Consider the following 57671-nt stretch of genomic DNA (forward strand, 5'->3'; position numbering starts at 1 on the left):
TGGAAAACCGCTTGATGCACCATGCCCGAACTGCTTTGTAATCACTTTCTATTGTTCCGAAGATTGCGAAAACATGAAACAAATTATTTCTTCCTTATGGAGGATAAAATTTTGGCATCAATTTCTAATCGGTTCTGTTATACCATATATCCGAATCCATGATTTTTCCAAGAACCTTATGTTTAAATCAAATGAAATGATGCAAGATTTTGAGCAGCACAAAAAAGATGTTGCAACTCTCAAACTTTTGGAGCAAAAAGAAGACCAATTCCATAAAAACATCAATCTAATAAATGACCTTAGAAGAGTTATTTTGTATCGATATTGTAAACGATAAAAGTGAGAAGCTGAGTTAATGACTCGGCTTTTTTATTTTATATAGTATTTATATTTTGTTTTTGATATGCATTGGAATCATTTAATAACAATTAAGTACAATAAACTGCATTACATATGATAATAAAGAAAAAACCAAATTATATTTTAATTTTGCTTTAAGAAATTGCAAATCAATACCAAAGCCGTACCAAGTCCACAAAATTGTAATTTTTAAAAGTGTATATATTATGGGTAAAATTGGTAAAGGTATTCTAGGAGGAGTATCAGGTAAGGTAGCCAACGTAGTTGGTGCAAATTGGAAAGGGATTGACTATATTAGAGCAAAGCCTCTAAGTGTTAGAAACCCAAGAACAGATTTACAAGTAAATCAAAGAACTAAATTCGCTTTAGTTTTAAGATTTCTTCAACCAAATTTAAATTTCATTAAAGTTGGTTACAAAAACTTTTCTGTTAAGAAATCACAGTTCAACAGTGCAATGTCATACATTTTGAATAATGCTATTTCCGGCACCTATCCGAACTACTTAATTGATTACTCTTTGGCTTTGTTGAGTAGAGGGAGTCTTTCAGGAGCTTTAAACCCTGTATTTGATTTATCTACTGCTGGACAGGTTGAATTTAGTTGGGATGACAACTCTGGAGAGGGAAGTGCATTAGCAACTGACAAAGTGATGGCAGTAGTTTACAACCCTTTAAAAGGTGAAAGTGTATTTATTACCGGTGGTGCTTTAAGAAGCGATTTAACGCAAGTAATACAAATACCAAATAGCTACTCAGGTGATGAGTTAGAAATGTTCATCGGGTTTATTAATGATGCGGGAACTCAACTTTCAAATAGTGTATATATTGGCTCAGGTACGGCTCTATAAATTTAATGCACTATTTTAAGAACCACCTTTTAGGTGGTTTTTTTATTGCTTTACCGATAAGGTGTCCTAGCGTATATTATTTTTTTTATTTCATTTTCACTTAAGTCATAAATTTCGCTGAAACTTAAATCTCCTAATTCTAAAGCTTTATCTTTCATAAATTTGAAGTACTCATTATATTGACCAACTTTAAGAGTTATAACAATTACTTGAGTGTTATTCTCTAATTCGTGCATAATATTTTCAACATAGAAATAGTTAATAGGTATTAGAGCACTAACAAATGGTAAACTAATAGTATCGCCAACTCTTGGTAAATGCGTTAAATGATCTACTGAAAATTGGCAACTGTGATTGAAATATGTGATATAAAAATGATAAATCACTTTTTTGAAACTCAAATTTAATTTTCGCTCATAAGTAAATATTTCAGAATGCATTTTTGTTAAATGCTTTCTTAGCATATGCGTTTTTATGCCTGTACCCAATTCAAGGTCTTTAAATTTTGGGAAGGGAATGTCCAATTCATCATCTAAATATTCTTTTGCTAGAAGAAAATCGATGATGGATTTAAATTCTTCTCTGCCTTTAAATAGTTCTTTTAATTGACTCCCGATATAAATAAAGTCTTTAATTATTTCTTTAATTGAAACTTGTGCATTCATGATTATTGATTTTTTAATAAAAATAATAATTATAAAAACACAAACAAGGTGGGGATAATGTGGGGATAATGATTAAATAAAAAACCCTAACTAATTGATAATCAATCGTTAGGGTTTTAATTCTGCGGAGAAAGAGGGATTTAAACCATCATTCTAAACTATTGAAAACCAAAGGTTAATATCTTGAATTAAATTAGGGTAACCGATTTTACCCCCTTTTACAATCGTAATGAATATTATTAACTTGTGAAGTGTAAAAATAGTACTTAATTGGATGAAAACAAAGAATTTATTTAAAAAGAATACTAAAATTTGAACTAGTTATTTAAGTATATAATGACTCTATTTTTAAGTTAATAATGTTGAAATATTTTCAAGAATATTAACCAAAAATCAAGTGAGTTACTTGTTCATATTTTATGCCAGCATATGTACAGAACTCTTCAATTGTTAGAAACTCATTTTCGAGCTTGTTAAGGTCTTTTTTTACCTTTTGCATCAATCTAGTACTTTGACGATAACTTTTACCTGTTATTCGTTGTATGTCCTTTGGATAGATGCATACCCTCTGTTTTTCAATTTTCATACTTTATCTATACCTTTGATTAGGCTTTGACTTACTTTTGACTTGCAGAAATCCTCCTGCAATTTAATCCTTTTTTATTAAACGTATTTATTGTGTTTTTATGTTTATTTAAGACACTTGTGTCGTTTTTGGACATATGGTACACTCATGTCTTTTTCTTTAGCTAAATGTTATGTAAACTTTGTTTAAATCATTCGAAAAGTGGTTGCAACCTGTTGATAGAATGAAGGAGATTTTAAATGATTGTTTAATTAAATTTTTAAGTTATGGCTAGACAGAAAGGCATAATTAAATTAAAAGGTACTATCGGAGACATTACTTTTTACAAAACCCAAGACGGACATTTGGCTCGTGAGAAAGGTGGAATTGACGCTAGCAGAATTGCTAGTGATCCTGCTTTTCAAAGAACACGTGAGAATGGTTCGGAGTTTGGAAGAGCTGGAAAAGCTGGAAAGCTTTTAAGAACAGCTTTTAGACCATTACTATTGAACTCTGCTGACGGTAGAATGGTGAGTCGTTTGACGCAAAGAATGGTCAAAGTTATTCAAGCGGATTTAGTGAGTGATAGAGGTTTGAGAAACGTTATTGATGGAGAAGCTGAATTGTTATTTGGTTTTGAATTCAATATTCGTGGTAAGCTTGGAACTTCTTTGTTTGCTCCTTATGTGGCTACTATTGACCGTGCAGCTGGAGAAATTAAAGTGGATTTGGCATCATTTATTCCTGCGAACATGATTGCAGCTCCAAGTGGAACAACTCACTTTAAAATTATTTCTGGTGGTGCAGAAGTTGATTTTGAAACTGAAACTTTTGTAGTTTCTAGTTCTGAAACTGCGATTTTACCTTGGGATAATACAGCTACCGCTGCAATAAACCAAGTGAATGCTGTTACTCCAGCAAGCACAAAACCATTGTTTTTAGCTGTTGGAGTTGAATTTTATCAAGAAATTAATGGACAAATGTATCCGTTGAAAAATGGTGCTTATAATCCGTTATCACTTGCTAAAGTTGATGGTGGTGTGTAATGGTTATTCATTTAACTAGAACTTATTTCCCTGACGGGACAAACGGAAAACTCGAATGCGAAGGTAAATTTATTTGTTATACGATTGAATTACCTTGGAAGAATAATGAAAAGAGAGTTTCCTGCATTCCGGTAGGGAAATATTTTATTAGAAAGCGATATAGTCAGAAATTTAAATGGCATTTAGAAATTTTAGATGTAGCAAATAGAAGTTTTATTTTATTTCATCCTGCTAATAATGCATTAAGAGAATTGAATGGTTGTATTGCTCCCGTAACAAAACTTTCTGGTCCAGGTTTAGGGCTAATGTCACGAAAAGCATTTGAAAAGCTAAAAACGTTAGTTTATAAAGCTTTGGACAATAAAGAAAGTGTTGAATTGATTGTTGAATAGATTCCCATTTTCATGGGAATGAAAAAATATAAATTATGAAAAAAATAGTAAATAGAGCTACAGCACCTACTCCAAAGTTTTTTAAAGTGCTTCGAAATGTTGGTTTGGTTTTGGCTGCTGTTGGTGGAACTATTTTAGCTGCTCCAATTGCCTTACCAGTATTAGTTACAACTATTGGAGGTTATATGGCAGTTGCTGGAGGAGTTTTGACAGCAACTAGTCAGCTTACTACAACTGATGACAGCGAATAACCATACTTTAATGGGAACTGCTGGAGGCACATTTTTAAGTATAGTACCGAATATAAATTCTGAGGATATTGCAAAAACTATTATATTAGCTTCTGTTGGAGCAATTGTCAGTTTTGCGATTTCGTTACTACTTAAAAGCCTACAAAAGAAGCACAAAAAATAAGTTTAGCCCTTGTTGTGGTGACCTTTGGGTTAAACAAAATGAAAGCCAAGTCGAAAGACCTGGCTTTTTTTTATGCTTCTATAAACTGATTGAGCGTGACCTCAACAATTAAAACTTCTGCATAATTTGTGTATAATCCATTGTACTTTGCGAAATCAATCGCTTTTCTTCTACAATCAAATACACCAAAAAATATTCTTGATGCTTTTGACTTCCACGTATCTGTTTGGTATAAAATAAATAGGTTCATATTATAAAGATTTAAAAAAAATTAACGGTTACAATAGCGATATAAAATGACTTTACGCATATCGTTGATAAGATTTAGATTTTCATTGAATCGTTTTTCAGATTGTTCTAAAAGCTTTAAAGTTTGCACGTTTTTAAGGTGTTCTTCGTGGTCTTTTATCTCTTGATTGACTTTGTTTGGAAATTCTTTTCTAACATCGTGTAAGCGTAAAAATGGGATTACTGAACCACAAAGAAATTGATGCCAGAATTTAGTTTTCCAAAGTGCATAAGCTGTTAAATTGATATTATCAAAATCTTCTTTGTTCTCGAAAATGATAACAAAACTATTAGTGAATGGCTCATTTGAAGGCTTTCCACTGTTTAATCCTTTGTTTAAAATGAATAGGTGTGGATTTTTGTAAATCGTTCCTTTAGTGTAGGTTTTAATGACAAATTTTAGCATAACATCGGCTTTTAAAAATTGGTTAGATTTTCAATTTTCTACGGTGTTTCTTATGAAATGCAGGTGTGTCTCGCTACGCTCCACCCATAAATTTTTTCAAAAGAAAAAAAGAAAAAAAAGAAAGCCGTCAATTCAAGTGGAAGGTTTCAAAAAAGCAAGTTTTTCGGATAAAATACTACCTGATAAGGTGGAGATTTTATCCGAAACCCATAGGGCTTGAACTTGCTTTTTTGTAAACCTGGAACTTATCTTTGCTTCCTTTTTTTTATTTTTATTTTTTTGAATTTCAAAACAATAGTTGTTTTGAAATCGGGTATTTTTTTGGTAACGTTCTATCTAACGAGGTTGTGTTTTGGAATGTGGAAGTTGTTTAAAGGGTATTGAATTTTAAAACAGGATAAATAACCATAGGCAAATCATAGATAATGCTTTTATCCTGTTTTAAAATTCAATACTCTTTTGTGGATTTGATTTTTGAGGATGCTATGTTAGTGTTCAGTAATCAGTTGTTAGAGAACATTAAATTGTGCTTATGGAAATGGGAAGCATCTTCAAAAAACAATGCATTAGGAAACCTAGTGCGATGAGGCAGTAGCGCAGGCAAGTGTGTGATTTTTTATTTGCTTATGGGATTGTTGTGATTGCTTTTATGTTGGATAGATGCCTTTTTTTGAGTGATTAGTGATTAGTGATTAGTGAATAGCTCTTGTGGAAAGGATTAAGGCATCTGGCCAGCTTGAAAGCAATGGAGTCTATGGTTTGTGGCAAATAAAAAAACATACTCTTGCTGTCTCTTTTTGATTTTGTGGGTGCCAGAAAGTAATTATGAATGGAGAATTATGAATTATGAAATAGCTTATTATGAAAATGTAGCACGCACAAAAACAATGAAAATACTACCAATGTCTGCGGTTAGTTTATAAAACAATACTGTTAGTCATGCGATGTGATATTTTTCTAACTAAATCAAATGTTCAACGGATTATTGAAAGTGGTTTGTGAAGGACGGTATTTTTTGTAGCTGGGTGATGCGATGGGAGCTGCAAAAAATGTTGTCCTGGAACAAACCACACGAGCGTTGGATGAGCGGCTTTTTTACATAATGTTATTATAGTGCATCCGTTGGTTTCATTAGATACAGGATATTTCTTCATGCACTATAATGCCACATTATGTAACTAAGCTTGGGAGAAAAAATTACTGGCATGAGTTGCGAAGCGTACGAGTTTTTGTTTTGAGCGTTGGGCAAGCTCTTTGACTGATGGCTTATTGGATTTTCATTAATATACAAAACGTTAAAGCCAACAGACAAAGTGCTTGATGTGCGTTGGGACAAAAACCATGACAGTAATTTTTTTAGGAGCGTTGGCAAAGGAGTGGCAATTGGAAAGAGATTTTAATTCATTTATTTTAACCTTTTCTACCCACCTTTTCTACCCACTTATGGTAATTTAAAATGAATAACCCAGTATCCACCTTTAGCACCTTTCATTCTTTCTAGTATGCCTAAATCTTTTAAGAAAAGCAAGTTTTTGTCAATAGCAGAAAGGCTTAAGCCAATATTCTCTGATAGCTCACGAATGGTGATTTTACTGTTTTTATGAATATTTTTTAGAATATCAACTCTATTTTCCGTTAGGTTTTCTACCCACTTTTCTACCCACTTATTGAAATCGAAAGGTCTTCTTAATGTAACCGTAAACATTCCATCAATACTAAATTCAGGAGGAGTTAATCCTTCATCATTCATTACATCACGAATACGAGTAATACCTGAACCTATTTGTTCTACTAAACGCATTCTTTCGAATAAGCCAAAAATTAGTGGATTTCTACTAGCACTTCTTTTACCAAATTCATTTCTTGGAACAGCACTAATTAAACCACCAGGATTGGATATTTCAACACGATCATCAAAAACTTCGATTGTTATTCTAGCTCCTTTATCGTAATAATCACGGTGTGCTAACGAATTTATAATTATTTCTTTAAAAGCTATTTCTGGAATTTCCCATAATTCTTTTCTTGGATTACCACCTTCGCTTTCTATTTCATATCTAACATCCAATTTTGATTTTAACCAAATCATACTTTGCAAGTATTGTTGATATAAAGTTCCGGACATTACTTTATCATCAATAATATATCTTTTATCAATACCATCAAAAACTACGCAACGAATAACTGCTCTTTCAAAAAACTGTTCTGGATTGTTTCCGAAAAATAAAACTGTTCCATTTTTTAAATGGCCATCGTTTGCAATTAGTTTTAAGTTTGTGAATAATTGCTCGTTTGAAGTTGCATTGACTAAACCTGCTTCAAATCTAAATGTTTTGATATTTTCTTCTGATATGTCTTTTCCTATACTAGCATCTATACATGAAGCATCATCAAAATATATTTTGTCAGACTGTTGAAAAAAGTCTCTCATTTCTTCAACTGATGTAAGCTTTTGTGAATTTGGACCTTGACGAACGTAAATTGCACCTGATAAAACGTAAGGTTTGTTTTGACCCGATGGCACTTCGATAACTGCTACATTCAATCCGTCTACCTCAACACTATAGAATTCACATTTTAAAGAAGGTGAGATTTCATTTATGGAATTTTGTATAGCTGAACGTTTACCATTATCAATAGTTATTCCTTTGATGTTATTTGCATCATCTACACCTATTAAAACAACACCACCTGAAGCATTAGCAAAAGCACATACTTCTTCTGTAATTCCTTTAACATTACTTGGAATACTGACTTTAAATTCGGCATTATAGCCTTCTCCAGCAGCTGCTATTGATTTTATATGGGTTGGATTTAGCATCAGTCTTAATACATTCCTAAAAAAGAATAACTTAAATTGTTTAGCCTATAGTACATAGCTTGACTACTAACTTTAAAAATTTTTGAAAGATAAATTACAGGATCTTTTCCTTGAGGAATATTTTCTATCTGCTCATCAATCATAAATTTTGGCATTAATAACGATGCTGCGAATGAGTTAGCTTCTTTTTCTTTTAAAAGTTCTCCGGTCGTAGAATCTAAATTTCTATATAAAACTGTTTCGTTCTTTTCTACAAATAGTGGTATATCTTTATGTAAAACGAAATGTCCTAATTCATGAGCAATAGTAAACTTTTGCCTTTGAGGAGCTTCACTATCATTATATCTGATATAAGGTTTTTGTTCTTTTATGACAAAAAGTCCTGAAATTGAACTATCAAGCGTGGCAGGTTTTACATCAACACCTAAATGTTTGGCTATTTTAAAGACATCTATTTTATTTGGAGTATTGATTTTTAATTCTGATAAAATATTGAACGTTTTTTCTTCAATTTTTTTATAAAGTATCATAATTATATATTGTTTAATATATTTTCAAGGCTTTCTTTTTGAGATAAATCTAGATTTTGAGTGTCTAAAATTTTAGACAATTCTGGATTATTTGAGGTTAAGTTTGATTGAATTTCTTCGTTTGAAGGTATTAAATCATAAATGTCAATTTTAAAAAACAAGGATAATTCATAAAGGAGAATTAATGGTATTTGGTGTCTTCCTAATTCAATATTAGAAATTGAAGCTCTTGATAAGTTTAAATGTGAAGAAAGGTCTTCTTGGCTTAAACTTCTTTCAGTTCTTAAGGATTTAATTCTGTTACCAATCATATAGTAGAGAATACCTTTAAAGTCTCTCATAATTTATAGATTTTAAAATATGGTGCAAAAGTACACTATGTTTATCATATTAGCAAATAAAATGCCAAACTGACAGATTCATAAATGTTTTATCATGTTGGCATAATAATTGTAATAATGTCAGAATTATAAACATATAAAATAAAAAAAAATTATGGCTAAAACAGCAGATTATTTAATTTCAGGTGTATGGAAGGATTCAGAAGGTAGAATTACACACGTAATGTTACATCCAATGAAAAATGACAATACTTGGACAATGGGGCAAAAAACAAGCGAGTTAGACGCAATTAACTTATTAAAACAACACAAAACGATGAAAACTGTTATTTGGGAATATCCAAATTGGGACATCAGAGTAAATGTAACATATGTTTTGCGAAACGGAAGTGAGTATTTAAGGAGTGATCCAAATGCTTCAACAAAAGACAATTTAGACAATTTAATATCAATGAAAGCAATAAAATAATATATGAATAAAGAATTACAATTAATAAGACAATTTAATTTAGAACCTGGAGATAGAGTAATTGTACCAAAAAGTTTGCTTGGTTTAGTACAACATCACGCATTATATTTAGGATATAACGAATTTGGAGAACATTTAATGTGTGAGAATGTTATTGGAAATGGAGTTATACTTACACGAGTTGATTCATTTTTTCAAGATATAAAAAGTGTTACACGAATTGAGAAATTTAATGGAAATAATTTACAAAGAAAATTAATTGTTCAGAAAGCATTATCGAGATTAGGAAAACCTTATAGTTTAATAAACTATAATTGTGAAAGTTTCTGTAATGATGTTCAGCATAATATGATTAAAAGTGCACAGGTAACCGTTGGCTTAGTTTTTGGTTTTGTTGGTATTATGATAGCATTATTACATACAGATTATGGAAAGCAAAACGTTTAAAATTTTATCCATCGATGGTGGAGGTATCAAAGGATTATATAGTGCATCAATTTTAGCCTCTTTTGAAAAAAAGACTGGAAAAAATATCACTGATCATTTTGATATGATATGTGGTACTTCAACAGGTGGATTAATTGCAATTGGTCTAGCGAATGGAATGAGTGCACAATCTTTGGTGGATTTATATATGAATAAAGGGTCAAAAATATTTCCAACATCAAATAGTTACTATGTTAGAGGTTTTCAGAATTCATATAAAACTATCAAACAACTATTTTTTTCAAATAAACATTCAGTTAAACCATTAAAGAGAATACTTGATGGTTTGTTTGGTGATAAAACAATGAATGAAGCTAATAACTTGCTTTGTATTCCCAGTTTTAATTTAACTAATGGTCAACCAAAAGTTTTTAAAAAATCTGGAAATCAGACAGAACATTTTGTTGACAATACAATCAAACTTGTTGATATTGCTTTAGCTACTTCTGCTGCACCAAGTTATTATCCAGTTCATGAACATAATAATTTTTTATATACTGATGGAGGTGTTTGGGCAAACAATCCTTCACTTTGTGGATTATTAGAAGCTATTGATTATTACGTTGGAGAAGATAAAGAATATGATGATTATAGTATCTTATCTATTTCTAGTATAACTAATCCTAATGGATGGATATCTACATCAAATAAATCAAAATCAATTATTGGATGGAATAAAAAATTATTTCAAACCTCAATGGATGGACAATCCTATTTTACAGATTATTTTTTGCAAAAAATAGTTCCAAAAATAAATCCAAAAGGAAATTATTTGAGAATTAAATCGCCCGATTTGTCTAGTGCACAAATGAATATTATAACAATGGATAGAGCAGATAAAAAGACACTATTAACAATACAATCATTAGGAAATCAAGTTGGTAATACATTTGCCACGAAGCCTGAAATCTTAGAATTTTTTAAAACTAATAAGAACTATAAAAACAAATAAAAATGGCAAACTGTCACAACTTGTTTGGAGAATTCAATACTGAAATTTCTCTGACATCAAATAAAAAAACAAAAATGACCTCTTCTAAAGATAAACTTAGAGAAAGAATCAGAAAATATTTTAAAGAAAATCATTCTGAATACATTCCAAAATTTTATATACAAGGTTCGTACAAAATGAAAACAGGTATTAGAACCAAGGATGATATATGCGATTTGGATGATGGTGTTTATTTTTTCAGAACTCCAGATGTAACTGCTACAACATTACAAAACTGGATTTGGGATGCAGTTAATGGATATACTACGACTTCTCCAGAACATAGAAAAAAATGCATTAGAACTATTTTTTCTGGAGATTATGAAATAGATATTCCTGTTTATTATAAAGTAAGTGGAGAAGAATATCAACTAGCAGTAAAAAATAACGGATGGGAAGATAGTGATCCAAAAGCGCTTATTGATTGGTTCAACGACAATAAAGATGCTAATGGAAAAATGATTAAAACTATCAAAGATTTGAAGGCATGGTGTGATTATAAAAGAAACAAAATGCCAAGTGGACTAGCAATGACTATCCTTGCAATGAATGCAAAAAGTAAAATTGTTTTAAATGATAGAGATGATATTTTATTAACTGACATTTTAAGAGAAATTAAAAAAACATTAGCTCAAAAATTTGAATGTGTAGTACCTGTAACTCCAAAAGATAATTTATTTGCTGATTATGATGATACTAGAAAAACTAATTTTCTAACTAACTTAGATAATTTTCTAACTGATGCAGAAGCTGCATTAAAAGAACAAAATCATCTAAAAGCTAGTAGATTATGGCAAAAACATTTAGGAACTCGTTTTCCTGATGGAGAAGATAAAAATGAACAATCAAATAGTAACTCTGCAACAACTAGTGGAGCTGCTTTATCTAGACCTTGGGCAAAATAAAGATATGAATGGATATAAAATTTTTGAACAACATGTAAAATCTGTCATAGAAAAACACAAAGAATTTTCATTTAAAATTGAAGATGGAATTCCTTGTATTTTTGGTTCATTAAATTTAACCGATGAGCTTGGTACTATTGAAGATACCTATCAAATAGAGATTAAGGCAGAAGAGAATTACCCTTATAGTTTTCCATTAGTATTTGAAACTGGAAGTCGAATTCCTAAAAATTTTGATTGGCATATTTTTGAACAGACTGGTAATTGTTGTATAGCTTCACCACCAGAAGAAATCATCATTTGCAATAGTGGCTTAACTTTACTTTCTTTTATTGATAATCAAGTTAAAAACTATTTTTACAGCCAAATTTTCAGAAATCAAAATGGTTATTTTTTAAAAGAACGATCTCATGGCAATAAAGGCTGGATTGAGTTTTTTGAAGAAACTTTTATGACGGACAATATTTTTAATATTGAATTTGGATTAAATCAAATTATTGAAGGAAAAAAAATAGATAGGGTTTCTATTTGTTTTTGTGGTAGTGGTAAAAAATATAGAAAATGTCATAAGAAGAGCTATGATATTTTATCTAAATTAAGTTTAGATCAGGTTAAGTTTTTTCTATATACTTTGAGAGAAACAAATGAGTATAGATTAGCAAAACGAAACTTAATGAGGTAATTTCATAATTTAATTATACCCACAACTATATAATATTTACAATTTTGAATTTTTTTATTTTCATAACCAATTAAACTAATTAGATAATCTCAAAATACTCTTCTTTAGAATTTTTATTGTAAAATTTAGCATGATTTATTACGTAACCGTTATATCCACTATTTTTTAAAATCAGTTTGCTTAATAAAGTATATAATTTAGCACTTGCATAGAGCATTTTATTGTCTATCTCTTTGCTAGTTCTTGTTGTTTCATTATTCATTAAAATATTACCGTGTAATAAATCGTTTCTAAAATTAATTGTTGCTTCATCTTCATCAGAGAGTTTGATTTGTAATTGAACAAAAGGTTGTCGTAATTTTTCTGCATTTGTTAGACGTTTGTGATTTATGGTATTACTTAATCCATTTATTTTTCTTCGGAATTTTATTTCTGCACTTTCACCTATTTCATTAGCATAATTATCCAAAACAGTGTTTAAGTCACTTTTTATCTTTTTAAATATTGTGTCGTCTTTTATTACTTTTTCAATAGTATCCTGTTTAATTGTAATGATATTTGCCAAAGATTCTAAAATAACTGAAAAGACACCAGGCATTGAAACGACCGATTTTAGATGGCTTACTTCCATCAGAAAAATAATGGCCACCGAAAAATCTTCATTGTTGCGAATTTGTGTGATGAAATTTGAAATTACTTCTATAGGTATGACTTTCAATTTTCCGTAATAACTGTCTGCAATGTTCTTTTCCTTGTGCAGTTTTGAATATGGGTTTGAAGTTACTGGATGAAAAATAGATTTTAATGATTTTCTGGCTAGTCTTAGATAGATGAAATTTTCTCCTGAAAAAATATAGTTTTGACCACCAGGCATGTATCCAATTAAAAAACCAATTCCTTTTTGAATGGCATAAGCATCCTTTTCAAATACTTCTAGCGATGAAGGTTCTAAGTTCTCTATTACAAAATAGCTTTTCTCTTTATTTTTATATTGTGTTATGTCGTATCTGTTTTGATTTACACTCGTTCTAACACAATCAAATGCCCAAGTATTTACGCCATCATTTTTAACTGTTTCTAGTTTTCTGTGGAAAACGTTGGTTCTTTTTGAATTGTCAAAAAAAAACATTCTAAATAATGCAACTTTGTTAATATTTCCTTTGTAAACCTTGTCGATATCAAAAGTATGTTGTGCTGAAACATTGGCAAAGATATCATTACTAGGCTCTTTAAAATCTATTGATTGGAATGTATATTCTAAATCATCAATTGTGACTTTTATTTTATTGTCTGTACTGTACTTAAAAACTCCATCATAAACTAGTTTAAATTCTTTTTTTGCTTTTGTAATGTTCGCTTCTCCCACACAATTATCAATAATGATCTTGTGTTTTTTAAAATTTTCAAGCTTTTCTATACTAGACAATTCTTGAGTGAAATTCTTAATTTTTATTGCTTTCATATCTTTATTGTTCAATTTCTTTTATTTTAAACTGAATTATTAAATCTGAAATATGCCTTTCACTCATGTCAATGTCTTTAAACTGATTTTCGAATTGTACTTCAAAATTTTGAATAAGTATTTTAATGTCATCAATAATGTTATTTATGTAAATAGTTGATTTTACAAAATCACTTTTTCCAACTCTTTCTATTCCTTCAAATTTAATATCATTTACAATTTTAGGGTTTTCTTTGCCAGCAGGATTTTCCATTTCTGCATTTATATTTCTGAAAATGGTTCCTGAATAAATTGTGGTTAGAATACCTTCAAAATCATTTTCTTTTTTCTTGGCATACCATGAAATTGCACCATAAATAGGAGGTAATTCGGGATAATTGTAGCTCTGAAAAGCTCGTTCTTCAATATGCTGATTAGTATCTCGTAATCCTTTTAGTTTGCTCAATATACCGAATATGGGATCGTTATTAGATATATTGAAATTATTACAAATTACTTTTTTTAGAATTGCTCCATTATTTATAATTGTCCAAACATCTGAAAATATTAATGCCATAAATTTTCCGTCATAATATTGTTCTTGAAATTCATATAAATTATTTTCAAGCCGATTAAAAGCCATTTCACATATATCAACTGAATATTTAATAGCGTTAATTACAATTATTTGCTCTGGATGAATTTTAGTTGAAGGTCTTCTTAAAAAAGAATTTGCTTTTATTATCATAATTTAAATTTCTTTCTCTTTTATAGGATAAAAATACATTTGAAACCAACCATTAATTCGTTTAATTTCAATAAGTCCTACATTAGTTTCCCAACTTCTACCAATCCAATCTTCATTATCCTTTATTTCTTCCACTTCATAATTTGATTTACCGTACTTATCTATACTCAATTTATCTGAAAACATTTTTATTGTTGCTTCAACTTCCTCTTGAGCTATAATATAATTATCTGAAGGATTATCTTTTCCTAGTATGAATAGAGCATTATCATCATTTGGTTTTGGAACCATTATTCTATTAAAAAAATTAAAAAAGTATTGCGGTGTATAACTTACCCAACCAAATTGCTCATTGTTTTTATAGAACTTGTCCTGGAAATTTTCCCCTCTTTTAATTAGTTCAATTATAAGTTTAAAATGTTCATCGAAAGTATGAATATTTAAAAATGAATTGTAATAATCAATAAATTCATTTGGTTTTAAGACAATAGTGTGAATATTTAATTTTTGATAAACTGCTTTGGTTTTATGGAAATTTTTATCATCACTAGTAACATAGAATTCACATTTAGATGCGAATGCAGCATGAGAGGCATCCTCAGTAGTATTTTTAAATGTGTTTTTTTCTTTTTCTGTTACCTTAACTTTATCAGCTTTAAAACCATGCATATCAAGTAATACATATTCATTGGTGATATCATTAAACCACGCAGGAGCATTTTTAGTTTTGTCAAAGTATTTATCTACATCAAACTTTTCTAAACCTTTTTTCTCATAAGCTTTATCAATAACATCAAAAGGATTTTTATTTTCATTATAATGACCGCTATTTACTCCAATTTGTTGGACCATATCTCTCAAGTCTTTATAATCCTCTTTTTCATTCAAGTTGTGAAACATTTTACCAAAACTCTGAAAGAAACCTTCCATTGTTGGATTATCTTTAAGACCTGGAAACATCTTATCTAACATTTCTGCACTTTCAGGATTATTAAGAGCTTCTTTAAATGCAAAATCTAAAGGCATTGATGAAAGCATATTTTTTAAAGAACTAACTATTCCATTCATGGAATCATCTTCATCAAATGAACTAAATAAATTATCAAGACTAAAGTTTGAAAAAATAGGTGCTTCTCTTATTCTATCATCAAGCAATTCTCCAGGTTCATATCTACTTAAAGAAACTTCTTTAGAATTGTTTACTAAACACAAATCATCAGTTAATGAGGTTATGTAATCTAAATCCTCTTTAATTAATTTTTGTTCTTCATCACTATGATTTTTTATACTAGCGAAAATATCTCCAATGTGGGAAGTAGAATATAGCAACAGAAATTTTTCCTTATTTGCAATTATGTCATTTAGTTCTTGGAAATGATTGTTTTTCATTCCTGACATTACATTCCAATCTAAATAGACTTTAATCATAACTATATAATTTTCATCAAGCAAATTATAAAATAATTTCTAATAATTCATTTTGTTCACTCTTGAATTATTAACCACAATGTGTGTTTTTACATAAATAGCTATATTTCATTTGCAATTTACTACAGAATGTGTAGTGTTTTGCAATAGCATATTAGTTAAGCTTTGGCAGTAAATTAGTTTTGTTGCCGAAACTTAATTATTCAATTCTGTATCTATGTATGATTTTAAATTGTATAATTCGATTATATCCTCTTGGTCTCCTTGTAATTGGGCTATTTGAATAAATGCAATATCATTAGCAAAAGACTTTTCTCCAATTAAATGTTCAATGTGTGTGTAAACTGCTTCTTTAAGTTTAGGGTCTTCTTTATGGACTATGTAGTTATTGAGTAAGACTCTAATTCCTAAATCGGCTGGTTTGTTTGGGTTTTCTAGTGGTATGAAATACATTTCACTTATTCTTAAGCTGATGCCGTAATAGTCTAATGGTTTATCGGTGCCGTTTTCGTATTTATCGAGGTTGGTTTCTGGTTGGAGGAATGCGGTTATTTTCCAGCGTTCTAAAACTGGTGCATGATGGACTAATAATTCTACTTCTTTGAAAAGATAGGGATTCCCATTTGCTGTGATGATTAGTTCGGCATTAGTCTTTTTGTTTTTTATTATGAGGTTTAGGTCTTTGTTGTATTGGTGTAAATAATATAATAGTTTATCGAATTGAATTTTTAGTTCGTCTTTTGGGATTTCTGTAAGGAGTAAGAAAACGAAATTGTTTTGTTGGAAGTCGTTCCAGAAGTTGGTTATTTGGTTCATTTATTTAATGGTTTATATTTAACGGTTTTAAGTTTACAATGAAGCACTTCGACAAGCTCAGTGTGACATTTATCTCTTATCTAGTGTTGTTTTTTCAAATGCTATTAAATTTATCATTTACTCACGCGTTGTTATTATTTTTTTGGTGTTCATGATTATGCATTTATTTACGTTTATCTTTAACCACATTGTCGAATGCTATTAAATTGCACAATTCACGTAAGCGACTTCTAACTCTATTGCCATAATTTTTTTCAATTTCTGACGCTGATAGGTTTGTGGTTATGTGTGTTTGGAGTTTTTTGGAGATGAATAGGTCGTATCGGCTTAATAGAATTTCTGCCATTACATTGCATTCGTTTCCAAAATACTTGATGTTGTTTTCTGTTCCTAAGTCGTCGAAGCAATAGGTTCTTGGTTCAGCTTGGTATAGTTTTCCTTTGGAATAACGATGTATGACTTCGTAACCGTCTTGTATGAATTCAAAGCTTATGTCTCTACATGGTTTTACTGAAAATTTGTTTTCTGCTGGTGCCAGATATTTCATTAGGTTCATCAGTGATGTTTTTCCACAGCCTATTGGTCCAGAAAGTAATATTCCTTTGTTGAGGTTGAGGTTGTATTGAAAGCATGTTGGTTCATCTTTGAGGAAATAAGCGATTAGCTTGTAAACGATTTGATAATCTGCTTCTTGTATTTTGAAATGATTGCCGTATAGTTCGATGCCTTTTGCTTCGAGCTTATTAATTATTTCTGGGTAGTTGTAGTGGGTTTTTATATTTTCATTCATTTGCCTGTTTTTTTGTTCGCTAAAGCGAAGTTTTTGGAACACGGATGAGACAGATTTAAAGGATTTACACTGATTTTTTTAATTTTTTAACCACATAGATTTCATAGAATTATTATTTTAAAAAAGTCGCTTTGCTCTGGATAGTTTATCATAGTTTTTAACCGCAAAGTGCACAAAGGCTACACACAAGGTTCGCAAAGCACTTCGACAGGCTCAGTGTGACAGAATTAGGTTTGCCAACATTGCGATACTGAAATACTGAAATGAATTCAGCACAAGCAAGTTCAGGTTAAAGTGGTTCTGAATAGTCTTTATCGGTTGTTGTGTTGAGGTGTTTTGGTCGATTTGTTGGTGTTGTGTCGGTGTTGTGATTAAAATTAATGCTGTTTAATATCCAATTTTGTGCTGCTGCTTGCCAATCGACCATTGGTGTTTTTCCACCCACTAACCAACCGTTGCTTGAGAAGTAATTGAAAAACTTTTGTGCTTCTAGTTCCGGAAAGTTGTTTTCTTGGAAGTAGGATTTGACAATTTGGAGTGTTGGATTTGATTTTTGAGTGCGAGGCACTTCGACAAGCTCAGTGTGACAACTTTCATCTTTCTTTTTTTCGCGCAACTTTTTTTGCTGACTGGTTTCAGTGTGCTCCGCATTATAGTCAGCGAATGCCGGAGAAGACGATTTTGCTTTTTCATTAACTATTTTTTCCAGCATTTCTTTTTCTTCTTTTTTAGCGGAACTTTTTTCTTCTTTTAAATTTTCGTTTTTTAATTGAAAATTATTTATTTCTTCAAAATTTTTTGCTTGCTCGTTCAAGTTTGAAACGTTTTCAATGTTTAAATTGTTTGTATTGTTTATATAGTTTATAGAAGGTACTAGTGCTTGTTCACTACTTGTTTTATCACTAGTACAAGACTTGTTTAGAGCTTGTTCATCAACTTGTTCAAAAAGAGGTTCATTTTTTGGTTTTCTTTCGCTTTTTTGAATGGGCTTTAAATCATCTGAAAAGTTGAATAAATACACGTGACTTCCTTTGAATGGATTATAGGATGGTTCGTAATTGATATATCCTAAACTGTGTAAATTTTTAAGGCATTTATGATACGTTGCTTTGGAACTGATTTTACTTATTCGCATAACCTCATCGCGAGAAATACTGATTGTATTTTTAAAGCGATTGCAATTCCAGAATTGGAATAAAGCTATGTATAAACTAACGTGTGTTGGGTTGAGTGATTTGTCTATTGCTACTTTTTCGAAAAAGCCGGTTAGGTGTTTGATATAGTTCATGATAATTACGAGTTATGAATTATGAGTTATGAATTATGAGGTTCTCGATACATTATTCTAAAAAGCTAACGCATTTTAGAATAACACTCGAACTGACGGTTAACTTACTACTTGAATAGTGTTGGTAAAGCATGTACTTTGTTGCCGTTTAGGAGTTTTTCGATGTCTGAATTGTCATAATACATGATGCCACCCACTTTAGTATATGTTAGTGTTCCGTTGATGCGGAGGTTTTGTAATGTTCCTGGAGAAATGTTTAACAGCTTTCTGACTTCTTTGGATTTGAGCCACTGTTTTGTTTGTTGTGGTTTGGATTGTATGATTTCTTTTAAATCATTTAGAAGAAGACTACGAAATTCGTTTAAGTCTTCACGAGTAATAACTTCGATTGCCATAACTTGTGTTTTAGATTATTATACATTACCGATTAACATCAAAAAATGACCTTAATAAATCGGTAATACAAATTTGTGAAGTTTGATTGATTTTATTTCACAACCTAAACACAAGTTGTGTACGATTTTTTATTAAAATAGTACAAAGTGCTTTGTTTTCTAGCTTTATTGAATTGAATTCCTTTCAGCTTTAAAATTCAATGTGGGAAATTAGGTGAAAATCATGGCATTTTTAAGCTAATTCACAACCTGAACACAAGTTGTGTGTTTTTGGAAAATATTTATCAGTAAAAAAGGTTATTTACTTTCATTTTCTTCTTCTAGTATTTGCTTTTCTAGTACTTCTGAAAGTTGATTGATGAATTTGGAACGACCTGTTTTTCTGTTTTTAATATCAATGTAAAAACGATAAATATTTTCTTCAATATCTTGATTTAAAATTTTACCAAAGAATACTGCTAATTCTTTTATATCAGTGTTACCATTGTTTAATTTTTTGGAATGGTGTAAGGCATAAATTAATTCGATTAAATCAATTTTAGTACCAGTCCAATTAACAGTTTGTTGTATGGATGGATGAACTATTGTACAATTATTTTCTAATTGTTCTATTTTATTTTCTAGATAGTTGGTCAATGTATCGTTGGCAATCATCACAGCCATATTGTAATCATGCGTAGTACATAATTTTACATCGTAATTGATCAAAGAACAATCTCTTTTTAAAATGTTAGCATCACAATTTCTCAAGAAATAAATTTTGTCTTTATGTGAAGCTCTTGCTCTATAATATTCATAGAACTTTCTATTCTTATTGGTGTTTTCTTGAATTAAATTTAAAAGCATCTTCATAAAATTTAATCTTATTCTTTTTTGAAGTTGGTAAGTTCGTTTCTATACTTAAAACTGTTTTGTAGTAGATAAGTTTTGATATAAATATAGGTTTCAAGTCTTTGAAAAAATATATTTCTTCTTCTGGAGAACTAAATTTATGTTTTTTTAGCCATTTGAATAATTCCTTACTTCTAGTTTCAATTAATTCTGTGACTTTATGTGCAATAACAATACTGTCTGAATTTGTAGTTTTAATGTTTTGATACTCCTTTTCAAATTCACTAAAAAAATTCAGACAATACTCATTCATTTTAATACAATTTAGGTTAGTTTGTATAAAACTTCATTGTGTTAAAATTATTGTTAAAATAGCTAATTATTTTTAGTTGTTTAAATAAATAAATTTGTCTTTTAAATTTTTATAGTTCTTAATCGTAATGCATTAGCAATAACTGATACAGAACTAAAGCTCATTGCTAAAGCTGCAATCATTGGAGAAAGTAATAAACCAAAAACTGGAAATAAAACACCAGCAGCAATTGGAATTCCTAAAACGTTATATATAAAAGCAAAAAATAAGTTTTGTTTGATATTTTTCATTACGGCATGACTTAGGTTTTTTGCTTTTACAATTCCTTTTAAATCTCCTTTTACCAAAGTAATTTTTGCACTTTCAATGGCAACATCGGTTCCTGTTCCCATTGCGATTCCAATATCAGATTGTGCTAATGCTGGAGCATCGTTTATACCATCACCTGCCATGGCTACTATTTTACCTTTGGCTTGTAACTCTTTGATGTATTCTAATTTATCTTGTGGTAAGCAACTTGCTTTGAAATCTGTTAAATTAAGTTCAGAGGCAACAGCTCTTGCTGTATTTTCATTATCACCTGTTAGCATAATAACTTGAACTCCTTGTCGCTTTAACTCGTTAATAGCTTCTAAACTTGATTTTTTTATAGCATCTGAAATGGTAATATATCCTACAACTTTTTTATCTAAAGCGATGTAAGAAACTGTTTTACCTAGCTTTTGTTCTTCAATTACTTCTTGTTCTATACTTGAAAAATCTTTAATTCCTTCTTGCTCTAAAAGTTTTTTGTTGCCTAAACTGACTTTTTCATTGTCAATAAATCCTATTACTCCTTTTCCTGTTATAGAGTCAAATTTTTCTACTTTAAAAAAAGTAGTGTTTTTAGATTTAGCAAAATTTACAACTGCTGTTGCCAATGGATGTTCGCTATTTTGATTTAGAGATGCAATTTTTCCTAAGGTGGTATTTTCATCTACATCTTTTGTAATAATTTTTTCAACTGATGGTTTTCCTTCAGTTAGTGTTCCTGTTTTATCGGTTATTAAAACATCAATTTTATCCATTTTTTCAATGGCTTCTGCATTTTTAATTAATACACCTGATTTTGCTCCTTTACCAACTCCAACCATAACTGACATAGGTGTTGCAAGACCTAATGCGCACGGACAAGCAATTATTAAGACCGCAATTGCATTTACAAATCCATAAACCAATTTAGGTTCTGGTCCAAAAATCCACCAAACAAAAAAGGTAATAACTGATATTAAAACTACAATGGGTACAAAATATTTTGAAATTTTATCTACTAAATTTTGAATGGGTGCTCTTGAACGACTTGCATCTGAAACCATTTGAACGATTTGTGATAATAAAGTTTCTGAACCTACTTTTTCGGCAATCATTAAAAAAGATTTTGTTCCGTTTATGGTTCCAGAACTTACTTTATCGTCCATTTTTTTATCTACTGGAATAGGTTCTCCAGTAATCATTGATTCATCAATGGTGCTGTTTCCTTCTGTAATGATTCCATCTACAGGAATTTTTTCTCCAGGTTTTACTCTAACTATATCTCCCTTTTTAATGTCGTGAATTGAAATTACTTTTTCTTCACCATCAATCACTAAGGTAGCTTCGGTTGGTGCTAATTTTAATAACTCTTTAATAGCTCCACTTGTTCTGCTGTGTGCTTTTGCCTCTAACAATTGCCCTAACAATACCAAGGTTAAAACTACAGCTGTAGCTTCAAAATATAAATGGACAGTTCCTTCTGAAGTTTTGAATTGGTCAGGAAAAACAGTTGGAAATAATAATCCGATAATACTAAAAACAAAAGCGACTCCAGTTCCAATACCAATTAAGGTAAACATGTTCAAATTCCAGTTGATAATGGATTTCCACGCTCTTTCAAAAAACATCCAACAAGCATAGAAAACAACAGGAATCGTTAATATAAATTGAATCCAATTCCAATATTGCAATTCCATAATTTTGTATAATGGGTTATTTGGAATCATATCAGACATGGTAATAATAAAAATAGGCAAGGTGAAAATTGTAGCAATTTTCATTTTATGTGCTAACTTTTGATAGGTTTTATCTTCTTCAGATTGGGTTGGTTCCATTGGCACTAAATCCATTCCACAAATAGGACAACTTCCTGGTTTGTCTTGAATGATTTCAGGATGCATGGGACAAGTATATTGTGTGTTTTGAATTACCGTTGGTTGTTGTACTAAATCCATTCCACAAACAGGACAATCACCCGCCTTATCATACACTTTGTCACCTTCACAATGCATGGGACAATAATATTTACCTGCTTGATGGTTGTGCTTTATTTCTTCATGTTTGTGCTCTTTTTCTCCAGTAGAACAACAACTTTTTTGAACTACTTCTTTACTAGAATTATCTGATAAAGTAATTTGATATTTACTATCTTTTCCTCCTAAAGCATTTTGTAAAACTTCTATTTCAACATGTTTAGACATGATAATGGTTGCTGCTTTGTCTTCTTTAGAAACTGCAACTTCTGTGACATGTTCAACATTCGACAAATCTTTTTTAACTTTAGCTTCACAACCTGAACAGGTCATTCCTGTAATTGTATATATGTGTTTCATCTTTATTTTTTATTTTCTATACGTTCAATCATTTCTTTCATTTGATTGATTTCCTTTTCTTGAGCATCAATAATATCATCAGCGAGCTTTTGAACTTCTGCATCTTTAAAATCGGCATTACTACTAGTCATAATCGCTGACGAATGATGTGGAATCATCGCTTTCATCCATTGAACATCACTTATTGGAGTTTGAGTTCGCAATAAATAAAATGTTCCAAAAAAAGTAAATGCAGCAAAAGCAATAATTCCTATATTGATTTTACGACTTGGATACATCTTCCACATGAATAGTAACATAGTAATGGCCATAGTAGCAATCATTAACGTAGTCATATAAAAGCGAGTTAAACTGTTTAGAACATGATCAAATTCAGCAACATTTAAAAACATAACCAAATACATGATTATAAATGAGGCAGCCATTATTAAAGCAAATTTTGGATACGGATTCTGATTTTTGTTTGAGTGATTTGTTTCCATATTAATTCTTGTTTTATTAGTTATTAAATATAAAAAATGAGATTGTAAACTAGTTTTATGATTTTATGAGATTGTTATATAATTTACATTACAACGTCATAATGAATATAATTGATAGTTAAGCCCAAGATTTTCTAACTCAGACTTAACCACTATAATACATCTATTACAAACCATGTTTTTGCTGTGTAACTTGACCATAAACTTATTCTTTCTCTACAACCACTAAATCCATTCCACATTTTGGACATTCACCCGCTTTGTCGTAGGTTTTCTCTCCTTCACATTTCATAGGACAATAATACATTGTAGCTGTTTCTTCCATTTTAGAATGATCGTGTCCTTCATGTGATTCTGTTTGCATTTCATTGTTATGCATTGTTCCTTCTTCTTGTACTTTGTTGTCTTTACAAGAGATTGTTACGCTTACTAAAGCTACTGCTAAAATTCCGATTACTTTTTTCATGATTTTAAAATTTATTAATTTATTTAATTGTTTCTTTTACTTCTCCACATTTTATCATTGAAGCTCCAAAATATGGGTTAACTACTTTATTCTCTTTACTTAACCAATTGGCACCTTTATCACTATTAGCCATAGGACAAAACTGAACGTATGCACTCTCGTTTAAAGGATTAAAAGCTTTTGTCATTGCTATCATAACATTTGATATAGGTTCAAAAGTCATTCTTAATTCTTTAATGTTTTTAATATGTGTAGCATGAAGTGTCTGTTTTTTCAGCTCTGTTTGATAATTCATCCATACTTTATGAGATTCTCCTTTAAATACGCTCATGTTTATTTTATTGAAAGATTTTTCAAATGCTAACAAAGCTTTTTTAGCCGAATTAAAATCATCTTTTGTTAAGGCATCTTTAAATTCAAAATAATCTTTATATATTGGTTGTAAACTCTTTTTAGCTTCAGCACTAATCGTTGTTTTGTCTGCTTTTAATGCTACTTTTTTATCTTCATTCATTGGCATAGAAGAATCTCCATGATTGTGACCTGTGCTTACTCTGCCACCTTCCAAATTCATCATGCTTGGTTTTCCTGCTAATTGTGCAGCTGCATCAACATTAAAAGTACCATTTGAAACAATTTCTTCACCAACTTTTAAACCTTCTTCAATTATGTAGTCATTCCCCAAAAGTGGTCCTAATGTAACTTCACGTAATTTGAATGTTATTCCCTTATCGGTTTCATTTTTAATGTATACAATGGAACGTTTTCCTGTCCACATCACAGCCGATTTAGGAACACTTAATGTTGATTTATTACCAACTACTTTAGTTTTTAAAGTACCCGTTGCAAACATTTCCGGTTTGAATTTTAATCCAGAATTAGCTACCTCAACTCTTGCCTTTGCGATTCGTGTCATTGGGTTTATAAATGGGTCAATAAATGCAATTGTTCCTGAAAATGTTTCTCCTGGAAAAGATGCTACTGTATAGTTAATTTTATCTCCTTTTTTAACCCAACTCATATCCGATTCGTAAATTTCAAAAAGTACCCAAACGGTTGACAAATCAGCAACATCATATAAGGTTTGCCCTTTTTGAAGATAATCGCCAAGCTCTACATTTTTCTTAATAATATATCCTGAAACATCAGCATAAATAGGAAATCTATCTTGTGTTTTTCCTGAAGAAATAATACTGTTTATGGTAGCGTCTGAAACTTTCCAGTTTTTCAATTTCGATTTTACCGATTCGAATAATTGGGGCTGAATATCTTTTACACTATAAGCTTCAATAAGTTCTTGTTGTGCACTCGCTAATTCCGGAGAATATATATAAGCAACCACTTGACCTTTTTTTACATATTCGCCTACAAAAGAAACTTGAATTTTTTCAATACGACCAGGTATGTGTGAAGATTGACTATAAACTGTTTTCTCATTCACTTCAATTTTTCCATTCAGTGCTATTTCTTTGATTCCGTCCGTATTTCCTACTTTATAAGTAGAAATTCCTGCAATTATCATTGCCGATTCTGACATACTAATTGCTTCTGGGTCAATATCTTCATTACCAGATTCTAACGGAATTAAATCCATACCACAGATAGGACAATCTCCTGGTTCTGGTTGCCTAATTTGTGGGTGCATGGAACACGTCCAAACTTCTGCTTTTGATTTGACTTCTGTTTTATTTTCTTCCTCTTTAGTGTTTCCACCAAAGAATAGAGCACCTAATAATAGCCCAACTAATAAAGTTACTGCTAATAAGATTTTTGTTTTTTTATCTATTTTCATATGTAAATATTTATTGTTTTTTAAAGGTCATATGGAATCGCATTATTTTCATAGGTGTTTGCTTAAGCAAACTTTTGCTTAGTCGCGATTTCATAATTAAAATTGTTTTGCCGTTAAATAATCCAATTCCGCTAATTTTATATAAAAAGTACTAGTACTTGACAATTGCATTTTTTGATACTTTAAAAGCTCTTGTTGCATGCGTAATACTTCTTCAAAATCTTTATTCGCATTACTGTAATAAGCAAATAATAGATTCAAACTTTTGGAGAGTGTTAGTACTTGACCTTCATATAATTTTAATAAATCTCGTTCCTTTTCTAATTCAAAAACAAGTTTATAATATGTACCGTTTAGTTTGTTTTCATACGCTTCTTTTTGAAAAGAAAAACTTTCTTGCATTAGTTTTGCTTCTTTCGTTGCTGCATTGTATCTTTTTCTAAAGATTGGCAAACTAACAGAAACCATTGGCATGATAATATCTTTACCAGAATCTGGAAAATTATTCATTCCTTTCCCTACCAAAACATAATCTAAACCAAGACCTAATTTAGGTAAACCTTGCTTTCTGGCTACTTCAATAGCTACTTCTGAAGCTTGTTTTTTTAATTCAAGCTCTTGTAGTATTGGGTTAGTGGTTATAGAATCTTTGCGGTATTCCATTGGTAATTCCATAATTTGCAAATCTTTAGAAATAACAATTTTTTCATTGTACTTTCTATTTAATATACTATTCAACCAAGATGTTAATGCAGGTTCTTTTTTAGTTAAAATATCTAAATTAGTTTGTGCATCTTTTATCATAATATCCACACGCAAGACATCTACTAAACTTCCTTTACCATTTTCAAATTTCGCATTGGCAATATTTTTGTATGATTCTAGAATTTTGATGTTTTCTTGTTCAATATCTTTTAGTTTTAATAGCTCATACAAAGGATAATAAGCAGTAGCAACTTGAGAATACAATTGATTTTTAGCATTTAAAAAGGCTTGGTATTTACTTTCTGCCATTAAAGTTGCTGCATTTTTTTGAGCTTTTAAAGTACCAAACCAAGGAAACATTTGAGTTAATGAAAATCGCATGTTTTGAGGACCAAGTCTTGTTTCTACGGGTGAAATAAAATAACCCATAGAAAGATTAGGATCTGGTAAAGAACTCACTTGTGGTATTTTTTGCATGGCTGCTTCAAACTCTTTATACTTTGCTTTTAATTCTGGATTATTTTCTGCCGCAATAGTATAATAGTCGTTTATAGATTGGCCTACAACATTATACGCCATAAATAGAATTGATATTATTAGTATTTTACGCATTTCTCTTTTCTTTATTTTTAATTACTGTTTCTCTCCAATACGCTTGTAATACTGGCACTACAAACATGGTCATAATTTGAATGGTCATTCCTCCAAAAGTTGGAATAGCCATTGGAATCATAATATCTGAACCTTTACCTGTTGAGGTTAATACTGGAAGTAAAGCAATGATTGTTGTAGCCGTTGTCATCACAGCAGGTCTAACTCTCATTTTACCAGCTTCAACTACTGCATCACGAACACCAGCTATTGTTTGAGGATTTTTTTCTTCAAAAACTTGATGAATATAAGAACCCATAATTACTCCATCATCAGTAGCAATTCCAAATAATGCTATGAAACCTACCCAAACAGCTACACTTAAATTAATGGAATGCATTTGAAATAAATCCCTCATATTTACATCTGCTACTGAAAAATTCATAAACCAGCCTTGACCGTATAACCACAACATGATAAATCCACCTGCAAATGCAACAAATACTCCAGAGAAATGGATTGATGATGCAATAATGGTTTTGAATTGGAAATAGAGTAATAAAAAGATAACAACCAAACAAATTGGAATTACAATCGAAAGTCTTTTCATAGCTCTAATTTGATTTTCGTAGCTACCTGAAAATTTGTAATTAACTCCTTGTGGAACTATTAATTCGCCCGAATCAATTTTAGTTTGAATTGCTTTTTGTGCATCATTCACTACATCTACTTCAGCATAATTATCATTTTTATCAAAAAGTACAAATCCAACCAAAAAAGTATCCTCACTCTTAATTGCTTGAGGTCCTTTTTTGTATTCAAATTGCACCAATTGACCAAGTGGAATTTGTGCTCCAGTAGGAGTAGCTACTAATATTTTGGCCAATGCTTCAGGGCTATCTCTCAATTCTCTAGGATAACGAACTCGAATCGGATAACGTTCTCGACCTTCAACAGTAGAAGAAATTTTCATTCCGCCAATTGCAGTTTCAATTGTTTGTTGAATATCTTCTACATTTAAGCCAAAACGAGCAATTTTTTCTCTGTCAATGTTTAAATGTAAATAAGGTTTTCCTACAATTCTATCGGCAAAAACAGCTTCTTTTTTAACGGAAGGAACTTCCTTAATAATGGCTTCCAATTTTAAACCAAACTCTTCAATTGTTTTTAAATCGGGTCCAAAAACTTTTATTCCCATAGGTGCTCGCATTCCTGTTTGGAGCATTACTAACCGTGTTTCTATAGGCTGTAATTTTGGAGCAGATGTAACACCTGGTATTTTTGATACTTTTACAATTTCATCCCAAATATCATCAGGTGATTGAATTATATCTCGCCAATTTCTGTAGAAAGAACCATCATCATCTGGAATAAGATTCTTAATAGAAATAGCTTGTTTTAAAGCATCATCATGTGTAAGACTATCGCCAGATTTAGTGATAAAACGCCCTTTATTATCCGTCTTAAATCGCATTCGATGTCCTTTAGCATCCAAAATAAATTCCGGTTTGTAATTGATGATATTTTCATACATTGAAATAGGAGCAGGATCTAAAGCACTTTCTACACGTCCTAATTTACCAACAGCCATATCGACTTCGGGAATATGATTTAGAATCATATCCAATTGACCTACCACTTTTCTATTTTGTTCCACACCTGCATGAGGCATTGAAGTTGGCATTAATAAATAACTACCTTCATTAAGCGTTGGCATAAATTCGGAACCAATACCCGGAAATATGTGAGCAGGAACTGACCATACTTTTGAAGTTTTGATGTTCCAACCAATTTTATCAAATCCTTTAGCCACAAAACTAAAAGTGCTTTCAAAACCTATCCATACTAAAACGCCGAAAAATAATGTCATGATTGGTAACAACATGAATTTACCTTTATTTTCTAAACACCAACGCAGCACTCTTTCATAAGAACTGACAATATATAAAAGTGCTCCTATTATTATTCCTAACAAAACAATTACAAATAGATAATTACCAATTACGCTTATTTGTGGGCCTAAAGGCATCCATTCTTGTGTTAAAAAATAAGAAACAATAAAAACTACTATAACTAAATTAAAATGCTTTGTATAAGGTTGGAATTTTTCAGGAATTTTTTGATTAAACAGGTCATATAACCCCATTAAGGTTAATCCTAAAGGAAGCCAAATTTTGAAATAAATACTTAGTAAAATACCACCTGAAATAAATACATAAGACCAAAAACGTTTTACTCTTTTTTTATCATAGTCAATACCAAACAAATAGTTAGCTAAAGAAGGAAGTACTACAATTCCTAATACAAAAGCTCCTAACAGTGCAAAAGTTTTTGTGAATGCTAAAGGTCTGAATAGTTTGCCCTCTGCTGATTCCATAGCAAATACTGGAATGAAACTAACAACTGTAGTTGCTAAAGCTGTTGTAATAGCTGATGCAACTTCAGTAGTTCCTTCATAAATTACTAGCATTAATTGTTTTCCTTTTACTCCTTTATTCTTCGGCATTTCTAGATGTCGAATAATATTTTCGACAAAGACGACTCCAACATCTACCATTACTCCAATAGCAATAGCAATTCCTGATAAAGCCACTACGTTAGCATCTACTCCAGCATATCGCATGACAATAAAAGTCATTAACACACCAACGGGTAATAAACTTGAAATAATTAACGAAGCTCTTAAATTAAAAACTAAAAGTAAGACGACAATAATACTAATTAAAACTTCATGAGAAAGAGCTGTTTCTAGAGTACCTATAGTCTCTTGAATTAATTCTGTACGGTCATAAAAAGGAATAATGGTTAATTGACTTTCCACACCATTAGCTAATGTCTTTTTGGGTAAACCAGATGCAATTTCACTTATTTTAGATTTTACACCATTTATTACTTCTAATGGATTAGAACTATAACGTGCAATGACAACTCCACCTACAGCTTCTGCACCACCTTTATCTAAAATTCCTCTTCTAGTTGACGGACCTAAACTAACAACTCCAATATCTTTTACTCGAATAGGTACGTTATCTTTTACTGCAACAACAGCGAGTTCGATATCTTCTACTTTTTTTACATAACCAAGACCTCTAACTAAATATTCGGCTTGATTGATTTCAATTGTTTTAGCTCCAACGTCTTTGTTTGATTTTTGTACTGCAGTCATTACCTGCATCAAACTAATATTGTAAGCTTTCAATGCATCTGGATTGACATCAATTTGATATTCTTTGACAAATCCACCAATAGATGCTACTTCTGAAACTCCTTGCACAGCATTTAAACCGTACTTAATATAGAAGTCTTGTGCTGTTCTTATTTCTTGTAAATCCCATCCACCAGTTGGGTTACCATTTTTATCTCTTCCTTCCACTGTGTACCAATATACTTGTCCTAATGCTGTTGCATCTGGACCAAGTGATGGTTTTACATTTTCAGGTAATAAGCTATTAGGTAATGAGTTTAATTTTTCAAGTATTCTGGATCTTGACCAGTAAAATTCAATATCATCATCGAAAATTATGTATATACTTGAAAAACCAAAAATAGAATTACTTCTAATCGATTTTACCCCTGGAATACCTAATAAATAAGTAGTTAATGGATAAGAGATTTGGTCTTCAATATCTTGAGGTGACCTACCTTGCCATTGTGTAAAAACAATCTGTTGATTTTCACCAATATCAGGAATAGCATCTACCGCAACTGAATCAGAAGGCAGGAAAGGTATTTTCCAGTTAAATGGAGCTGTGGAAATACCCCATAAAATTAGCACCATCAGAATAAGTACAGTTACTAATCTATTTTCTAGGAAATATTTTATTATTTTATTTAACATCTGAATATAATATTTACAACCAACAAAAAATATTTATCAAGGTTTTTGATGAATATTTGTTGAATATTCCTCTAAAGTAGAAAATACTTTAGAGGAATAGGTTAATTACAATTTATTAAAGTACAATTACTCGCGGTCATATTGACAACATCCCGGAAGGTTGTCGTAATCCTCATCTTTTGCTTTAGCAAGTTCTGAATCATATCCAGCTTTAGCTATACGCTTTGCTATTTCATCTTTATTTGTTTTAGATTCATCATAAGTTACTGTTGCTATTTTATTTTCTTTGTTCCAAACTACTGTAGCAATATCTTTGATGTTTCCTGCTTTTTCTATCGTTTTTTTACACATTCCACAATTACCTGAAATTTTCACTTCCTCTGTTTTTATGTTTTTTGTTTGTGCGTTCATTGTGGTTGATAACAATACTGTGATTGCTATCATTATTTTTAATAATGATTTTTTCATTTTATATGATTTTAGTATTCAAAAAGATTTTTTTTTGAATGAATTTTTGAAATAAATTTAAATTGAATAGCAGCTATAATGAATTAAATAAGCATGTTTAACATGAGAATTTAAGATTCAAAAGACTGTTATAAAAAAATAGCAAATGCTATAAATTTGACATAAGTATGGCTGTCAAATTTTAAATTTAGCTTATTTTAGGAATAAGCCATATAGAAGAATGACCTTCTAAAACTGAAGGTGTTTTGTAGAAAAATTTAACTTTATTTAAAGATGTAAAGTTAAAAATACTATTTGATTTGTATGAAAGTATAATTGATGTTGAACTACTTATAGTAGTTGAAGGACAGCCACATTTTGAGTGACCACAACTTCCATTACATCCTTTATCATCATTGTTATTATCACAACAGCTTTTTTCTTTTGTTTTAGTAGTGGAAAGTTCTTTTTCACAAGATTGCTTATCACTACCACAAGCAAAAGTATTATTAGGAATAAAAAATATTCCTAAAAACAAAATTATTATGATGTAAGATTTTTTCATTTATTGTTCTAAAACATACCAAAGTTAATCAAAACAAATTAAATATTTTAAAAAAAATGTTAAAAATCAAGATTAAAACTTCATTCGTTGTATTCTAACTGCATTTAATATTGCTAATAAAGCGACTCCAACATCGGCAAAAACGGCTTCCCACATCGTTGCTAAACCACCAGCACCTAGAATTAAAACTATCGCTTTTACTGTAAAAGCTAAAGTGATATTTTGCCAAACAATTTTCTTGGTTTGTTTTCCAATATTTATTGCCATTGGAATTTTTGAAGGTTTATCGTCTTGAATTACTACATCTGCTGTTTCAATTGTTGCATCACTTCCTAAACCTCCCATTGCAACACCCACATTACTTAAAGCTACTACTGGAGCATCATTAACACCATCGCCCACAAAAGCAACCGTTTCGTTTTTGGCTATAATTTCTTTGACTTTATTTACTTTATCTTCTGGTAATAAATCGCCAAAGGCATTTGTAATTCCTAATTTTTGAGCCACAAATTGTACTACATTGTTCTTATCTCCACTTAACATAGTAGTTTTGATTCCTAATGCTTTTAATTTATCAATTGTGATTTGTGCATCTTCTTTTATACTATCTGCAATGGTAAGATAACCCACGAATTTTTTATCGTAAGCAACAGCAATCAGCGTGTAGACAATACTTGATGGATCAATATCATATTTAATAGAAAATTTATCCATTAGTTTGAAATTACCCACTAAAAGTTCTTTTCCATTTACATTAGCTTTTAAACCATGTCCAGCTATTTCTTCAACTTCCTTAAGACTGATTTTACTATCTATTTCTCCAACAAAATCATGTATTGCTGTTGCTACTGGATGCGTACTTTGACTTTCTAAAGCATTTACTAATTGAAGTATTTCATTTTGGTCAAAATCAGCTTTAAAAACGACTTCTTGCACTTTAAAAACACCTTCAGTCATCGTTCCTGTTTTGTCCATCACAACGTTTTGAATAGAAGCCATTACATCTAAAAAATTACTTCCTTTGAAAAGGATTCCGTTTTTAGAAGCAGCACCAATTCCACCAAAATACCCTAAAGGAATACTTATCACTAATGCACAAGGACAAGAAATTACCAAGAAGATTAACGCTCTATACAACCAATCGTTAAATACATAATTTTCCACAAAAAGCATTGGTACTATACATATTCCGATTGCTAAAAACACTACTATAGGTGTGTAGATTTTAGCAAATTTTCTAATGAATAATTCTGTTGGTGCTTTTTTAGATGTTGCTTCTTGCACCATTTCCAGAATTTTAGATAATTTACTATCTGTATAAGCAGTTGTTACTTTAACTTGCGAAACAGAATTCAAGTTTATCATTCCTGCTAAAACAATATCTCCTTTTAGTTTTGAATCGGGTTTACTTTCTCCAGTAAGAGCTGCTGTATTGAAGGAAGCTTTATCTGATAGTAATTCTCCATCTAAACCTAATTTGTCTCCAGCTTTAAGTTGGATAATATCTCCAATTTTAGCCGTTGAAGCTTTGATTGTTTTAGCTACATTATTTTCGAGAATAGTAACTTCATCTGGTCGTTGGTCGAGTAAGGATTTTATGTTTCTTTTGGCTCTTTGTACTGCTAATGATTGAAAGATTTCACCAATAGCATAAAATAACATTACCGCTACACCTTCAGGATATTCACCAATAGCAAAAGCACCAATTGTTGCTATTGACATTAGTAAAAATTCAGAGAATACATCACTTTTACGAATGCTTTGTATGGCTTCTATTATAACTGGAAGTCCTACTGGCAAATAAGCTGCAACATACCAAACTATTCTAACCCAACCCGTAAACCAAGATTGGGTAAAATAATTATCAAACCCAATAGCCAACAATAATAAGCCGAAACTTATTATTGCTGGTAAAAATAATTGGAATGTGGATTTTTCTTTTATTGAATGGTCATGATCATGTCCATCATCGTCTGAATGTTGTTCTTCTGCTTTATTGATTTTTTCTTCTATTCTACAGCATTCTGCTTCGTCTTCTGTTTTTTGTGATTTATTATCAGTCATAATAATTTATGTGTTTACGTTTAGTATTTTTTGAATGTCACCAGGAATTTCCATTGCTTTTAATGGTTGAACATTTGCACCACCAGTATTACCCACAGGAATGTGTCCAACAAATGATTTTACACCGCCTACCAATAATCTTGGTATTTGACCAACAATTTCTTTTGAACTTTTTATTTTAATTCCAAATTGTAACATTTTCCAATGAACAAATGTATGTTCATACGGATATTTTTGTCCGGTTATGTGTGCTCTTTCTAGATGAAACCAAGATTTTTGTAAATTATTTTCGTTACTATTTATTTTTGCTAATTCTAGTTCAGCCTTATAAAAAGGTTTCAATTTTGTGGGCATAATTGTATTTACTTTCATGTCTCTTTTTAGTTATAAATGATTAATGAACGTGTTCTCCACCACCTTTTGACGCTGCCAATAAATAGAATGCACCTTTAATTACAATTTTTGCATCGGCAGGAATTGCTTCAACAAATTTCACTTCGGTATACCCTAAATCTGTTGTTCCTGGTACAACTTCTATTGCTTTGAAATGTACTTCGTTGTGTCCTTCTTCCTCGCCAACAGCTTCTTCAGAATGTGCTTCGCCTTCTTTGTGTTCGTGCGCTTCTTTCTTACCTTTTGGAGTTTCTTCTACATGTTCTTCTTGTATATAAATATAATATTTATCTCCGTTTCTCACAACTGCGTCTTTAGGCAATGCTTGAACCGTTTGATTGGTAATGTTAATATTAGCTGCAACATACATTCCAGAAATTAAACCTTTTGTATCATTTTCATTAATCTTGGCATGTACTGCAACCGATTTACTTTCGTTTGAAAAGGATTTATTAATACCAAATATTTTTCCTTTAATCACTTTATTAGATTGATTGGTTAGAACGAAATCAACTTCTTGACCAATAGAAATTTTACCTAAATCTTTTTCAAAAACATTTAAATCAAGGTGCATTTGTGTATTATCAATAACTTCAAAAAGAGTAATTCCTGTGTCTGCAAAAGCTCCTTTTGTAATGCCTATTTTACCAACGTAACCACTTATTGGAGCAATAATTGGAATTAAAGATGAGTTTCCTGATAAACTTACATTTAATGCTTGTAATTTGTTTTTAGCGGCTTGTGCTCTTGCTCTTTCCACTGCCAATTTTGCTTTTACTTCTTGAAATACTTTGCGAGGATTTACATCTTCTTCACTTAATGTTTTTTGACGATTGTATTCCAGTTGCAAGTATTCAATATTCGCTACAGCAGAATTGTAATCTTCTTGCATTTCAGCAACTTCAAGGTTTTGAAGTGTAGCCAATGTTTTCCCTTTTGCTACATAAGTCCCTTCTAACACATATATCTCTTTAACAACTCCACCAATTAATGTAGAAACATTTGCCATACTTTGTGGAGGAACAGTTGTGTAACCATTAGCTTTGATGATTGTATTTAGGTTTTTCATTTCAATACTACCTGTTTCAATACCAACTGTTTCAAATTGCGTTTTAGTCAATGCGACTTCTGTTTCCGATTTTTCTTCTTCGTGAGCTTCTTCTGTTTTCTTTTCTCCGCATGAGTTTAGAATCAAGAGGAAAGAAGAAAGAAGAAAGATTTTAAAAAATGAGTTTATTTTATAATTTGGTTTTAAAGATATATTGATCATTATCGTGAGTATTAATTGTTATTGAAAGATGGAAATTGCATTTGTATGGCACTTTGATTGTAAGCGTTTACTGCTTCGATATTTTGCTTTTTAATATCAATGGCTTGATTAAGAAAACTTATGTAAGACCAGTAACTCATATCACCATTTGCATAACTTTTTTGAGCAGTAGTGATTATCTGTTCTGCATATTTTAAACCTTCATTTTCAAAATATTGTATTGCTTTTTGTTGTTTTTCAAATTGGTTTACTAATTGTTCTTTTTGCAGTTTTAAAGTCAATTTTGTTTTATCGAATTCTAATTGCGATTGCGACATACTGATTTCAGAAGCTTTGGCACGAGCTGTATTAGCTCCACTAAACAATGGAATTTGCAAACCAACCGTAAATCCTTGAAAATAAGATTCTTTGTTTAACGTTTGACCAAAGTAACCCAAGCCTAATTTTGGTGCTCGCATTTTTTTGAAAGTATTTGCTTCTTTTTCATAAACCATAGCTTGTTGGCTATAATAATCACTTACTAATGTTTCTACTTTGGATTCTTCTAAAACCGATGAACTAGCATATTTTAAAGAAGTTGAAGCTTCTGGAAGTATATCTTCATTTGTCTGAATAAAATACTGCAACTGCTTTTGATAGATTACTAAATCAAGAAGCATTTGTGCTTTTAAGGTTTCTATCTCCTTTACTTTAGCTTTAGCACTAATAGCTTCAATACTACCACTCTCACCAGTTTTAAATCGAAGCTCTGCATTTTTTAGAAATTTTGAATACACTTCATACAATTCATCATTTAACTTTTGGATTGAAATACCATATAAATATTGATAATAGGCAATAGTTACCGCTTTTTCAATTTCATATTCCGATAATGCTTTCCGTTTTTCAGCCAGTTTTGCTAATTCTTCCTGAAGCTGTCTGTTTGCTTTTGTACTTCCACCAATTGGAAAATATTGTTGAATGCTTACATTATTATCATAATCAACACTATTGAATTGTCCACCCATGTATTCAATTTGCAAAGGATCTGCTTGAAAAGCTGTTTTCTTAAGAACTGTTTGTTTTTCAATTTCCTTATCGGCAATTTTTAAATCCATATTATTCTTTTTAGCCATTGTTATAGCTTGTTCTAAAGTTATGGGTTTGCTGTTTTGAGCAAATGAAAGCGTACTTATAAATAATACGATTAGGGTAATGATTGAATTTGGCATTTTTTTTCTTTTTTTAATACCTTTCTCAACTAATAAATAAAGAATAGGTAGAACGATTAAGGTTAGTAAGGTTGCAGAAAATAAGCCACCAATAACAACCGTTGCTAGAGGTTTTTGTACTTCCGCACCACCACTGGTTGATAAAGCCATTGGTAAAAATCCTAAAGAAGCTACAGCAGCAGTCATTAATACTGGTCGCAATCTGGTTTTTGTTCCAATTAAAACGCGTTGCAATGGGTCTGTAATTCCTTCTGATTTTAATTGGTTGAAATAAGAAATCAGTACAATTCCATTTAGTACTGCAATACCAAATAAAGCAATGAAACCAATACCTGCTGAAATACTAAAAGGCATTCCTCTCATCCATAAAGCAAAAACACCACCAATTGCTGATAATGGTATGGCTGTAAAAATTAATACCGCTTGTTTCATGCTATGGAATGTGAAGAATAACAACACCATAATTAATGCCAATGCAATTGGTAAGGCTACAGAAAGTCTTTTGTTTGCTTCTACTAAATTTTCAAATTGTCCACCATAGGTTATATAATATCCTGCTGGAAGTTTATAATTAGTTTCTAATTTTTGTTGAATTTCTTCGACTACACTTTTTACATCACGACCACGAACATTTAAACCAACTGTTATTCTACGTTTTCCATTTTCTCGAGAAACTTGAACTGGTCCTTGTTCATATTCCACAGAAGCTACTTGATACAGTGGAACTTGCTGACCGCTAGGTAATGGTATAAATAAATTAGCAACATCTGAAATATCTGTACGGTTTTCGGCATTCATTCTAACTACAACATCAAAACGTTTGCTTTCTTCATAAATTTTACCTGCACTTTCCCCAGCAAAAGACGCTCTGACTATCTTATTTACATCTGTGATATTAAGTCCATATAAAGCTATTTTATCATAATCATATTTAATCGTAATTTGTGGTAAACCTGTTACTTTATCTGCTTTTAAGTCACCTACACCTTCAATTTTATTGACTTTTGAAATTAATTCTTTAGCTTTTACATCTAGTATTTCTAAATCATCCCCAAAAATCTTTATAGCAATATCACTTCTACTACCCGTCATTAATTCGTTAAAACGCATTTGTATGGGTTGCGAAACTTCAATATTAGCACCAGGAATAACTTCCATTTCTTCTTTCATTAGATTGGCTAAATCTTCCCAATTATCTGCTGATGTCCATTCTGATTTATCTTTTAAAACAATAATTAAATCACCACTTTCAATAGGCATTGGATCTGTTGGAATTTCTCCACTACCAATTTTTGTTACAATGGTTTTAATTTCTGGAAATTTTGCTTTTAGAATTTTTTCATATTTAGTGGTAGTTTCTATCATCTGCGTTAATGAACTTCCTGTCATTATCGTTGCATTAATGGCTAAATCTCCTTCTTCGATTGTAGGTATAAATTCACCTCCCATATTTTGGAAAACAACTAATGCCATTACAAATAATCCGACAGCAATTCCTAAAACTACTTTTTTGATTTGTAATGCTTTGTCTAAAAATGGAGTGTATATTTTTTCAAACCATGCCATCATTTTATCGCTAAAGTTTTCTTTATGCTCAGTGTTTTTAGATAAGAACATTGCACTCATCATAGGCACATAAGTTAAAGACAATACAAAAGCTCCAATAACAGCAAAACCTACCGTCATTGCCATTGGTTTAAACATTTTACCTTCGGTTCCAACTAATGCTAATATTGGCAAATACACAATTAAAATTATTATTTCTCCAAATGCTGCACTATTACGAATTTTGGAAGCAGATTTATACACTTCGCTATCCATTTCTAACTGGGTTAAGTTCTTTTGTCTTTTGAGTTTTTGTAAATGATGCATTGTGGCTTCCACAATAATTACTGCACCATCGACAATAATTCCAAAATCGATAGCTCCTAAACTCATTAAATTTCCACTTACACCAAAATGATTCATTAGAATAACAGCAAAAAGCATTGACAACGGAATTACCGAAGCTACGATTAGTCCTGCACGAAGGTTTCCTAGAAATAAAATCAATACAAAAATTACGATTAATGCACCTTCTAATAAATTTTTAGTAACAGTTCCTATTGCACTATCTACTAATTTACCACGATCGATAAATGCTTCAGCAACGACTCCTTCAGGAAGCGTTTTGTTGATTTGAGCCATTTTTTCTTTAACTCTATCGACAACTGCTTTAGAATTTTCTCCTTTAAGCATTAATGCCATACCTGCCACTATTTCACCTTTCCCATCTTTTGTAGCTGCTCCATATCGCATAGCATATCCTTCATTAACTGAAGCTACATCCCGAATTAAAACAGGTGCACCGTTTCTGTTCTTTACAACAACATTTTCTAAATCCTTACTTCCGGTAGCCATACCTACACCACGAATAAAGTAGGTCATTTGGTCTTTTTCAATATACGCACCACCCGTATTTTGGTTGTTTTTTTCTAAAGCTTCAAAAATTTCAGTTATGGTTACATCTAAACTCTTTAAAGTATTTGGTTTAACGGCTATTTCAAACTGTTTTAATTTACCACCCCAAGTTGCTACTTCTGCAACACCTTCAATTCCTTGTAATTGTGGAATGATAATCCAATCTTGGATGGTTCTTAATTTGATTGCATCGTATTTATCTTCATATCCTTTTTTAGCATATACATCATATTGATATATTTCTCCCAAACCAGTTGTAATTGGAGCCATTTCTGGAGAACCTGCATAAGCTGGAATATTTTCTTTGGCTTGGCTTATTCGTTGAAAAATTTGATTTCTTGCCCAATAAATATCTACATCATCTTTAAAAACAACAGTAACAACAGAAAGTCCAAAACGAGAAATACTTCGCAGTTCTATAACTTTTGGAATTGTTTTTAAAGATTGCTCTAATGGATATGTAATGAGTTGCTCAATTTCTTGACTGGCTAAAGTAGGTGCATTTGTAATAATTTGCACTTGATTATTAGTAACATCAGGTAATGCGTCAAGCGGTAGGTTTTTTAAAGAGTAGCTTCCCCAAGCTATTAACACAAGTGTAAAAAGTAGTATAATGAATTTGTTCTTTATACTGAATTGTATGATTTTGTCTAACATTGAAAATATTATAATGAATTAGAATTTAGCAAATTAAAAATTTGCCATAATTTGTGCTATGAACACAAGTTTCTAACCCGAAATTACTCGGGCTTCATTATGCTATTTGAGGTGGTTGCCAAATACTCCCAAAGAAATTGGAATACAAATTAGATTTGTAAATGGAGTTTAGCGTTTCAATTTCTTCAATTGAGGTTTGAAAATTAAAAACTACTGTAGGTACATAAGACAATACGCTTTGTCCACAACAGTTACAAATACAAAAAGGAGAACATGCATCATTTTCCTGATCGTGTGAATGATTATCAGAGTTTGTCTCTATTTTACTTAAATTATGCGTAAAATTAGATGCTTCCACATCTGCACATGGCAAACATGAAAGTACTACTAAATAGATTGATAATATGTAGCTAAAAATTTTCACAGCTGTAAAAGTAGTAAAATTATTTTTTAGTTTTTACGTTTTTCTACGCTTCTTTAGTATTCAACTTAAAACTAGAACTAAATTTATCTTTTAAAATACGCATATCCTCACTTACTTTTCTATCTAAAACTTTTGCGTAATGTTGCGTAGTTCTCAAGTTTTTATGACCTAGCATCTTACTTACACTTTCAATAGGTACACCATTAGTAAGCGTTACAGTAGTCGCAAATGTATGTCGGGCAATATGGAAAGTTAATTCTTTTTCAATTTCACAAACAGCTGCTATTTCTTTTAAATAGGCATTCATTTTTTGATTGGATAGGATAGGAAGTAATTTTTCTTGATTATTACTTTGAGGATGATTCTCGTATTTATCGATAATCATTTGGGTTACTGGTAAGATTGGAATTTTAGAAGCTGATTCTGTTTTCTGTCTATGTGTAAATATCCATTTCTCGCCATCAATACCGAAGCTTATATGCGACTTTGTTAAGTTTTTGACATCAATGTATGCCAAACCAGTAAAGCAGCTAAAAAGGAATATATCGCGAACAATAGATAACCTTTCTGTTTTAAATTCTTTTTCAATAATACTTTGAATTTCTTCTTCAGATAAATAAACACGTTCTACTTCTTTAACTTTTGATTTATAATTTGCAAATGGATTTTTATCTAGCCAGTCATTGGCCAAACATATCTTAATAATTTTATTGAAGTTCTTGATGTATTTTACTGCTGTGTTATTCGCACAATTTCTAACACTTCTTAACCAGAATTCATAATCGGTTATAAAAGCATGATCAATCTTGGTAATATCAATATCTGAAACATTGTATTTCCATTGCATGAACTCAATGGTATGTTTTAAAGAAGTGGTATAACGTTCTAATGTTCCTGGTGCATATTCTTTACCTACCAATTCTTTTATTTTGTTGTTGTGGTCTTGGAAGATAGGAACCAGCATTCTAGCTCTTTCATCTACTCCCAGTAACAAACTTTTAAAACTCTCGGCAGTAATTGGAATTTTTTTATGGACTAATTCCATTTGGGTATCAATTATTTGAATTTTCAACATATCCAGATGGCTATTTATTGAACGAGCCTCTTCTGAATTACCTTTAATTTTGTTGGATTTAGTGCACCATTTAGATGTTTCTATAAATCTATTGGTACTTAACTCAATCCTTTTTCCATTGACTGTAATTCTTGTGTAGATTGGAACTAAACCGTTAACATTGGCTTTTGCTTTTTTAGCATAAAAAAGAATAGAAACTTTTGCTTTCATAATGGTGACCTTTTTATTAGTATTAAATTTAATTTTAATATTCAAGGTTCACAAGATGTACAAGTTTTAAACTGGTTATTGAACTGGTTGTAACATCCTATGAACATTAGGTTAAGTTAAAAATCGGTTACCCAAAATATGAGTTTTTTAGGGTAACCGAATTTATCCCTTTAGGTTCACGAATTAATGAATGTTTTGAAGGTTGTAAAAATAAAAAAACCCTTAAAATCATACGATTTTAAGGGTTTTAATTCAATTTGCTTTTCAGCTCGCGGAGAAAGAGGGACTACAACTTTCCAAACTTCCAAAAAATGAATATCACCATTTATATACAATAAGTCAATAAAAACAATACTTTACAAAGGTTTTTAAAATAAAAGGTATTGGATAGCATTGGATAAATTAGGATAATTTTTGACAAATGTGGACTAAATGTGGACTAGATTTTGTATCTTTATGTAACTTAAAAAGGCAAAAATATGGCATCAATTTATCTACTAATTCAAAGCAAAAAAAGTCCTGCGGTTATTTATATTCGTTTGCGTGATGGCAGAACTTTAGACATCAAAGCTAAAACAAATTATCATATTGACCCAATCAATTGGGATGAAACAGAACAACGACCAACAAAGAAAGCTTTAAAAGATATTCATATTGCAAACCTAGATACAGATTTAGCAACTTTAAAAACGGACCTATTAAAAGAGTACAATAATAGCAAAGGTAAAAAAGTCGTAGATGCTGATTGGTTAAGAAATTTTATCAATCCACCACAGGAACAAGAAAAGCATCCAGATAAATTAGTAGATTATATTGATACATTCATTGAGTTTAAAAAAGCTGATGTAAAAAGCAGCACTGTAACAAAGTGCAATGTTATCAAGCATTTATTGATGCGTTATGAAAAAGAAACAAAGACTACTTTATACATTCGTGATATTGATGCTAAATTTAAAATGGATTTTGAAAAATACTGTATTAAAGTTGGTTATGCTCCAAACACTACAGCAAGAAACATTCGTTTTATAAAAACATTTTGCCGACATGCAAAAGCTAACGGAGTCGAAACACATTATCAATTAGATAGCATCAAAGCAAAATATCATAAAGTTGAAAATATATACTTAGATGAAAAAGAGATTGCAGCAATAGAAAAAATTGAAAGTAAGAAATTAACTGAAGGTTTAGAAAATGCACGTGATTGGTTATTAATAAGCTGTTATTGTGGTCAAAGGGTTTCGGACTTCTTACGTTTTGATAAATCGATGATTAGATACGAAAAGAACAAAGCAGGAGAATTAAAGCCATTAATTGAGTTTACACAGGTTAAAACAGAAAAGATAATGACTATACCATTGCATAAGAAAATCATTGAAATAATGAAGAAATACGATGGTAATTTCCCTAGAAAGATTTCAGACCAAAAATATAATGAACACATCAAAAAAGTATGTGAAGCAGCCGAAATAAACCAACCTACACACGGTACTTTATTTGACCATAAACTAAAAACAAAAGTTACAAAAGATTATCCAAAATATTTGATGGTTTCTTCTCATATTGGAAGAAGAAGCTTTGCAAGTAATAACTATGGTAAAATTCCAACCTCATTTTTAATGTACATTACAGGGCATACAACAGAAGCCATGTTTTTAACTTATATAGGGAAGAGCAACAAGGATATTGCAATGGAGTTAACAAATTACTTTTAATATTTGAGGGTTTTTCATACTTTCACATTTTTAAAATAATACCGCAAACTGATGGGTGAGTTAAGCGAGAAAGAAAAGGAAGTTTTAGACTTCCTTTTGGAATTTGTTAGCATGGAAATTTTTAGCATTGAGCAGCAAGAACGAGACTTGGGCAGACTTGACTATTCTTTATGTTCTGATGATAATGAAAAGCAAATAATTACTACTAAAAAGGTTCAAAAATTCAAAAAAAGAATAAGCAATTGCAATCCTATTATTGCAGGTTATCTAAACGCATTAACAACTCCTGATCCATTTAATACCGAATTTGAAGAATTACGTGAAAGAATTACTAAAAACTTTCTTCTATCTGAATACTATGAGTTATTTGAAGAATTAGTAAATAGTGATTTAAAAAAAATTGAACGTTATAAGTTTGAAAGTATAATCAAAAGTTTGGGCTATAAATACAAACCTTTAAAAGATTTTATTCAAGGGGTTTGTGATGTAAATAGTTTTTTCACTTATAAATCATTTATTGACATTCCAAACGATACTAATTTGAGTTATGAAAAAGTAGTCCAAAAACTTAATGATGCTTTTTTCAAATTAGAAGCTTTTATGAATGGAACTATAAACAATTACAAGCATTTTGACTTTAATACTGCATTTACAGAATTATTTTATTTCACAAGAAAAGAAGAAAACTATACGTATGACAATTGCAAACGTGTCGGACAATATTGGGGACTAACAGAGCAAATAAGAGTCGATTATGATAAAACTAACTTTGATAACGTAAAAGCTTACGAGAATAAAGCATTTTGCAATGATTGTAACGTAATTACATCAATAGCTTGGGACAGGATTGAAGAATTTAATTCTTTTCAAACTCCAGATGAAGTTGAAGAACAAACTAGAAAAAAATCAATTTCCGATTTAATGAGACCTACAACAATTAACCCAGTAATTGTAAAAGTAGAAAAAACAAATAATACTGAAATTTCAGAAAAAGAAGAAAATCCATATCCAAGAATATTTACAACTAGTAAAGCTTTCAATAAATTCAAAAATTTGGTAGAAGAATTTGGTAATGGAAATGAAAATTTAGCCAACTATAGTTTTGTATATCACAGAATGAAAAGAGACAATTTAATATTTGACGATTATCAACAAACACAATTTATGTACTTCTTATTAGATTTTGATATTAATATAAAAAGGATAAAACCTAAAACCCAACTAGGAAATAATGACCTTCGAGAAAGCATTTACAACAGAGTATAAAATGCTTTAATGTAACCGTGTCATAAAACACACGATTTCAATCAAACCACAACACGACTTCAAATAGAATTTTGACTTGTTAATCTTAAATATAACAAGTCATGCAAAACAATGCAATTTTACTTCAAACCCTAACTGTTGAACAACTACAACAGCTAATAGGTACATCCGTAAAAAACGGAATTCTTGAACTTCAAAAGGAGTTACAATCAAAAGACAATTCGGAAGAATTAATGACCAGAGACGAAACCTGTAAATTTCTTAAAATTGACAGCAGCACTTTATGGGCATGGACAAACAATGGTAAAGTCAAAGCTTACGGCATAGGTGCAAGACGTTACTACAAAAAGAGCGAGTTAATGGAATGTTTAACCCTATTAAAAAAGTAAGTTATGAGAAATTACGAAGAAAGAATAGAAAACATTTTAAAAAGATTAGACGAGCAAATGACAATTGTAGTTGCCAATTTAAAACTAAATGAAAAGATTGATCCCGAAGATGTGTTTTTTGACAATCAAGAATTTATGAAGCTAATGAACATTAGTAAAAGAACAGCACAAGAATGGAGAAACAAAAAAGTAATTGAATTTGCTCAAGTGGGTAATAAAATCTATTACAGACTTTCAGACATTAAAAAATTACTAAACGCTAACTATAATACTAAGTAACAATGGAACAGACAGCAAACAACAAACTGATGGTTAGTGTTTATAAAGAGTTTAAATACAACTTAGGAGAAAGAAATATTTTAGAAATTTTTGAAGAAATAAAAACCGATAAATACCAAAGCGAAATAAACTCTATCCGATATGCTTTGCACAAAGGGGATAAAAAAACAGCAGAAAAAATCAAAAGTGGATTGATTGGATTTACTGCATCCGGAACATTTGGAGAAAGCAGAACAAAGTCAAACATAATGACCTATTCGCAAGTAATATGTTTAGATTTTGATGACATACCATTAACCGAAATAAACAATCTTGTAACGCTTATAAATGGCTGTAGATACACGTTTGTATCATTTATAAGCCCAAGTAACGAAGGTTTAAAAGTATTTATTAAAGTCAATTCAAATGCAGCACAACATACAACAGTTTACAATCAAATCGCAAATTTTTATAAAGAGTTATCAGGTTATGATTTTGATGCAAAATGTAAAGACATTACCAGATTATGTTTTGTTTCTTATGATGCAGATTTATTTTTAAATGAAAATGCAGTAATTTTTGAAGTAAAAGACGAAGTAAAAGCAGTAAAATCAGAACCAAAAAAAGAAGCAAAACACAGTCTTACTACGGATGAATTATTAAATAAATGCTTAAAATTTACAGAACAAAAAGAAACATATCAAGTAGGCAACAGAAATGGTTTTATTCATCTATTTGCCAGCAATGCCAATCGCTACGGAATACAAAAAGAAGATACATTAGACTTTTGCATTACTAATTTCGATTTAGAAGAAAAAGAAATAAAAGCAACAATAAACAGCACTTATAAAAACCAAAGTGCCGACTTTGCAAAGTATGCAAACTTTGCAAACCTGCAAAGTTCCGTAATAGCAAACGAAACAACTATAGAAAGTAGTTTTGAGGATTATGAAGATTGTCTAAAAGCAACTCCAACAATTCCGCAATCGGTTTACGATAACCTACCACCTATTTTGTTTGAAAGCTGTCAAGTATTTACACAAGAAAGAGAAAGAGATGTATATCTTACAGGAGCATTGGCAATTCTTTCAGGTTGTTTACCTAATGTGTCAGGTTTATATAGTGGTAGCATTATTTATCCAAGTTTGTTTTCTTTCATTCTAGCTCCAGCAGCTTCAGGAAAAGGAGCGTTGAAATTTGCCAAAGCATTAGCCGATAAATACCACGATAAAACATTAGCACTTTCATTAGATGATAAAAAAGTTTATGATGAAAAATTATCAGCTTATAAAATGCTAAAAGGAAAAGGAAAACTAGAACCAGGACAAGAAATGCCAATGCCTCCAAAATTCAAAGTAGTTTATATTCCTGCAAACACAAGTAATGCAAAAATAATGCAGCACTTAGATTGGAACGATGGCAGAGGAATTATTTGTGAAACCGAAGCAGATACATTAGGTCAAACTTTTAAAAACGAATGGGGTTCCTATTCCGATATGTTGAGAAAATCATTTCATCACGAAAAAATATCAAAAAGTATTAAAACCGATGGAGAATATATAGAAGTAAATAATCCACAATTATCGGTTGCTTTGTCAGGAACACCAAAACAAGTATTTAATATTATTGCATCAGCAGAAGATGGCTTGTTTAGTAGATTTATTTTCTATGTTTTCAAAACAGATGCAGTATGGTTAGACCCATCACCAAAAGGAAATCCTGTAAACCTAACAGATTATTTTACAACACAATCAAAACTAGTTTTAAAGTTAGTAGAGTTTTACGAAAGAGACGAATTAATTTTACATTTAACGGATGAACAATGGGTTAAATTAAATACTAATTTCAGTTCTTTTTTAGAACAAGTAAATACTTTTGTTAGTGAAGATGCTTTAAGTGTAGTAAAGCGTTTAGGATTGATATTATATCGTTTTTGTATGATTTTCACAGCCATAAGAAAGTTTGCAACAAACGACTATCACAAAGAAATATATTGTTCAGATATTGATTTTGAAACCGCATTAACGTTAACTAAAACCTACATTCAACATAGTGTAATAATGTTTACTAATCTACCAAAACAAGGAGAACAAGGACCATTCAAATCAGGTGAAAATAAAAAGAAGTTTTTCAATGCATTACCTACTAAGTTCCAAAGAAAAGAAGCAGTAGAAATAGGTAAAAAATATGATATTGGAGAACGTTCAGTGGGTAATTTTCTAAAATCGTGTTTGAGTAAATATTTGAAACAACCTAAAACAGGGTTTTATGAAAAGGTTTGAAAAACTCATCTTTTACCTTATTAAATTAATTCCTATATTTGCCAATATGTGACAAGTCAATAAATAAACAATGAATAGTCAATTCGGAAATAAAATTAGAATATTAAGAGAAGAGCAAAAGATGCTATTACGGCAATTAGCACCATTGCTTGATATGGACACAGCTCAATTAAGTAAAATTGAAAGAGGAGAAAGAAACGCAAAAAAAGAAACAGTATTAAAATTGGCTGAAATCCTAAAGGTAGTTCCAGATGAATTGGTAACACTTTGGTTAGCTGACCAAATTTATGATGTGGTAAAAGACGAAAACACAGCATTAAAAGCAATGATGGTAGCAGAAGAAAGTGTTAAACATTCAAAAAAAGAAAAAGAATAAATGGAAATTGCAAAAATTAAGAAATACAAATTACCGAAGGAATCTTTACTATATGTTCAAGAGCCACAGTTAATGTTATTTGAAGATGAATTTAAAAAATTTGGTAAAAAAGATTTTATTGATATTGAATTTAGCCATAGAGGATATACTGTCAATAATAACATTGATGCAATTATTGATAGCAAAATACAAACAATTGGATTTTTCTCTGGAGCTGGAGGATTAGATATTGGAACTCAATTGGCGGGTTCTAAAGTTATTTCAAGTTTAGATTTTGACAGAGATAGTGTTGCTACAATGAAAAGTAATAATTATTTTTCTCATACAACTCATTTTCACAAAGACATAAAGGCGATGAATGCAAAGGATTATTCATCAATTATAAAGGAGAATAATCCAGAGAAATTGATATTAGTAGGTGGTCCGCCTTGTCAACCATTTTCAAAAGCAGGATATTGGAAAACTCACGAAAATAGATTAGGCAGTGATGATCCAAGAAATATGATTGGTCAGTATTTGAGAATGATTGAAGAGTTAAAACCTGACGGTTTTATTTTGGAAAATGTAGAAAGCTTACTTCATCCTAAAAATTTAGATGCAGTATCAGCACTTGAAGAGACAATTGATAAATTAGGTTATAACTATATAGTTTACAAAGCAAATGGTATTGAGTTTGGAGTACCACAAAAAAGAAAGCGTGTATTTTTTATAGCCTCAAAAAAGGAAATAAAAACAAGTCCGATTAAAACAAATGGTTCAAGCAAAGAAATTATATTAAATCCAAATCTTAAACCTTATGAACGTGTAATTGATTGGATTGGTAAATATGATGATTTTGCTTATAGTGATGATTATGATTCTACAGAGGGTAAATATTTTGAAGATTTATTAGCTGTTCCTCCTGGGCAAAATTATATAGCTTTAACTGAAAATAGAGGTTATCCAAATCCAAAATTTATTGCAGGTAAAAGATATTGGACATTCTTATTAAAATTGCATCCAGCACAACCATCTTGGACGATAATTGCATCACCGGGACATTGGGAAGGTCCTTTTCATTGGAATAACAGAAGATTGCGTTTAAAAGAAATTGCAGCAATACAAACTTTTCCAGAGGATTATAATTTTGTTGGTTCAAGAAGGTCTATTCACAAACAAATAGGAAATGCTGTTCCAACATTATTGGGTAAAGCGATGGTGGAACATTTAATAAAAAATTTATAATTATATGCCACAGATAATTAGTTTGTATTCAGGGTGTGGTGGTTTGGATTTAGGATTTAAAAGTGCAGGTTTTAAAACGGTTCTTGCAACTGATGTATGGGATGTTGCTTGTGAAACCATAAAAAAAAATAACTTATCAGATTTGGTAATAAATGATGATATAAGAAACATTGATTTTAAGGAATACAACGGTAAAGTTGTAGGTGTTATTGGTGGTCCTCCTTGTCCTCCATTTAGTCAGGCAAGGCATTATCTTCAAGATAAAAAGAAAGGATTTGAAGATGAGAAAGCTGGATTTGCTGTTCCAGAATATTTTAGGGTTATAAAAGAAGTGAATCCGAAATTTTTCTTATTCGAAAATGTTGATGGATTTATGTACAAAACTCATCAAGACGCTTTAGATTATTTAGAAAGCGAATCTGACCAACTTGGATATAATGTTACATATAAAGTTGTCAATTCAGCAAATTATGGTGTACCGCAAACTCGAAAAAGGTTTATTTGTGTAGGAGTAAAAAAAGAATTACCAAAATTCGAATTCCCTCTTGAAACGCATTGTGATCCAGAAAAGAAACAGCAAGGTAAAAGTAATTGGGTTACTTGTGGTGATGTTATTAGTGATTTTGATAATATTAATGAAGAAGAATTAGAACAAAAACCTGGTTCAAAGCATCATAGTTTAATGAAAGATATTCCTCCTGGCGAGAACTATCTTTTTTATACAGAAAAAAAAGGGCATCCAAAACCATTATTTGAATGGAAGTCGAGATATTGGACTTTTTTATTGAAATTAACACCTGATAGACCTTCTTGGACTATACAAGCGAGTTTTTCAAATAATCAAGGTCCTTTCCATTGGAAAAATAGATTTTTGAGAATTGAAGAGATAAAAAGAATTCAAACAATAGATGATAATTACAAATTAGAAGGCAATTTTAAAGAGCAGTGGAGACAAGTAGGCAATGCTGTTCCTTCAAAACTAGCCGAAATATTCGCAAATAAAATAAAGACCGATTATGAGATATGAATTAAATTTAGAATCACAAATTGTTCAATATGATGGTGCTGTTCAGTCAATTGCAGACAAGAAAGCTATCTTAACACAACTCTTTTCACAAGGTGTATATGAATGTACATCCATAAGTAATGATGGTTGCGAATGGACAATTGAATATCGTAATACCGTTAATAATATACAAAAAAACATTGTTGTTTATTATGGTAACATCAGAAATGAGGAGAGAAACGATAGGGAGAAAAAAATCCAATTAAATGGTAAAGACCCAAGAGCAAATCCAAATTTAAGTATTATTTTAGGAGTGTATTGCTATGAAACAAATGATGTTTTAGAGAATCTTGTTTTTGCAGGATGGAATATTGATCCTGATACAAATTATCCGGGAAACCCAAGTATAAGAGGTTTGAATATAGATTCGTTACAGAAAGCAAGATTTAATGGTTTGTATAAACATAATTTTAAAAATAATTATGTGTGTACTTTTAGACCTGAATACATTTTTTATTACATAGAAAATATCCAATCAATACATAATTCATCGGATGATGTTATAACTCCAACAGTATCAACAAGCTCACAAGATGTAAACAACGTAATATATTACGGTTCACCCGGAACAGGAAAATCTCATAGAGCAGACATTGAAACTAATGGTAAAGAAGTACAAAAAGTAACTTTTCATCCTGATTATGATTACCACTCATTTGTAGGAGGTTATAAGCCTACAATGGACGGAGATAAAATTGCTTACAAATTTGTACCTCAAATCTTCACTAAAATTTATGTTGATGCTTGGAAAAATTTAGTTTCTACTGATGAAACGAAACCTTTCTACTTGCAAATAGAAGAAATCAACAGAGGAAATTGTGCTGAAATATTCGGAGATTTATTTCAATTATTAGATAGAGACAAAGATGGTTTTAGTAAATATGAAGTTACTGCTGAAGAAGAACTTTGTAAGTATTTATTAAGTGAAAAAGGATTTGGAGGAAATCATCCAGGAATTGAAAATGGTAAACTTCGTTTCCCAAACAATTTAAAAATAATTGCAACAATGAATACTTCTGACCAATCATTATTTCCGATGGATAGTGCATTTAAAAGAAGATGGGATTGGATATATGTTCCAATAGATTACAACTGTTCTTCTTCTGATTTTATAATAAAATTGGATAATAAGAGAGGATATAGTTGGTTAGAATTTCTAAAAATAATCAATGAAGAAATATTTGAAATTACTAAAAGCCAAGACAAGCAAATAGGAAATTGGTTTATTGATGCTCAAAATTCTGGAAAAGTAATTTCAGAAAGCACCTTTGTAAACAAAGTTATTTTCTACTTGTGGAATGATGTTTTTAAAGATGAAGAAAATACTATTTTCAAGTCAGCCGATGGCAAGAACCTAACCTATACAAGCTTTTTTGAGAATGGTACTTCAAATAATTTAGTTAGTTATATTCTTGAAGAACGATTAAAATTAATTGATGTAAATACAGCAGAACCAACTACAACAGAAGAAGAGTAATGAGAATATTTATTGAAGGAGAATCTTATGCTGCAGACATTCTAAAACCCATTTTTGGCGATAAATTTTATATGCCCAATGGTGTTAATGGAATTATTGATAATGTGGGTTATTACCATAGTATCGATAATGAAGTAATTTATTTACTACCAAAAGTGTTTATTGATACAAAAGGTTTAATCTTAAATAAATATCCTAAAGATTTATTTGCTGAAAATAGTATTGATGATGTAATAGAATCTCAAGATGAATTAAACTGGTTAAAACGGTTTCTAATAATTTTCTACAAAGGATTAATTGAATATAGAATAAGATATAAAAACACCATTCAATCAAAAGGCGATGTATTGCAATTAAGTTCTTCTTTAGGCGAAAATGAATACTCGTTTTTGGATATTGTTTTAAGCTTTGTAAACTTTCATAAGAAGAATAAAAACACAATTCTATTCATTCATAAAAAGCAAATTTCAGCAAAGCATAAAAAAGTTAATTGGGGTAAAACAGTTAGAAAATCAAATCCCTTTGTTACCAATGAGGGAATACCTATTTATTCTGAACTCAATGTAAAGAAAAAATATATCGATACAGAGGAAGAATTGTTATGTATGTTTTATTCGGTTTTAAATCATTTAAAGACAGAATATAATTTCAGCATACAAATTGATGAATCTTATACAATTGCCAAAGGAAGTGCTTATGAAAAATTAGCTGCCAATGCTCCAAAAATATTAAAGAAGATACGCTACAAATACTTTTCAGATACATTAGTAAAAATGTATAAATTATTGGAATTGTATTTTTCAAAATCAAATAAAGTTTCAATTCAGAATAAGAATGAAGATTTTATTATGGTCAAGTATTATCATTTGATATTTGAGGATATGATTGATAAGCTGATAACGTCGAAAATCGATACCAAAGAAACAAGCAAAGGAGTTTCGCTTAAAAAGTTGAAAGAAAATAAAGATGGTAAAATTATTGACCATTTGTTTGAGTACGATTCTTTAATAGATCGTGACGAAAGTATTTTTTACATTGGAGATTCAAAGTATTATAAAACTAATAATGAAGTTCAAGAGAACTCCATCTATAAGCAATTTACTTATGCCAAGAATGTAATTCAATTCAATATCGATTTATTGAATGAGGGCAAAAAAATCAACAATAACATTCGATACAGGGATAAAGTTACTGAAGGATATAATATTACTCCAAACTTCTTTATTCAAGGCGTAGTAACGGATATTTTTAATTTTGACGATGATAAACTTGCAATCGATTTTGATAAGGGAATTAAACATTCTTATCATTTTAAGGAAAGGATTTTTGATAGAGATTCCTTGTTCGTCAATCACTATTCAATAAATTTTCTTTTTGTTTTAAAATCCTATACCAATAAAAGTTCTTTTGAATTAGAGAAATACAGAATTGAAATTCATAAGAAATTCAGAGCCAATTTTGTTTCCTATTTAAAAAAGCAAAACTTGTTTAAATTCTATCACACAGAATTTGAAAGTAAACAATTATTGAAGCAATTTATAGATACAGAATTTAGAAACTTAACAGGTAGAGTTTATATTTCAAAATCAAATGATAAACGTTTAATACTTGCTGTAAATGGTTCTGATATTGAGTTAAAAGAATATTTTAATGATTGGTATGATACATCAGAAAGAAAGAGGTTTATTTTTTACGCATCAAGGAGTTATGGTAACATTATTTTCTCAGAAATGGAATTAAAATAATTCATAAAATGATTAAATTAATTATGTAAAGAAAATCAAACTAATATTTACAATAAGTTTACAAATTATAAATTATGGCAAAGCAATTAGAAATATTTGATTTATTTAATCAACCCGAGTATTTTATTTTTTCTGAACTATTCCCCGATACAGAATCAGACGAAATAGAGTATAAATCAGCTCACGGTGGTTTTCCTCACGACTTTTGGAAAACGTATTCAGCTTTTGCAAATACAGGTGGTGGTGTAATTGTATTAGGGGTAAAAGAAAAAAACAATCAATTTTCTTTTGATGGTTTAGAAGAAGAATTAATCGTAAAATATCAAAAAGAGTTTTGGAATGGTGCTAACAATCCTAGTACAATTTCTAAAAATCTGCTAAAAAATGAAGATGTAAAGCAATATGTTGTTGAAGGTAAAAAAATAATTGCGTTTAATATTCCGCCAGCTGATAGAAACTCTAAACCAATTTACTTAACAACAAATCCATTTAAAAACACTTACAAAAGAAACTATGAAGGCGATTACACTTGTAAAGATGAGGAAGTAAGAAGAATGTTAGCAGATGCAGATTTATCATTCAGTCCTGATAGCAGAATACTAGAAAATTACTCATTAGATGATATTGATTTACCTTCATTAAAACAATTTAGACAACTATTTGCTTCTTTAAAACCAACCCATACTTGGTTGACATTAGAAGATATTCCATTTTTAGAGCAATTAGGAGGGTACAGAAAAGATAGAAAAACAAAAAAAGAAGGTTTTACTATTGCAGGTATGGTTATGTTTGGTAAGTATTTAAGTATTACTGATGAAGAATGTTGTCCTAAATTTTTCCCTGATTTTAGAGAATTACTTGCGGAAAATGATGACACTCGCTGGTCAGATAGGATTTATCCTGATGGTACTTGGGAATGTAATTTATTTCAGTTTTACAAGTTGGTTTATCCAAAACTTATATCAAGATTACCAAAACCATTTCAACTTATAAAAGGACAAAGACAAGATGAAACGCCTGCACATACTGCTTTAAGAGAAGCTTTTGTTAATGCTTTAATACATTCTGACTACAGTGCTCCAGGTAGTATAATTATTGAATGCAGAGCAGAATCTTTTACGTTTACCAATCCAGGTACATTATTAGTTACTTTATCACAGTTTTATAATGGTGGAATAAGTCAATGTAGAAATACAAACATTCAAAAGATGTTTTTAATGATAGGTAGTGCTGAAAAAGCAGGTAGTGGTGTAAGTAAAATAATTTCAGGTTGGGTATCTGCCCATTGGAGAAGACCTTATGTTTCTATTGCCACTGAACCTGATAGAGTTATCCTTGAAATGCCAATGTTTAGTGTGATTCCAGAAAACACATTATCAGAATTAAAAAAACTTTTTGGTGAATCTGTTGAAGCATTAGGTAAAGATGAATTAGCAGCTTTAGCAGTTTGTCATATTGAAGGAGATGTAACTAATTCTAAATTACAATATAACATTGACAAGCATAAATCTGATATAACTAAACTGTTACAAGATTTATGTAAAAATGGTTATTTAGTATCAGAAAATAAAAGTCGATGGACTACTTATCACCTTAATACTGATTTTAATTCAAACTCGCATTATTCTAAAAATGATGATAGCTTAAATGATGATAGCTCAAATAATGCAAGCTCAACTAAATTAATGTCAGATAAGGATTTAGTTAACTCGTCAAAAGATTCAAAAACAAATGATGATAGCTCAAATGATGATAGCTCAATTATTAAAACAATAACGAAATTACAATCAGAAATTATAGAAGCTTGTTCTGGTGAATATATTTCAATAGAAGAAATTGCAGAAAAAGTTCAACGTTCAAATAGTCATTTAAAAAATAAAATTGTACCTGAAATGGTAAAAGCAGGCTTATTAATTCGATTACACACAAAAATAACTCATCCTGATCAAAAGTACATTTCAAAGAAATAAATTTATATTACCTCATTCATCTGCACAAAAATTGCTCCTAGTCCAAGTATTCCTAGCATCAATTATTTGTTTGCTTCATTTCGTTAATAATTATTCAATCAATTTTAAATAAATTAAAATAATCTCAATTGATATGGTACATTATATTTTGTACAATATTTTATTCTAAATTCATTCCAATCATTGCACTCAATCATTAAATCTATTGCTTGATTAATAAATATCTCCAAATTCATTCTTGATTCTGTAGTTAGATGTTGATGATGTTTATTTTTTCTTATACCTGGCAATATATATGGATTTATTATTCTTAGTAATGGTAATACTTCATTAGAAAATCTGTAATAAATAATTTCATTTGTATATCTACCAACTTTCCATTTTTTATGCGAAATAGGATTTTCATATGGCCAAGAATTTAATCTGTAAATCTGTTGATAGTATTCCTGTTTAAATATTACCTTGTAATCGGATGGTTCTCTTAAAATTTGATTGTCTAAATGCTTTACTTTCCAAATGTCCTCAATTGAAGATAATAATCTTCTTTTTTCATTTTCTGCATCAAGCTCTTTGTCAGAGAACTTATCTTTAACTAAAGACTCTGTCTGTTCTAGTATAAATCTTTTTAAAGATTCGTTGTTTTTGGTTTCTTGTAATTGCTTTTGCTTAAGCAATTCATCATCTGAGATAATTGTCTTCTTCATTTTATTAACTGTAAATTGTATTTCTAATTTTTTTTATATGGTCTGAAAATGAAGTACCATTTTCAAAGTCATGTTGTAACTTAGACTTTAATTTCTTAATGTCTGGATTGTGTTTTTTTGCTCTTCCCCATGCGTATTTATCTGTTTTAGGTGCATCATAGGCATTAAAAACATACACAAAACTAGGATCTATATTATTATTTAAAGCGTAACTTCTGACTAGATTATCATTATTAATAAATAATGAAGATTCAATAGTCTTAGATTTAGAAAATAAATATTCACGTGCAAAGTCATCAGCAGCTTTTTCTAATGGTGATATACTATCTAATCCTAATTCTTTTGAAATATGTGGATCAGAAATTTTTATATCTTCCCAATCAAAAAGGACATGATAAAGTTCATGAATCAACCCAAACCATAAAGTTGGGTAGAAACCAACATAATCAGTTAAAGCGATACATGGTTTATCATTAATTGTAAAAGTAGCACCTCTAACATGGACTGATGGGAAAGAAGGCACAATAACAACTGTAATTCCAATATTAAAAAGTTGCTTTATTACTTTGATTAAACCATTTTCAACATCCATTGATTGCCATCTTATACTTGGGAAATATTCAATCAAATTTTCTCTGTTGTAAATATTTGGGTTTCTTAGCTCTATACATTTCTGCTCAGCTAAATATATCCAATTATTTAAACTACAATTACTTTTAGCACGTTTTCCTGCACTAAAGGCTATACTTATATTAGGTTCTTTATATTCAAAAATAGACCTTAAGCCAAAGTAATTGCAAATTGAATTATTAATCTCGGTGTAATTAGTTAAAGTTTTTATAAGCCCAACTTTTCGTAATTCTGCTAAATCAAACTTTTCATTAATAAATTTCACTAAATCACCAGAAACTATATCATTTAAACCAATCGCATGAACCTCTTGTACTTTTTCTAAATATAAATTAACAACTTCATCTAATTGTATACCTAGAAAATTAGATAATTTAACAAGTTGTGTATAGTCTATCATTTTCTGTTCTCCGGTAATGATACCATCTAAACTTCTAGCAGACATTCCCATAATGTTTAATGCTGTTGTTTTAGGTATTTCAAGGCTTTCTAATCGGTTTAAAAAAAGCTCACTTAATGATTCCTTAACCTTTACTGGTTTAGGTTCAAAAAGTCTTTTTAGTATTTCGTCGCTATCGTGACTATTGTATTGCATAAGATGTATCAATGTTTATACAAAAATAAGTTATATATCCTTATAAAACAAGGGTTTTTTAAAATAAAATGTATCAATACAATCTTTTTTTTGTTAAGTAATGTCTTTGATGCAATACTCCCTAATTATTGTTTTTAAAGTTTATCAATTAAAATCATTACAAAGTATATGATAAAATAAAATACAACATAAAACAGCAATTACGATTATCGACATAACCATAAATAAAAAAATAGGAACGCTATCGCTGACCTTTTTGCACCCACCCAACCCAACGCTCTGCCAACGCTCTAGTGGTTTTCTCCCAACGCCATAAGCACTTGTTTTTTCCCCAGCTGTGCAAAGCATTTTTTGCCTGTTTTATCTTTCCAACCCAATCGCGCATAAAACAGGCAAAAAAAGCCCTGCACTTTCCCAACGCTCGAAAAACAAAAGCTTCCCAAC

General features: G+C 30.5%; 52 protein-coding genes and 1 pseudogene. 22 read left to right on the forward strand and 31 right to left on the reverse strand.

Going from position 1 to position 57671, the window contains the following annotated elements:
- On the forward strand, positions 1–337 hold a 337-nt coding region (locus tag PHR76_RS03765; protein ID WP_300058709.1), incomplete at its 5' end, for a hypothetical protein.
- A gap of 229 nt (positions 338–566) precedes the next feature.
- On the forward strand, positions 567–1208 hold the full coding sequence (locus tag PHR76_RS03770; protein ID WP_300058711.1) for a DUF6266 family protein: 642 nt from the start codon (positions 567–569) through the stop codon (positions 1206–1208).
- A 50-nt stretch (positions 1209–1258) separates the two neighbouring features.
- Here the strand turns inward: PHR76_RS03770 and PHR76_RS03775 are convergent, their stop codons facing one another.
- The gene (locus PHR76_RS03775) at positions 1259–1873 is read right to left on the reverse strand and encodes a hypothetical protein (RefSeq protein WP_300058713.1); all 615 of its coding nucleotides are present in this window, start codon (positions 1871–1873) and stop codon (positions 1259–1261) included.
- Positions 1874–2725: 852 nt separating this feature from the next.
- Here PHR76_RS03775 and PHR76_RS03780 point away from each other — a divergent pair.
- Genes PHR76_RS03780 through PHR76_RS03795 form a run of 4 tightly spaced genes read left to right on the forward strand, consistent with a single transcriptional unit; the run spans position 2726 to position 4290 of the window.
- Positions 2726–3484, forward strand: a complete 759-nt coding sequence (locus PHR76_RS03780; RefSeq protein ID WP_300058715.1) for a hypothetical protein — start codon at positions 2726–2728, stop codon at positions 3482–3484.
- Positions 3484–3876, forward strand: coding sequence for a DUF5675 family protein (locus PHR76_RS03785; RefSeq protein WP_300058717.1), 393 nt, complete (start codon positions 3484–3486; stop codon positions 3874–3876). The genes PHR76_RS03780 and PHR76_RS03785 overlap by 1 nt, the downstream gene beginning before the upstream one ends.
- Positions 3877–3911: 35 nt before the next feature.
- Complete coding sequence (locus PHR76_RS03790) at positions 3912–4127, forward strand: hypothetical protein (RefSeq protein WP_264558352.1); 216 nt, start codon at positions 3912–3914, stop codon at positions 4125–4127.
- Positions 4114–4290 carry a hypothetical protein gene (locus PHR76_RS03795; protein WP_300058720.1) on the forward strand — a complete coding sequence of 59 codons (177 nt, stop codon included), beginning with the start codon at positions 4114–4116 and terminating at the stop codon, positions 4288–4290. The genes PHR76_RS03790 and PHR76_RS03795 overlap by 14 nt, the downstream gene beginning before the upstream one ends.
- Before the next feature lie 70 nt (positions 4291–4360).
- Here the strand turns inward: PHR76_RS03795 and PHR76_RS03800 are convergent, their stop codons facing one another.
- From PHR76_RS03800 to PHR76_RS03820, 5 genes are all read right to left on the reverse strand, one after another.
- Complete coding sequence (locus PHR76_RS03800; protein WP_300058722.1) at positions 4361–4540, reverse strand: hypothetical protein; 180 nt, start codon at positions 4538–4540, stop codon at positions 4361–4363.
- A gap of 21 nt (positions 4541–4561) precedes the next feature.
- A complete protein-coding gene (locus tag PHR76_RS03805; protein ID WP_300058724.1) occupies positions 4562–4984 on the reverse strand; it encodes a hypothetical protein in 423 nt (140 codons plus the stop codon).
- Positions 4985–6425: 1441 nt separating this feature from the next.
- Complete coding sequence (locus PHR76_RS03810) at positions 6426–7805, reverse strand: ATP-binding protein (protein WP_300058726.1); 1380 nt, start codon at positions 7803–7805, stop codon at positions 6426–6428.
- 5 nt (positions 7806–7810) lie between these two features.
- The gene (locus PHR76_RS03815; RefSeq protein WP_300058728.1) at positions 7811–8335 is read right to left on the reverse strand and encodes an ImmA/IrrE family metallo-endopeptidase; all 525 of its coding nucleotides are present in this window, start codon (positions 8333–8335) and stop codon (positions 7811–7813) included.
- Positions 8336–8337: 2 nt separating this feature from the next.
- The gene (locus PHR76_RS03820; protein WP_300058730.1) at positions 8338–8676 is read right to left on the reverse strand and encodes a helix-turn-helix transcriptional regulator; all 339 of its coding nucleotides are present in this window, start codon (positions 8674–8676) and stop codon (positions 8338–8340) included.
- A gap of 154 nt (positions 8677–8830) precedes the next feature.
- Between PHR76_RS03820 and PHR76_RS03825 the strand changes: the two genes are divergently transcribed.
- The 5 genes from PHR76_RS03825 to PHR76_RS03845 are packed head-to-tail and all read left to right on the forward strand — an operon-like array spanning position 8831 to position 12209.
- Positions 8831–9145 carry a DUF3892 domain-containing protein gene (locus PHR76_RS03825; protein ID WP_300058732.1) on the forward strand — a complete coding sequence of 105 codons (315 nt, stop codon included), beginning with the start codon at positions 8831–8833 and terminating at the stop codon, positions 9143–9145.
- 3 nt (positions 9146–9148) lie between these two features.
- On the forward strand, positions 9149–9592 hold the full coding sequence (locus PHR76_RS03830; RefSeq protein ID WP_300058734.1) for a lecithin retinol acyltransferase family protein: 444 nt from the start codon (positions 9149–9151) through the stop codon (positions 9590–9592).
- Positions 9573–10583, forward strand: coding sequence for a CBASS cGAMP-activated phospholipase (locus tag PHR76_RS03835; RefSeq protein ID WP_300058736.1), 1011 nt, complete (start codon positions 9573–9575; stop codon positions 10581–10583). The genes PHR76_RS03830 and PHR76_RS03835 overlap by 20 nt, the downstream gene beginning before the upstream one ends.
- Before the next feature lie 2 nt (positions 10584–10585).
- Positions 10586–11527, forward strand: coding sequence for a CBASS cGAMP synthase (locus tag PHR76_RS03840; protein ID WP_300058738.1), 942 nt, complete (start codon positions 10586–10588; stop codon positions 11525–11527).
- Positions 11460–12209: a hypothetical protein gene (locus tag PHR76_RS03845; protein ID WP_300058740.1), complete on the forward strand. Its 750-nt coding sequence runs from the start codon at positions 11460–11462 to the stop codon at positions 12207–12209. Before PHR76_RS03840 ends, PHR76_RS03845 begins: the two co-directional genes overlap by 68 nt.
- Before the next feature lie 79 nt (positions 12210–12288).
- Here the strand turns inward: PHR76_RS03845 and PHR76_RS03850 are convergent, their stop codons facing one another.
- The 23 genes and pseudogenes from PHR76_RS03850 to PHR76_RS03955 all read right to left on the reverse strand — a co-directional run bounded on the left by PHR76_RS03850 (position 12289) and on the right by PHR76_RS03955 (position 41533).
- Positions 12289–13671: a hypothetical protein gene (locus PHR76_RS03850; RefSeq protein WP_300058742.1), complete on the reverse strand. Its 1383-nt coding sequence runs from the start codon at positions 13669–13671 to the stop codon at positions 12289–12291.
- Positions 13672–13675: 4 nt separating this feature from the next.
- On the reverse strand, positions 13676–14398 hold the full coding sequence (locus PHR76_RS03855; RefSeq protein ID WP_300058744.1) for a hypothetical protein: 723 nt from the start codon (positions 14396–14398) through the stop codon (positions 13676–13678).
- Between the two features lie 3 nt (positions 14399–14401).
- Positions 14402–15826, reverse strand: a complete 1425-nt coding sequence (locus PHR76_RS03860) for a hypothetical protein (RefSeq protein ID WP_300058746.1) — start codon at positions 15824–15826, stop codon at positions 14402–14404.
- Between the two features lie 195 nt (positions 15827–16021).
- Complete coding sequence (locus PHR76_RS03865; RefSeq protein WP_300058748.1) at positions 16022–16642, reverse strand: hypothetical protein; 621 nt, start codon at positions 16640–16642, stop codon at positions 16022–16024.
- Positions 16643–16805: 163 nt separating this feature from the next.
- Entirely contained in the window at positions 16806–17432 is a 627-nt protein-coding gene (locus tag PHR76_RS03870; RefSeq protein ID WP_300058750.1) for an ATPase, read from the reverse strand.
- Between the two features lie 289 nt (positions 17433–17721).
- Positions 17722–18720 (reverse strand): transcriptional regulator, encoded by a 999-nt coding sequence (locus PHR76_RS03875; RefSeq protein WP_300058752.1) that lies wholly within the window; start codon positions 18718–18720, stop codon positions 17722–17724.
- A 107-nt stretch (positions 18721–18827) separates the two neighbouring features.
- Positions 18828–19115 carry a helix-turn-helix domain-containing protein gene (locus tag PHR76_RS03880; protein ID WP_300058754.1) on the reverse strand — a complete coding sequence of 96 codons (288 nt, stop codon included), beginning with the start codon at positions 19113–19115 and terminating at the stop codon, positions 18828–18830.
- A 297-nt stretch (positions 19116–19412) separates the two neighbouring features.
- On the reverse strand, positions 19413–19961 hold the full coding sequence (locus tag PHR76_RS03885) for an RteC domain-containing protein (RefSeq protein ID WP_300058756.1): 549 nt from the start codon (positions 19959–19961) through the stop codon (positions 19413–19415).
- Entirely contained in the window at positions 19927–20259 is a 333-nt protein-coding gene (locus PHR76_RS03890; RefSeq protein ID WP_300058758.1) for an RteC domain-containing protein, read from the reverse strand. The genes PHR76_RS03885 and PHR76_RS03890 overlap by 35 nt, the downstream gene beginning before the upstream one ends.
- A gap of 101 nt (positions 20260–20360) precedes the next feature.
- Positions 20361–22883: a heavy metal translocating P-type ATPase gene (locus PHR76_RS03895; RefSeq protein ID WP_300058759.1), complete on the reverse strand. Its 2523-nt coding sequence runs from the start codon at positions 22881–22883 to the stop codon at positions 20361–20363.
- 2 nt (positions 22884–22885) lie between these two features.
- Positions 22886–23365 carry a DUF305 domain-containing protein gene (locus PHR76_RS03900; RefSeq protein WP_300058761.1) on the reverse strand — a complete coding sequence of 160 codons (480 nt, stop codon included), beginning with the start codon at positions 23363–23365 and terminating at the stop codon, positions 22886–22888.
- A gap of 205 nt (positions 23366–23570) precedes the next feature.
- Positions 23571–23831 (reverse strand): heavy metal-binding domain-containing protein, encoded by a 261-nt coding sequence (locus PHR76_RS03905; RefSeq protein WP_300058763.1) that lies wholly within the window; start codon positions 23829–23831, stop codon positions 23571–23573.
- A gap of 19 nt (positions 23832–23850) precedes the next feature.
- Positions 23851–25623, reverse strand: coding sequence for an efflux RND transporter periplasmic adaptor subunit (locus PHR76_RS03910; protein WP_300058765.1), 1773 nt, complete (start codon positions 25621–25623; stop codon positions 23851–23853).
- 96 nt (positions 25624–25719) lie between these two features.
- On the reverse strand, positions 25720–26940 hold the full coding sequence (locus PHR76_RS03915) for a TolC family protein (RefSeq protein ID WP_300058768.1): 1221 nt from the start codon (positions 26938–26940) through the stop codon (positions 25720–25722).
- Complete coding sequence (locus PHR76_RS03920; RefSeq protein ID WP_300058770.1) at positions 26933–30757, reverse strand: efflux RND transporter permease subunit; 3825 nt, start codon at positions 30755–30757, stop codon at positions 26933–26935. The genes PHR76_RS03915 and PHR76_RS03920 overlap by 8 nt, the downstream gene beginning before the upstream one ends.
- 132 nt (positions 30758–30889) lie before the next feature.
- Positions 30890–31225, reverse strand: a pseudogene (locus tag PHR76_RS03925) (heavy-metal-associated domain-containing protein); the annotation flags it as partial.
- A gap of 187 nt (positions 31226–31412) precedes the next feature.
- A complete protein-coding gene (locus PHR76_RS03930; protein WP_300058772.1) occupies positions 31413–31769 on the reverse strand; it encodes a hypothetical protein in 357 nt (118 codons plus the stop codon).
- Positions 31770–31841: 72 nt separating this feature from the next.
- Positions 31842–33833, reverse strand: coding sequence for a heavy metal translocating P-type ATPase (locus tag PHR76_RS03935; RefSeq protein ID WP_300058774.1), 1992 nt, complete (start codon positions 33831–33833; stop codon positions 31842–31844).
- Positions 33834–33839: 6 nt separating this feature from the next.
- Positions 33840–34205 (reverse strand): DUF3703 domain-containing protein, encoded by a 366-nt coding sequence (locus tag PHR76_RS03940; protein WP_300058776.1) that lies wholly within the window; start codon positions 34203–34205, stop codon positions 33840–33842.
- A gap of 22 nt (positions 34206–34227) precedes the next feature.
- Positions 34228–35496 carry an efflux RND transporter periplasmic adaptor subunit gene (locus PHR76_RS03945; RefSeq protein WP_300058778.1) on the reverse strand — a complete coding sequence of 423 codons (1269 nt, stop codon included), beginning with the start codon at positions 35494–35496 and terminating at the stop codon, positions 34228–34230.
- An 11-nt stretch (positions 35497–35507) separates the two neighbouring features.
- A complete protein-coding gene (locus tag PHR76_RS03950; protein WP_300058780.1) occupies positions 35508–39824 on the reverse strand; it encodes a CusA/CzcA family heavy metal efflux RND transporter in 4317 nt (1438 codons plus the stop codon).
- 97 nt (positions 39825–39921) lie between these two features.
- Positions 39922–40248, reverse strand: a complete 327-nt coding sequence (locus PHR76_RS13125) for a DUF6660 family protein (RefSeq protein WP_366143567.1) — start codon at positions 40246–40248, stop codon at positions 39922–39924.
- Positions 40249–40291: 43 nt separating this feature from the next.
- Entirely contained in the window at positions 40292–41533 is a 1242-nt protein-coding gene (locus PHR76_RS03955) for a site-specific integrase (protein WP_300058782.1), read from the reverse strand.
- A gap of 479 nt (positions 41534–42012) precedes the next feature.
- On the opposite strand from PHR76_RS03955, the gene PHR76_RS03960 reads away from it, so the two are divergent.
- From PHR76_RS03960 to PHR76_RS04010, 11 genes are all read left to right on the forward strand, one after another.
- The gene (locus PHR76_RS03960; protein ID WP_300058784.1) at positions 42013–43245 is read left to right on the forward strand and encodes a phage integrase SAM-like domain-containing protein; all 1233 of its coding nucleotides are present in this window, start codon (positions 42013–42015) and stop codon (positions 43243–43245) included.
- A gap of 51 nt (positions 43246–43296) precedes the next feature.
- Positions 43297–44511 (forward strand): hypothetical protein, encoded by a 1215-nt coding sequence (locus tag PHR76_RS03965; protein WP_300058786.1) that lies wholly within the window; start codon positions 43297–43299, stop codon positions 44509–44511.
- 101 nt (positions 44512–44612) lie between these two features.
- Positions 44613–44900, forward strand: coding sequence for a helix-turn-helix domain-containing protein (locus PHR76_RS03970; RefSeq protein ID WP_300058788.1), 288 nt, complete (start codon positions 44613–44615; stop codon positions 44898–44900).
- A gap of 3 nt (positions 44901–44903) precedes the next feature.
- Positions 44904–45179 carry a helix-turn-helix domain-containing protein gene (locus tag PHR76_RS03975; protein WP_300058790.1) on the forward strand — a complete coding sequence of 92 codons (276 nt, stop codon included), beginning with the start codon at positions 44904–44906 and terminating at the stop codon, positions 45177–45179.
- A 2-nt stretch (positions 45180–45181) separates the two neighbouring features.
- The gene (locus tag PHR76_RS03980; RefSeq protein WP_300058792.1) at positions 45182–47440 is read left to right on the forward strand and encodes a DUF3987 domain-containing protein; all 2259 of its coding nucleotides are present in this window, start codon (positions 45182–45184) and stop codon (positions 47438–47440) included.
- Positions 47441–47510: 70 nt separating this feature from the next.
- Complete coding sequence (locus PHR76_RS03985) at positions 47511–47816, forward strand: helix-turn-helix transcriptional regulator (protein WP_300058794.1); 306 nt, start codon at positions 47511–47513, stop codon at positions 47814–47816.
- A complete protein-coding gene (locus PHR76_RS03990) occupies positions 47817–49040 on the forward strand; it encodes a DNA cytosine methyltransferase (protein ID WP_300058796.1) in 1224 nt (407 codons plus the stop codon).
- A 4-nt stretch (positions 49041–49044) separates the two neighbouring features.
- Positions 49045–50067, forward strand: a complete 1023-nt coding sequence (locus PHR76_RS03995; protein ID WP_300058798.1) for a DNA cytosine methyltransferase — start codon at positions 49045–49047, stop codon at positions 50065–50067.
- Entirely contained in the window at positions 50057–51583 is a 1527-nt protein-coding gene (locus tag PHR76_RS04000; protein ID WP_300058800.1) for an AAA family ATPase, read from the forward strand. The genes PHR76_RS03995 and PHR76_RS04000 overlap by 11 nt, the downstream gene beginning before the upstream one ends.
- Positions 51583–53328 carry a hypothetical protein gene (locus tag PHR76_RS04005; RefSeq protein WP_300058802.1) on the forward strand — a complete coding sequence of 582 codons (1746 nt, stop codon included), beginning with the start codon at positions 51583–51585 and terminating at the stop codon, positions 53326–53328. The genes PHR76_RS04000 and PHR76_RS04005 overlap by 1 nt, the downstream gene beginning before the upstream one ends.
- Positions 53329–53402: 74 nt before the next feature.
- A complete protein-coding gene (locus tag PHR76_RS04010; protein ID WP_300058804.1) occupies positions 53403–55298 on the forward strand; it encodes an RNA-binding domain-containing protein in 1896 nt (631 codons plus the stop codon).
- Between the two features lie 113 nt (positions 55299–55411).
- On the opposite strand, the gene PHR76_RS04015 is transcribed toward PHR76_RS04010, so the two are convergent.
- Together PHR76_RS04015 and PHR76_RS04020 are read right to left on the reverse strand one after the other, a co-directional pair.
- Complete coding sequence (locus tag PHR76_RS04015) at positions 55412–56002, reverse strand: P63C domain-containing protein (RefSeq protein WP_300058806.1); 591 nt, start codon at positions 56000–56002, stop codon at positions 55412–55414.
- 4 nt (positions 56003–56006) lie between these two features.
- Entirely contained in the window at positions 56007–57227 is a 1221-nt protein-coding gene (locus PHR76_RS04020) for a hypothetical protein (protein WP_300058808.1), read from the reverse strand.
- Between the last annotated feature and the right edge of the window lie 444 nt (positions 57228–57671).

It is taken from the genome of Flavobacterium sp. (assembly GCF_028689845.1).
Taxonomy (GTDB): domain Bacteria; phylum Bacteroidota; class Bacteroidia; order Flavobacteriales; family Flavobacteriaceae; genus Flavobacterium.

Bases quoted from the DNA above. Each gene is read 5' to 3' on its own strand.
- PHR76_RS03770 (WP_300058711.1), top strand. From the start codon at position 567: ATGGGTAAAATTGGTAAAGGTATTCTAGGAGGAGTATCAGGTAAGGTA.
- PHR76_RS03775 (WP_300058713.1), bottom strand. From the start codon at position 1,873: ATGAATGCACAAGTTTCAATTAAAGAAATAATTAAAGACTTTATTTAT.
- PHR76_RS03780 (WP_300058715.1), top strand. From the start codon at position 2,726: ATGGCTAGACAGAAAGGCATAATTAAATTAAAAGGTACTATCGGAGAC.
- PHR76_RS03785 (WP_300058717.1), top strand. From the start codon at position 3,484: ATGGTTATTCATTTAACTAGAACTTATTTCCCTGACGGGACAAACGGA.
- PHR76_RS03790 (WP_264558352.1), top strand. From the start codon at position 3,912: ATGAAAAAAATAGTAAATAGAGCTACAGCACCTACTCCAAAGTTTTTT.
- PHR76_RS03795 (WP_300058720.1), top strand. From the start codon at position 4,114: ATGACAGCGAATAACCATACTTTAATGGGAACTGCTGGAGGCACATTT.
- PHR76_RS03800 (WP_300058722.1), bottom strand. From the start codon at position 4,540: ATGAACCTATTTATTTTATACCAAACAGATACGTGGAAGTCAAAAGCA.
- PHR76_RS03805 (WP_300058724.1), bottom strand. From the start codon at position 4,984: ATGCTAAAATTTGTCATTAAAACCTACACTAAAGGAACGATTTACAAA.
- PHR76_RS03810 (WP_300058726.1), bottom strand. From the start codon at position 7,805: ATGCTAAATCCAACCCATATAAAATCAATAGCAGCTGCTGGAGAAGGC.
- PHR76_RS03815 (WP_300058728.1), bottom strand. From the start codon at position 8,335: ATGATACTTTATAAAAAAATTGAAGAAAAAACGTTCAATATTTTATCA.
- PHR76_RS03820 (WP_300058730.1), bottom strand. From the start codon at position 8,676: ATGAGAGACTTTAAAGGTATTCTCTACTATATGATTGGTAACAGAATT.
- PHR76_RS03825 (WP_300058732.1), top strand. From the start codon at position 8,831: ATGGCTAAAACAGCAGATTATTTAATTTCAGGTGTATGGAAGGATTCA.
- PHR76_RS03830 (WP_300058734.1), top strand. From the start codon at position 9,149: ATGAATAAAGAATTACAATTAATAAGACAATTTAATTTAGAACCTGGA.
- PHR76_RS03835 (WP_300058736.1), top strand. From the start codon at position 9,573: ATGGAAAGCAAAACGTTTAAAATTTTATCCATCGATGGTGGAGGTATC.
- PHR76_RS03840 (WP_300058738.1), top strand. From the start codon at position 10,586: ATGGCAAACTGTCACAACTTGTTTGGAGAATTCAATACTGAAATTTCT.
- PHR76_RS03845 (WP_300058740.1), top strand. From the start codon at position 11,460: ATGAACAATCAAATAGTAACTCTGCAACAACTAGTGGAGCTGCTTTAT.
- PHR76_RS03850 (WP_300058742.1), bottom strand. From the start codon at position 13,671: ATGAAAGCAATAAAAATTAAGAATTTCACTCAAGAATTGTCTAGTATA.
- PHR76_RS03855 (WP_300058744.1), bottom strand. From the start codon at position 14,398: ATGATAATAAAAGCAAATTCTTTTTTAAGAAGACCTTCAACTAAAATT.
- PHR76_RS03860 (WP_300058746.1), bottom strand. From the start codon at position 15,826: ATGATTAAAGTCTATTTAGATTGGAATGTAATGTCAGGAATGAAAAAC.
- PHR76_RS03865 (WP_300058748.1), bottom strand. From the start codon at position 16,642: ATGAACCAAATAACCAACTTCTGGAACGACTTCCAACAAAACAATTTC.
- PHR76_RS03870 (WP_300058750.1), bottom strand. From the start codon at position 17,432: ATGAATGAAAATATAAAAACCCACTACAACTACCCAGAAATAATTAAT.
- PHR76_RS03875 (WP_300058752.1), bottom strand. From the start codon at position 18,720: ATGAACTATATCAAACACCTAACCGGCTTTTTCGAAAAAGTAGCAATA.
- PHR76_RS03880 (WP_300058754.1), bottom strand. From the start codon at position 19,115: ATGGCAATCGAAGTTATTACTCGTGAAGACTTAAACGAATTTCGTAGT.
- PHR76_RS03885 (WP_300058756.1), bottom strand. From the start codon at position 19,961: ATGCTTTTAAATTTAATTCAAGAAAACACCAATAAGAATAGAAAGTTC.
- PHR76_RS03890 (WP_300058758.1), bottom strand. From the start codon at position 20,259: ATGAATGAGTATTGTCTGAATTTTTTTAGTGAATTTGAAAAGGAGTAT.
- PHR76_RS03895 (WP_300058759.1), bottom strand. From the start codon at position 22,883: ATGAAACACATATATACAATTACAGGAATGACCTGTTCAGGTTGTGAA.
- PHR76_RS03900 (WP_300058761.1), bottom strand. From the start codon at position 23,365: ATGGAAACAAATCACTCAAACAAAAATCAGAATCCGTATCCAAAATTT.
- PHR76_RS03905 (WP_300058763.1), bottom strand. From the start codon at position 23,831: ATGAAAAAAGTAATCGGAATTTTAGCAGTAGCTTTAGTAAGCGTAACA.
- PHR76_RS03910 (WP_300058765.1), bottom strand. From the start codon at position 25,623: ATGAAAATAGATAAAAAAACAAAAATCTTATTAGCAGTAACTTTATTA.
- PHR76_RS03915 (WP_300058768.1), bottom strand. From the start codon at position 26,940: ATGCGTAAAATACTAATAATATCAATTCTATTTATGGCGTATAATGTT.
- PHR76_RS03920 (WP_300058770.1), bottom strand. From the start codon at position 30,757: ATGTTAAATAAAATAATAAAATATTTCCTAGAAAATAGATTAGTAACT.
- PHR76_RS03930 (WP_300058772.1), bottom strand. From the start codon at position 31,769: ATGAAAAAATCTTACATCATAATAATTTTGTTTTTAGGAATATTTTTT.
- PHR76_RS03935 (WP_300058774.1), bottom strand. From the start codon at position 33,833: ATGACTGATAATAAATCACAAAAAACAGAAGACGAAGCAGAATGCTGT.
- PHR76_RS03940 (WP_300058776.1), bottom strand. From the start codon at position 34,205: ATGAAAGTAAATACAATTATGCCCACAAAATTGAAACCTTTTTATAAG.
- PHR76_RS03945 (WP_300058778.1), bottom strand. From the start codon at position 35,496: ATGATCAATATATCTTTAAAACCAAATTATAAAATAAACTCATTTTTT.
- PHR76_RS03950 (WP_300058780.1), bottom strand. From the start codon at position 39,824: ATGTTAGACAAAATCATACAATTCAGTATAAAGAACAAATTCATTATA.
- PHR76_RS03955 (WP_300058782.1), bottom strand. From the start codon at position 41,533: ATGAAAGCAAAAGTTTCTATTCTTTTTTATGCTAAAAAAGCAAAAGCC.
- PHR76_RS03960 (WP_300058784.1), top strand. From the start codon at position 42,013: ATGGCATCAATTTATCTACTAATTCAAAGCAAAAAAAGTCCTGCGGTT.
- PHR76_RS03965 (WP_300058786.1), top strand. From the start codon at position 43,297: ATGGGTGAGTTAAGCGAGAAAGAAAAGGAAGTTTTAGACTTCCTTTTG.
- PHR76_RS03970 (WP_300058788.1), top strand. From the start codon at position 44,613: ATGCAAAACAATGCAATTTTACTTCAAACCCTAACTGTTGAACAACTA.
- PHR76_RS03975 (WP_300058790.1), top strand. From the start codon at position 44,904: ATGAGAAATTACGAAGAAAGAATAGAAAACATTTTAAAAAGATTAGAC.
- PHR76_RS03980 (WP_300058792.1), top strand. From the start codon at position 45,182: ATGGAACAGACAGCAAACAACAAACTGATGGTTAGTGTTTATAAAGAG.
- PHR76_RS03985 (WP_300058794.1), top strand. From the start codon at position 47,511: ATGAATAGTCAATTCGGAAATAAAATTAGAATATTAAGAGAAGAGCAA.
- PHR76_RS03990 (WP_300058796.1), top strand. From the start codon at position 47,817: ATGGAAATTGCAAAAATTAAGAAATACAAATTACCGAAGGAATCTTTA.
- PHR76_RS03995 (WP_300058798.1), top strand. From the start codon at position 49,045: ATGCCACAGATAATTAGTTTGTATTCAGGGTGTGGTGGTTTGGATTTA.
- PHR76_RS04000 (WP_300058800.1), top strand. From the start codon at position 50,057: ATGAGATATGAATTAAATTTAGAATCACAAATTGTTCAATATGATGGT.
- PHR76_RS04005 (WP_300058802.1), top strand. From the start codon at position 51,583: ATGAGAATATTTATTGAAGGAGAATCTTATGCTGCAGACATTCTAAAA.
- PHR76_RS04010 (WP_300058804.1), top strand. From the start codon at position 53,403: ATGGCAAAGCAATTAGAAATATTTGATTTATTTAATCAACCCGAGTAT.
- PHR76_RS04015 (WP_300058806.1), bottom strand. From the start codon at position 56,002: ATGAAGAAGACAATTATCTCAGATGATGAATTGCTTAAGCAAAAGCAA.
- PHR76_RS04020 (WP_300058808.1), bottom strand. From the start codon at position 57,227: ATGCAATACAATAGTCACGATAGCGACGAAATACTAAAAAGACTTTTT.